This window comes from Nocardia acididurans, assembly GCF_016741815.1.
GTDB lineage: Bacteria > Actinomycetota > Actinomycetes > Mycobacteriales > Mycobacteriaceae > Nocardia > Nocardia acididurans.
Genome location: NZ_JAERRJ010000002.1, coordinates 110,086 through 167,756 on the forward strand (window position 1 = coordinate 110,086; position 57,671 = coordinate 167,756).

Annotated in this window: 51 protein-coding genes (2 of these 51 only partly in view); 28 read left to right on the plus strand and 23 right to left on the minus strand. The window is 69.3% G+C overall.

All coding sequences use genetic code 11. From position 1 onward, the window contains the following. From JK358_RS04915 to JK358_RS04925, 3 genes are all read left to right on the plus strand, one after another. Nucleotides 1-414, plus strand: partial view of a KasA/KasB family beta-ketoacyl-ACP synthase gene (locus tag JK358_RS04915; RefSeq protein WP_307817299.1) — the 3' end only. It extends 834 nt beyond the left edge of the window; 414 of the gene's 1,248 nt are visible here — the last part of the coding sequence; the start codon falls outside the window, past its left edge; the stop codon is at nt 412-414. A gap of 155 nt (nt 415-569) precedes the next feature. Further along, nucleotides 570-2,246 (plus strand): murein biosynthesis integral membrane protein MurJ, encoded by a 1,677-nt coding sequence (murJ, locus tag JK358_RS04920; protein ID WP_307817300.1) that lies wholly within the window; start codon nt 570-572, stop codon nt 2,244-2,246. Between the two features lie 302 nt (nt 2,247-2,548). Beyond that, a complete protein-coding gene (locus JK358_RS04925) occupies nt 2,549-3,238 on the plus strand; it encodes an LppP/LprE family lipoprotein (RefSeq protein ID WP_201944108.1) in 690 nt (229 codons plus the stop codon). Nucleotides 3,239-3,244: 6 nt separating this feature from the next. Here JK358_RS04925 and JK358_RS04930 read toward each other — a convergent pair whose 3' ends face one another. Further along, a complete protein-coding gene (locus JK358_RS04930; protein ID WP_372440613.1) occupies nt 3,245-4,132 on the minus strand; it encodes an LLM class flavin-dependent oxidoreductase in 888 nt (295 codons plus the stop codon). Nucleotides 4,133-4,498: 366 nt separating this feature from the next. Here JK358_RS04930 and JK358_RS04935 point away from each other — a divergent pair, with 366 nt between their 5' ends. The 5 genes from JK358_RS04935 (at nt 4,499) to JK358_RS04955 (ending at nt 8,732) form a co-directional block, all read left to right on the plus strand. Beyond that, nucleotides 4,499-5,143: a glycoside hydrolase family protein gene (locus JK358_RS04935; protein ID WP_201944112.1), complete on the plus strand. Its 645-nt coding sequence runs from the start codon at nt 4,499-4,501 to the stop codon at nt 5,141-5,143. Between the two features lie 125 nt (nt 5,144-5,268). Continuing rightward, entirely contained in the window at nt 5,269-6,969 is a 1,701-nt protein-coding gene (locus JK358_RS04940; protein ID WP_372440637.1) for an MFS transporter, read from the plus strand. Between the two features lie 3 nt (nt 6,970-6,972). Further along, a complete protein-coding gene (locus tag JK358_RS04945; protein ID WP_201944117.1) occupies nt 6,973-7,437 on the plus strand; it encodes a MarR family winged helix-turn-helix transcriptional regulator in 465 nt (154 codons plus the stop codon). A gap of 91 nt (nt 7,438-7,528) precedes the next feature. Next, complete coding sequence (locus JK358_RS04950) at nt 7,529-7,876, plus strand: hypothetical protein (protein WP_201944119.1); 348 nt, start codon at nt 7,529-7,531, stop codon at nt 7,874-7,876. A 55-nt stretch (nt 7,877-7,931) separates the two neighbouring features. After that, entirely contained in the window at nt 7,932-8,732 is an 801-nt protein-coding gene (locus JK358_RS04955) for a HugZ family pyridoxamine 5'-phosphate oxidase (RefSeq protein WP_201945170.1), read from the plus strand. Nucleotides 8,733-8,756: 24 nt separating this feature from the next. On the opposite strand, the gene JK358_RS04960 is transcribed toward JK358_RS04955, so the two are convergent. Beyond that, nucleotides 8,757-9,647 (minus strand): endonuclease/exonuclease/phosphatase family protein, encoded by an 891-nt coding sequence (locus JK358_RS04960; RefSeq protein WP_201944122.1) that lies wholly within the window; start codon nt 9,645-9,647, stop codon nt 8,757-8,759. Between the two features lie 196 nt (nt 9,648-9,843). On the opposite strand from JK358_RS04960, the gene JK358_RS04965 reads away from it, so the two are divergent. Continuing rightward, complete coding sequence (locus JK358_RS04965) at nt 9,844-11,706, plus strand: serine/threonine-protein kinase (RefSeq protein ID WP_201944124.1); 1,863 nt, start codon at nt 9,844-9,846, stop codon at nt 11,704-11,706. 6 nt (nt 11,707-11,712) lie between these two features. Here JK358_RS04965 and JK358_RS04970 read toward each other — a convergent pair whose 3' ends face one another. After that, nucleotides 11,713-12,462 (minus strand): SCO6745 family protein, encoded by a 750-nt coding sequence (locus JK358_RS04970; RefSeq protein ID WP_201944126.1) that lies wholly within the window; start codon nt 12,460-12,462, stop codon nt 11,713-11,715. 283 nt (nt 12,463-12,745) lie between these two features. Here JK358_RS04970 and JK358_RS04975 point away from each other — a divergent pair, with 283 nt between their 5' ends. The 3 genes from JK358_RS04975 to JK358_RS04985 all read left to right on the plus strand — a co-directional run bounded on the left by JK358_RS04975 (nt 12,746) and on the right by JK358_RS04985 (nt 14,717). Beyond that, nucleotides 12,746-13,456 (plus strand): metal-dependent hydrolase, encoded by a 711-nt coding sequence (locus tag JK358_RS04975; RefSeq protein ID WP_201944127.1) that lies wholly within the window; start codon nt 12,746-12,748, stop codon nt 13,454-13,456. 65 nt (nt 13,457-13,521) lie between these two features. Further along, a complete protein-coding gene (locus tag JK358_RS04980) occupies nt 13,522-14,313 on the plus strand; it encodes a CPBP family intramembrane glutamic endopeptidase (RefSeq protein WP_201944129.1) in 792 nt (263 codons plus the stop codon). Nucleotides 14,314-14,348: 35 nt separating this feature from the next. Next, a complete protein-coding gene (locus tag JK358_RS04985; protein WP_201944130.1) occupies nt 14,349-14,717 on the plus strand; it encodes a hypothetical protein in 369 nt (122 codons plus the stop codon). 14 nt (nt 14,718-14,731) lie between these two features. Here the strand turns inward: JK358_RS04985 and JK358_RS04990 are convergent, their stop codons facing one another. Together JK358_RS04990 and JK358_RS04995 are read right to left on the minus strand one after the other, a co-directional pair. After that, nucleotides 14,732-15,607, minus strand: a complete 876-nt coding sequence (locus tag JK358_RS04990) for a sigma-70 family RNA polymerase sigma factor (RefSeq protein WP_201944132.1) — start codon at nt 15,605-15,607, stop codon at nt 14,732-14,734. Further along, nucleotides 15,604-15,993 (minus strand): VOC family protein, encoded by a 390-nt coding sequence (locus JK358_RS04995; protein WP_201944140.1) that lies wholly within the window; start codon nt 15,991-15,993, stop codon nt 15,604-15,606. Before JK358_RS04995 ends, JK358_RS04990 begins: the two co-directional genes overlap by 4 nt. A 138-nt stretch (nt 15,994-16,131) precedes the next feature. On the opposite strand from JK358_RS04995, the gene JK358_RS05000 reads away from it, so the two are divergent. Further along, nucleotides 16,132-16,626 carry a phosphoribosyltransferase gene (locus JK358_RS05000; protein ID WP_201944142.1) on the plus strand — a complete coding sequence of 165 codons (495 nt, stop codon included), beginning with the start codon at nt 16,132-16,134 and terminating at the stop codon, nt 16,624-16,626. Nucleotides 16,627-16,695: 69 nt separating this feature from the next. Here the strand turns inward: JK358_RS05000 and JK358_RS05005 are convergent, their stop codons facing one another. Continuing rightward, nucleotides 16,696-17,193 carry a peptidylprolyl isomerase gene (locus tag JK358_RS05005; RefSeq protein WP_201944150.1) on the minus strand — a complete coding sequence of 166 codons (498 nt, stop codon included), beginning with the start codon at nt 17,191-17,193 and terminating at the stop codon, nt 16,696-16,698. Nucleotides 17,194-17,357: 164 nt separating this feature from the next. On the opposite strand from JK358_RS05005, the gene JK358_RS05010 reads away from it, so the two are divergent. Beyond that, on the plus strand, nt 17,358-18,617 hold the full coding sequence (locus tag JK358_RS05010; RefSeq protein WP_307817304.1) for a cytochrome P450: 1,260 nt from the start codon (nt 17,358-17,360) through the stop codon (nt 18,615-18,617). Here the strand turns inward: JK358_RS05010 and gloA2 are convergent. Beyond that, complete coding sequence (gloA2, locus tag JK358_RS05015) at nt 18,605-18,991, minus strand: SMU1112c/YaeR family gloxylase I-like metalloprotein (RefSeq protein ID WP_201944151.1); 387 nt, start codon at nt 18,989-18,991, stop codon at nt 18,605-18,607. The genes JK358_RS05010 and gloA2 overlap by 13 nt on opposite strands. A 129-nt stretch (nt 18,992-19,120) precedes the next feature. After that, on the minus strand, nt 19,121-19,978 hold the full coding sequence (locus tag JK358_RS05020) for a fructosamine kinase family protein (protein WP_201944153.1): 858 nt from the start codon (nt 19,976-19,978) through the stop codon (nt 19,121-19,123). Between the two features lie 171 nt (nt 19,979-20,149). On the opposite strand from JK358_RS05020, the gene JK358_RS05025 reads away from it, so the two are divergent. Continuing rightward, a complete protein-coding gene (locus JK358_RS05025) occupies nt 20,150-20,371 on the plus strand; it encodes a hypothetical protein (RefSeq protein WP_201944155.1) in 222 nt (73 codons plus the stop codon). A gap of 90 nt (nt 20,372-20,461) precedes the next feature. On the opposite strand, the gene JK358_RS05030 is transcribed toward JK358_RS05025, so the two are convergent. The 4 genes from JK358_RS05030 to JK358_RS05045 form a co-directional block, all read right to left on the minus strand. Continuing rightward, complete coding sequence (locus JK358_RS05030) at nt 20,462-20,701, minus strand: hypothetical protein (protein ID WP_232850802.1); 240 nt, start codon at nt 20,699-20,701, stop codon at nt 20,462-20,464. 54 nt (nt 20,702-20,755) lie between these two features. After that, entirely contained in the window at nt 20,756-21,547 is a 792-nt protein-coding gene (locus JK358_RS05035) for a helix-turn-helix domain-containing protein (RefSeq protein ID WP_201944159.1), read from the minus strand. Nucleotides 21,548-21,626: 79 nt separating this feature from the next. Further along, nucleotides 21,627-22,493: an NmrA family NAD(P)-binding protein gene (locus JK358_RS05040; protein WP_201944161.1), complete on the minus strand. Its 867-nt coding sequence runs from the start codon at nt 22,491-22,493 to the stop codon at nt 21,627-21,629. Between the two features lie 62 nt (nt 22,494-22,555). Continuing rightward, nucleotides 22,556-24,514: a CocE/NonD family hydrolase gene (locus JK358_RS05045; protein ID WP_201944168.1), complete on the minus strand. Its 1,959-nt coding sequence runs from the start codon at nt 24,512-24,514 to the stop codon at nt 22,556-22,558. 231 nt (nt 24,515-24,745) lie between these two features. On the opposite strand from JK358_RS05045, the gene JK358_RS05050 reads away from it, so the two are divergent. The 3 genes from JK358_RS05050 (at nt 24,746) to JK358_RS05060 (ending at nt 26,966) form a co-directional block, all read left to right on the plus strand. Then, entirely contained in the window at nt 24,746-25,582 is an 837-nt protein-coding gene (locus JK358_RS05050) for an SDR family NAD(P)-dependent oxidoreductase (RefSeq protein WP_201944177.1), read from the plus strand. Between the two features lie 49 nt (nt 25,583-25,631). After that, complete coding sequence (locus JK358_RS05055; protein WP_307817305.1) at nt 25,632-26,528, plus strand: TIGR03619 family F420-dependent LLM class oxidoreductase; 897 nt, start codon at nt 25,632-25,634, stop codon at nt 26,526-26,528. Between the two features lie 87 nt (nt 26,529-26,615). Continuing rightward, nucleotides 26,616-26,966, plus strand: coding sequence for an iron chaperone (locus tag JK358_RS05060; protein ID WP_201944179.1), 351 nt, complete (start codon nt 26,616-26,618; stop codon nt 26,964-26,966). A gap of 10 nt (nt 26,967-26,976) precedes the next feature. On the opposite strand, the gene JK358_RS38990 is transcribed toward JK358_RS05060, so the two are convergent. From JK358_RS38990 to JK358_RS05075, 3 genes are all read right to left on the minus strand, one after another. Continuing rightward, nucleotides 26,977-28,878 carry a DUF4153 domain-containing protein gene (locus JK358_RS38990; protein WP_232850803.1) on the minus strand — a complete coding sequence of 634 codons (1,902 nt, stop codon included), beginning with the start codon at nt 28,876-28,878 and terminating at the stop codon, nt 26,977-26,979. 75 nt (nt 28,879-28,953) lie between these two features. Further along, complete coding sequence (locus JK358_RS05070; RefSeq protein ID WP_201944186.1) at nt 28,954-30,033, minus strand: HAMP domain-containing sensor histidine kinase; 1,080 nt, start codon at nt 30,031-30,033, stop codon at nt 28,954-28,956. Continuing rightward, complete coding sequence (locus JK358_RS05075) at nt 30,030-30,719, minus strand: response regulator (RefSeq protein WP_201944188.1); 690 nt, start codon at nt 30,717-30,719, stop codon at nt 30,030-30,032. Before JK358_RS05075 ends, JK358_RS05070 begins: the two co-directional genes overlap by 4 nt. A 175-nt stretch (nt 30,720-30,894) precedes the next feature. Between JK358_RS05075 and JK358_RS05080 the strand changes: the two genes are divergently transcribed. The 4 genes from JK358_RS05080 (at nt 30,895) to JK358_RS05095 (ending at nt 33,750) form a co-directional block, all read left to right on the plus strand. Then, complete coding sequence (locus JK358_RS05080; protein WP_201944190.1) at nt 30,895-31,446, plus strand: hypothetical protein; 552 nt, start codon at nt 30,895-30,897, stop codon at nt 31,444-31,446. Nucleotides 31,447-31,583: 137 nt separating this feature from the next. Further along, nucleotides 31,584-32,132 (plus strand): copper chaperone PCu(A)C, encoded by a 549-nt coding sequence (locus JK358_RS05085; RefSeq protein ID WP_201944192.1) that lies wholly within the window; start codon nt 31,584-31,586, stop codon nt 32,130-32,132. Then, nucleotides 32,125-33,351, plus strand: a complete 1,227-nt coding sequence (locus JK358_RS05090) for a Dyp-type peroxidase (RefSeq protein ID WP_201944194.1) — start codon at nt 32,125-32,127, stop codon at nt 33,349-33,351. Before JK358_RS05085 ends, JK358_RS05090 begins: the two co-directional genes overlap by 8 nt. 63 nt (nt 33,352-33,414) lie before the next feature. Further along, nucleotides 33,415-33,750 (plus strand): YnfA family protein, encoded by a 336-nt coding sequence (locus JK358_RS05095; protein ID WP_201944197.1) that lies wholly within the window; start codon nt 33,415-33,417, stop codon nt 33,748-33,750. Between the two features lie 108 nt (nt 33,751-33,858). Here the strand turns inward: JK358_RS05095 and JK358_RS05100 are convergent, their stop codons facing one another. Next, nucleotides 33,859-34,488, minus strand: coding sequence for a TetR/AcrR family transcriptional regulator (locus JK358_RS05100; protein WP_307817306.1), 630 nt, complete (start codon nt 34,486-34,488; stop codon nt 33,859-33,861). A 117-nt stretch (nt 34,489-34,605) separates the two neighbouring features. On the opposite strand from JK358_RS05100, the gene JK358_RS05105 reads away from it, so the two are divergent. Beyond that, nucleotides 34,606-36,132, plus strand: coding sequence for an MFS transporter (locus JK358_RS05105; RefSeq protein WP_201944199.1), 1,527 nt, complete (start codon nt 34,606-34,608; stop codon nt 36,130-36,132). After that, complete coding sequence (locus JK358_RS05110; protein ID WP_232850804.1) at nt 36,129-36,851, plus strand: SGNH/GDSL hydrolase family protein; 723 nt, start codon at nt 36,129-36,131, stop codon at nt 36,849-36,851. Before JK358_RS05105 ends, JK358_RS05110 begins: the two co-directional genes overlap by 4 nt. Before the next feature lie 345 nt (nt 36,852-37,196). Here the strand turns inward: JK358_RS05110 and JK358_RS05115 are convergent, their stop codons facing one another. After that, nucleotides 37,197-37,547 (minus strand): hypothetical protein, encoded by a 351-nt coding sequence (locus JK358_RS05115; protein ID WP_201944201.1) that lies wholly within the window; start codon nt 37,545-37,547, stop codon nt 37,197-37,199. Between the two features lie 193 nt (nt 37,548-37,740). Here JK358_RS05115 and JK358_RS05120 point away from each other — a divergent pair, with 193 nt between their 5' ends. After that, nucleotides 37,741-38,730, plus strand: coding sequence for a glycosyltransferase family 9 protein (locus JK358_RS05120; RefSeq protein WP_201944203.1), 990 nt, complete (start codon nt 37,741-37,743; stop codon nt 38,728-38,730). 18 nt (nt 38,731-38,748) lie between these two features. On the opposite strand, the gene JK358_RS05125 is transcribed toward JK358_RS05120, so the two are convergent. Beyond that, on the minus strand, nt 38,749-39,072 hold the full coding sequence (locus JK358_RS05125) for an ArsR/SmtB family transcription factor (RefSeq protein WP_201944205.1): 324 nt from the start codon (nt 39,070-39,072) through the stop codon (nt 38,749-38,751). Between the two features lie 252 nt (nt 39,073-39,324). Here JK358_RS05125 and JK358_RS05130 point away from each other — a divergent pair, with 252 nt between their 5' ends. Continuing rightward, nucleotides 39,325-39,939 carry a M23 family metallopeptidase gene (locus JK358_RS05130; protein WP_307817307.1) on the plus strand — a complete coding sequence of 205 codons (615 nt, stop codon included), beginning with the start codon at nt 39,325-39,327 and terminating at the stop codon, nt 39,937-39,939. Nucleotides 39,940-40,088: 149 nt separating this feature from the next. Further along, the gene (locus JK358_RS05135; protein WP_201944209.1) at nt 40,089-41,147 is read left to right on the plus strand and encodes a hypothetical protein; all 1,059 of its coding nucleotides are present in this window, start codon (nt 40,089-40,091) and stop codon (nt 41,145-41,147) included. Here JK358_RS05135 and JK358_RS05140 read toward each other — a convergent pair. After that, the gene (locus JK358_RS05140) at nt 41,098-41,421 is read right to left on the minus strand and encodes a hypothetical protein (RefSeq protein ID WP_201944211.1); all 324 of its coding nucleotides are present in this window, start codon (nt 41,419-41,421) and stop codon (nt 41,098-41,100) included. The genes JK358_RS05135 and JK358_RS05140 overlap by 50 nt on opposite strands. Before the next feature lie 298 nt (nt 41,422-41,719). Between JK358_RS05140 and JK358_RS05145 the strand changes: the two genes are divergently transcribed. Next, nucleotides 41,720-42,055, plus strand: coding sequence for an RNA polymerase-binding protein RbpA (locus tag JK358_RS05145; protein WP_201944214.1), 336 nt, complete (start codon nt 41,720-41,722; stop codon nt 42,053-42,055). Nucleotides 42,056-42,229: 174 nt separating this feature from the next. Here the strand turns inward: JK358_RS05145 and JK358_RS05150 are convergent, their stop codons facing one another. The 4 genes from JK358_RS05150 to JK358_RS05165 all read right to left on the minus strand — a co-directional run. Next, nucleotides 42,230-43,084, minus strand: a complete 855-nt coding sequence (locus JK358_RS05150) for a thioesterase family protein (RefSeq protein ID WP_307817309.1) — start codon at nt 43,082-43,084, stop codon at nt 42,230-42,232. A 41-nt stretch (nt 43,085-43,125) separates the two neighbouring features. Beyond that, entirely contained in the window at nt 43,126-43,923 is a 798-nt protein-coding gene (locus JK358_RS05155) for an ABC transporter permease (RefSeq protein ID WP_232850890.1), read from the minus strand. Nucleotides 43,924-44,006: 83 nt separating this feature from the next. Continuing rightward, on the minus strand, nt 44,007-44,993 hold the full coding sequence (locus JK358_RS05160) for an ATP-binding cassette domain-containing protein (protein ID WP_201944219.1): 987 nt from the start codon (nt 44,991-44,993) through the stop codon (nt 44,007-44,009). Continuing rightward, a protein-coding gene (locus JK358_RS05165) for a non-ribosomal peptide synthetase (protein WP_201944222.1) crosses the window boundary here: on the minus strand, nt 44,990-57,671 show its 3' portion. It continues 1,064 nt past the right edge of the window; only the last 12,682 of its 13,746 coding nucleotides appear in the window; its start codon lies beyond the right edge, outside the window; it ends in the stop codon at nt 44,990-44,992. The genes JK358_RS05160 and JK358_RS05165 overlap by 4 nt, the downstream gene beginning before the upstream one ends.

Below are 57,671 nucleotides of genomic sequence, written 5' to 3' on the forward strand. Positions count from 1 at the left end.
GCGCCCGACCCGGAGGGCACCGGCGCGGCACGGGCCATGACGCGCGCACTCCAGATCGCGGGCCTGCGAGGCAGCGATATCGCGCATGTGAACGCCCATGCCACCGCCACCACCATCGGGGACAGCGCCGAGGCCAAAGCCATCAACGCCGCCATCGGCAATCACACCGCGGTGTACGCGCCGAAATCCGCACTCGGGCATTCCATCGGCGCGGCCGGCGCGCTGGAATCCATCCTGACGCTACTGTCCCTACGAGATCAGGTGATCCCACCGACCCTGAATCTGGAGCGCCAGGACCCGGAAATCGATCTCGATGTAGTGACCGGTTCACCCCGGCACACGCGAATCGACTACGCGGTCAACAACTCGTTCGGATTCGGCGGCCACAATGTCGCATTGGCTTTCGGCAGGTAACGCGCGGTATCGCGAATTCTGTTTCCGAACGGCACGTTTCGCAAGCTAACTATTCCGCTACCATCGGGCTCCGTGGCTGACACAGGGGTGCGGGGTCCGCTGTCCGGGGCCACAACATCATGTCCTTGCGACCCCCGGACACGGAGATACCGCTCGTGAACGACTACGGCAATTTCCCGACCCAGCCGCTGCCGATTCAGCGGCCCACACGACCGGAATCGTTCACAGGGGTTCGCGCGCATGGGCGTTCCGAGTCGGCGGGGGTGGCTCGCGCGGGCGGGCTGGTGGCGATGGCGGGGATCGTCAGCCGCGCGACCGGGTTCGTGCGCACCCTCGTGGTGGCGGGTGTGCTGGGGACGGCGGCTGTGGGGGACGCTTACAACGGGGTCAACAATCTGCCCAATATGGTGTATGAGCTGCTGCTCGGCGGTGTGCTCGCGAGTGCGGTGCTGCCGCTGCTGACCAGGGCTCGGCGGCACGGACGCAGGCATTCCCGGGAATTCACGCAGCGTGTGCTGGTGGCGGCCGGACTGGCGCTGGTGGCTGTCACTGTGGCGACGGTGTTGTGTGCGCCGGTGCTGGTGCGGGTGTTCGTCGCCGCGCCCGATCAGCGACGGCTTGCGACCTGGCTCGCGTATCTGCTGCTGCCGCAGATCTTTTTCTACGGGGTCACCGTGGTTGTGAGCGCGGTGCTCAATGTGCGCGACAGCTTCGCGGCGGCGGCGTGGGCGCCGGTGGTGAACAACGTGATCGTGGGGCTCACCTGCGGGGTGTTCGTGGCGCTGCCGGGGCCGGTGACGCTGACGCCCGCGACCATGACCACCGCGCAGCTCCTGACCCTGGGGATCGGTACCACCGCGGGTATCGCGGGGCAGGCCGTGTGGGTGTTGGAAGCGCTGCGGCGCACGGGGTTTCGGTGGAGTTGGCGGGTCAGGCCGCTGCCCTACACGTGGCGGCCGGTCCGTGCGGGAATGCCGATTCTGGCCTGGCTGGTGGTTTACGCGGCGATCAGCCAGATCGGTGTCAGCGTCACCATGCGGGTGGCGTTCGATCACGGCGGCGTATCCATCTACACCTATGCCGAGCTGCTGTTCCAGGTGCCCTACGGCATTCTCGCCGCATCGCTGCTGACCGTTCTCATGCCGCGTATCTCCCGGGCGGCCGCGCTGGGGCACCATCGAGCGGTGATCGCCGATCTGTCCCGTGGCGCTCGCTATCTCGCCACCGGGTTGATCCCGGCAGCCATGGCGTCGAGTCTGCTGGGTCCGTCGTTCGTCGCGCTGGTGTTCACCGGCCGTGTCGATGCGGAGGCGACCCGGCTCATCGGGGTGGCGGTGGCCTGCTCCGCATTCGGGCTGGTTCCCTTCGCGCTGGTGATGTTGCAGATGCGGATCCTGTACGCGTACAACGACACTCGTACGCCCACGCTGATCAATGTCGTCATGGTGGGTACGAAGGTGGCTGCCTTGGCTGTGACCGCATGGCTGTGCACCGGACCCGCGGTGATCGTAATGCTCAGCGTCTCCGGTTCACTCGCCTACACGGTGGGCGCGGTGGCCGGTCAACTGCTGCTGCGCCGCCGCTTCGGGCTGCTCGGATTCACGGCGGTGGCGGCCACGGTGCACCGGGTGGCCTGGGCGACGGCTGCCGCGGCAGCCGCCACCCTGGGCGCGATCACGCTGAGCCACACGGTAATCCACACGCCAACCCTGGAGCGGGTCGCCGGTCTGGGTGCGGGCGCCGCCGCCGGGCTCGCGATTTTCCTGCTGACGGCACGACTGATCGGGATCTCCGAACTGCGTTCGATCCGCGCGGTGCTGGCTCGCGCGTGACGCTCAGATGCCCAGCATGCCCAGCAACAGCTGCGCGATCGCAGCTCCCGGACCGAGCATGCTGCTGAGACTCGACGACATGACGCCTCCTCACTTCGGTGAATCAAGGACGTTGCCGCCTGCTATCAGAGCACAGGTGGGGGTGAAATGGCTGGTAGGCGGGCATTCGGTACACCCATTCGTGATACGGGGAGGTGATCGGACGGCCGATTAGGGCATTCGCCGGATAGTGGGCGCCGCACCCCCGCACCTAGGCTCGAATCCGTCAGCAGTCGGGGTCGGGGCGGAATCGAAGGACGATCATGAGAACGAAAACGATGGTGTTCAGCGCGCTCGCGGCGGCGCTGATGACGGGCGTAACCGGATGCGGCACAACGGTATCCAATCCGACCACCGCACCCACCCCGAGCGCACCGGCGGTGTCGTCCGCGGCGAAGCCGACCGGCGGCGCGCCCTCGGGGAATCCGGACGCGCCTTCGGGCGGCGGCCAGGACGACGAGTCAACAGCAGCCTCCCAGCAACCGCCCACCGCCGCCCCCGGGACCAGCGCGGCCCCGGTGACGTCGGCAGGGGCACCCTACGGCAGTGGCCACGGCCGCTGCTTCGACCTCAACTCCCGGCTGGCCGGCGAGGCCGTCTCCCGGCTGGCGGTTCCGGCCACCGGGCCCTGGCAGATCGAACTCGCCAGCGACGACCTCATCTCCGACGGCTGCGACAACACACTGTCGTGGATGACCGTCATCTCCGGAAACATCCACCCCTACATGCACATTCTCTACTTCGCCAACGGCACCTGGCTGGGCACCGCCACCGCCAAGCCCTACGGCTACACCAAGATCCTCGGTAAGACGAAGTCCACCGTGCAGGTCCAGTACCACTGGCTCACCGGCAACGAAGCCCTCTGCTGCCCCGAGGGCGGTCCCAGCGTGGTCACCTTCACCCTGCAGAACGGCCGGATCCAGACCTCCGGCCAGTTCCCTCCGGACAAGTAGAGCGGATCAGGCGCACAACGCCCGGGTGGCCGGCACGACATCGCCGATCCAGCGGCGCAGCTGAGTTTCGTCGGCGGCTTCGGGCCAGTACACGAAGGTATCGAAACCGGTTCCGACGGCGAGGTCGGCCAGGATGCGAGCCCAGCCCGCGGCGTCGGTGCGGATGGGTTCCTCGCCGCGCAGGGTGACCGGGCCCGGGGTGTCGGTGATCGTGCCGACGAGCTGCGCCATGCGAGTGATATCGCCCGGTTCACGGCCCGCGTCGATCGCCGCAGCGGAGATGATGTCCTGTGTCGCTTGCCATTTCTCGTACGGAAGGTAGTGCGGGATGGGTGCCGCCCACCCGTCGGCGATACGGCCGGTGAGGGCATTGGCCTTCGGGCCGACACTGCCGAACCAGATCCCCACCGGATGTGCGGGCGCGGGCCCGGACTGCACACCCTGCACCGAGTAGTACTCGCCATGGACCTTCGCCTTCGTCCCGGGATGCCACATGGCGCGAATGATCGCGGTGGCCTCCTCAAGCGCCTGCAGCGCTTCGGGATTCGACCGCACCGGCCCGCCCATGGCACCGATCGCGGGCCAGAACGCCCCCGCCCCCAAAGCGAGCTCGAATCGCCCGCCACTGAGCAGATCCAGGGTCGCGGCCTGCTTGCCCACCATCGCGGGCCCCCGCAACGGCAGACTCGCCACATCCGGAAACACCCGCAGCCGTTCGGTTTCCGCCAGCACGGTAGCGATCACCGCGAACGTATCGGCCAGCCCACCCGAATACGGATGATCCTGCATCCCCAGCAGATCCAGCCCCTCCCGGTCCGCCACCTGGGCCATCGCCCGCACCTGAGGCAGCTCGGACACCGTAGGCGCCAACTGAATTCCGAATCGTAGGTTCACACCGCGATCATGCCAGCCTCCCGCGCAGCCCCCAGGAATGGTTGCGCACAAATGGTAGGGGCCTAGCGTGGGTTCGGGGTGAATCATCAGAGAGGACAGGGCAATTGGGTACCGAGGTTCCTTCATTGATGTTCGGCGTCTATCCCGGTGGGTTCTCGCCCAACGGGACCGTGCCACCCGCGGACGCCGACCGGATCCGCGCGGCGTTGACAGCGCTGCAGCCGACGCCGGAGTATCCGCTGCTGGTCCGGTGCTACCTCGCCTACGGCGATGGCATGACGGTGCCGGATATGCAGGCGGAGTCCGAACCGCATGATTTCGCGCAGTATCTGAGCGACGGGCGGCGACTCGACCTCGTGGTGTCGTATGGACGACGAGATCACCGATCTGGTCGACGGGAAAATGCCGCGGGTGCGCGAAGCGCTGGTCGCCGGGGTGCTGGCGGGCAAGGACGAGGCCGGGCGGGCGGGATTGGCCGACCTGAAGGTCGGGTTCAATGTGGCCCCGTCGTTCGACGGCGACGACTTCTTCGCCGAACTGGGGCGCATCGGCGGTTCCACCTGGGCCGCGGCGCTGGACTACGTCGGGCTGGACTGCTTTCCCGATGTCTGGATGCATCCGGTCGACGCCGACGGCAACCCGGGCGACCTGCGTGATGCGATGGTGCAGCTCCTCGGCTGGATCCGCGGCGAGATGACCGTCGCGGGAATCCCGGCCACCACGCCCATCCACATCACCGAACACGGGTGGCCGACCGGAACGGATCGCACCCCGGCACGGCAGGACACGGTGCTCGAACACTGTATCCGCTCGGTCCACGACCACCGTGGCGAGTTCAATGTCCGAGCCTACGAACTGTGGTCCCTGCGGGACGGCAACAGTGGCGGCACCGACCTTTTCGACCAGTTCGGCATCATGCGCGACGACTACACCCCCAAACCGGCCTTCACCACCTACCGGAACCTCATCGCGGAACTCGGCGCCCCGGTGAGACACATGCCAATTTGTTAGTTAGCGTCATGCAACTATATTGGTCTCCTGTCTTAGTTGCTCGATCCTCGGGAGGCACAGTGGCCACGGCTCCCACCACCGGACTCGATTCCGGCGATGTGAAGACCATCCGGCGCAGGCTGCGGGTGGACAAGGACCATCCGCGCTACAAGTGGGTGGCGTTGTCGAATACGACGCTGGGCATGTTGATGGTGACCATCAACAGCTCGATCGTGATCATCTCGCTGCCCGCCATCTTCCGGGGGATCGGGCTGAATCCGCTGTCGCCGGGCAATGTCAGCTACCTGCTGTGGCTGCTCATGGGGTTCCTGCTGGCCTCGGCCGTCCTCGTGGTGCTGTTCGGACGGCTCGGGGACATGTACGGGCGGGTGCGGATCTACAACCTCGGGTTCGTGGTGTTCACCGTATCGGCGATCGCGTTGTCACTGGACCCCTTCACCCACGGCGGCGGGGCGATGTGGCTGATCGTGTGGCGGGTGATCCAGGGCGTGGGCGGGGCCATGCTCATGGCGAATTCGGCGGCGATCCTCACCGACGCGTTCCCGGTGCAGCGACGCGGATTCGCGCTGGGCATCAATCAGGTTGCGGCCGTGGCGGGTTCGTTCCTGGGGCTGGTCATCGGCGGCGTGCTGTCGGAGTGGGACTGGAAGGCCGTGTTCTGGGTGAGCGTGCCGTTCGGCATTCTCGGAACGGTGTGGTCGTATCGGTCGCTGCACGATTTCGGGGAGCGGACGCCGGGATCACTGGATCTGCCGGGGACGCTCACCTTCGCGCTCGGGCTCACCGCGCTGCTCACCGGAATCACGTATGGCATTCAGCCGTACGGAGATTCGGCCACCGGGTGGACGAATCCCTGGGTGCTGGCGTCGGTGATCGGCGGGCTGGCGCTGCTGGCGGTGTTCTGCTGGATCGAAAGCCGGGTCGCCAAGCCGATGTTCGATCTGTCGCTGTTCCGCAACCGGGCGTTCGGGCTCGGCAATCTGGCCGGGCTGATGTCGTCAATCGGACGCGGTGGCTTGCAGTTCATGCTGATCGTATGGTTGCAGGGCATCTGGCTGCCCTTGCACGGGTACGACTTCGAGCAGACACCGCTGTGGGCGGGCATCTACCTGCTGCCGTTGACCGTGGGATTCCTTGCGGCGGGACCGATTTCGGGCTGGCTGTCGGATCGCTACGGGCCGCGCCCGTTCGCGACGGCGGGCATGCTCGTCACGGCGGCGACTTTCGTTCTGCTCGTGGTGATTCCGGTGGACTTCAACTACTGGGTGTTCGCGGGCATCGTGCTGCTCAACGGCATCGGCTCGGGCATGTTCGCCTCACCCAACACCGCCGCGGTGATGAACGCCGTCCCGGCCGCACAGCGCGGCGTGGCGTCGGGCATGCGAGCCACGCTGTTCAACGGCGGCATGGCGCTGTCCATGGGACTGTTCTTCTCGCTCATGATCCTCGGCCTGTCCGGTCCGCTGCCGGACGCCATGAGCAGCGGGCTACAGGAGCAGGGCGTCTCCGCACCGGTGGCCGAACACGCCGCGGGCCTGCCGCCGGTGGGCAGCCTGCTCGCGGCGTTCCTCGGCTACAACCCGATCGAGGAATTGCTCGGCGCGGGCGGCACTCTGGACCAGCCGGGCGTGCACACCGAGGTGCTGACCGGGCAGGAGTTCTTCCCGCACCTGATCTCCGGACCGTTCCACTCCGGCCTGGTCGTCGTCTTCCTCGGGGCCGCGATTATGATGCTGATCGGCGCGGTCGCGTCGTGGTTCGCCGGCAACGGGTCCGCCCCCGACGAAGCCGATGAACTGCGGGCAGCCGATCGCGCGGGAATCTGACCGTTGACCCAGGAGGCCACGCTGCGCGACCACCCGAGTGTCGCCGATCCCGATCAGCTCACCGAGGCCGCTGATCTGTATCTCACCATCGGCCGGTTGCTGCGAATGCTGCGGCATTCGGGGGATATCGGATCGCTGAGCCCGGGGGCGGCCTCGGCGCTGGGCACCCTCGCGCGGCAGGGGCCGATGCGGTTGAGCGATCTGGCGAATATCGAGCGGGTCAGCGCGCCGACCATGTCGCGCATCGTGACCAGCCTGGAGAAGTCGGGCTACGTGCAGCGGGACGCCGACCCCGAAGACGGTCGCGCGCAACTGCTTTCGGCCACGCTCACGGCGCACGACCTGGTTACCGGGCTCACCTCGGCGCGGATTCAGCGGTTCGCGGCGGCCATGGAGCGGCTGGATCCGCAGCAGCGGGCGATGCTGCAGTCCTCGCTGTCCACGCTCATCGACGCCCTGGATCAGTAACGGTCCTGGTCGGTCTCGTAGACGGGCAGGTCGGTCCGTCCTACCCTGGAATTCGTCCGGCTCTCCTCGGCCCGGCGAAGGTAGGCGCGAAATGCGTTACGACCCGGATCGTTTACGTGCCCTCCGGGGAGCCGCGCAGCTGATCAGCAAGCGCGGCTACGGCACCCAGGAGGCGACGCAACTGCGTCTGCGCCTGGCCAATGAACTGCGCACGCTGCGCGCCGCGGACTTCTCCGGCGGCGACGGCCGCGCACTCACCGACCTGCTGATCGAGACGGCGCGGGCGATCGCCGAGGCCGGCCGGGATACCGCACCCGCCACCACGGACGCCGACCCCACCCCCGGACCCCGGCATTTCGCGCTGAACCCGGAGGATCTGCGCACCATCGAACCCGCACGCCGCCACCGCGATTGGCGCGCCTCCGGACGCGACGGGTGACGCGCGGGGCCGGCATCTCCAGGACGCCCGCGATCCGGTGGGCAGTAGCCTCGTGATCATGACTCTCGATCACGGCGATCCGGGCGATGCCCCGTCGATTCCGCAGCCGCTCACGCCAGTGGAGAATCCGGCCCGGCCGTCTCCGGCGGAGGAAGCCCGGACCGTGGCCGCCTCGACCACCACGGCGACCCTCGCCAGCCTGACCCTCGAGGGCGATCCGTGGGCGTCGTTCGTCACCTACGGGCTGCTCGACGGGCAGCCGGTGCTGTGCGTGTCCCGGCTCGCCGAGCACGGGCGCAATCTCGATGCCGATCCGCGCGCGAGTCTGGCTGTGGTGGAACCGAATCCGCCGTCGGATCCGCTGGCCGGCGCGCGGGTCACCCTGTCGGGGATCGTGGAGCGCCCCGCAGGCGAGGAAGCCGCCGCGGCGCGGGAGGCGCATCTGGCCGCCGTGCCCGCCGCCAAGTACTACATCGATTACAGCGACTTCTCGCTGTGGGTGTTGCGGGTGCGGCGGGTGCGCTGGGTGGGCGGCTACGGGCGCATGGATTCGGCGACCGCCGAGGACTACGCCGCGGCCACCGCCGATCCGGTATCGCCGAACGCCGGGCGGGCCATCGCCCACCTCAACGACGATCATGCCGACGCGCTGCTGGATATGGCGCGGGCCTTCGGCGGATATCCGGACGCGACAGCCGCGACCTGTGAGGGCGCCGACCGCTACGGCCTGGATCTGCGGGTGAGCACGCCGCGCGGATTCGCGGTCACCCGCGTCGGCTACCGCGAGCCCATCGCCGCGATCGGGGATCTGCGCGCGGCTACCGTCGAACTGACCCACCGCGCCCGGCAGAGCTGAGCAAGCGCGCCCGGTAGCCCGGCTTCAGACCTCCGGTTTCTGCGGCCAGCGCACGTCGGCGACCAGGCCGTAGTGGTCGCTGGCGTGCCGGCCGGTGAGCGGTTCGTGGAAGGCCAGGTCGACGGCCAGGATCCGGCCCGCTCCCTCCGGACGCAGGAACATGTCACCGACGAAGAGGTAGTCGATGCGCTGCGGCGGGACGTTGAGGAAGCGGGCCTGCGGGTTGGTGAGCGGGTCGTAGGTGTACCCGGCTTCGGTGGGGCGCAAGGTTTCCCACGCGTCCACATAGTGGGTGCTGCGGCCGTCGAGGACGGCGTTCGCCTTGAGGAAACGCATCTCGTCCGACTGCGGTTTGGCGTTGAAGTCGCCACACAGGATGGGCGGCAGCGCCACCCCCGGGGTCTGGCGTTCGCGGATGGCGTCGTCGATGGCCAGTACCTGGTGGATCCGCTGGTAGGCCTGGGCGGGCGGGGGCGCGAGGTGGGTGCTGAAAACATCCGCCCCGGCGGTGTGCGCGTAGAGGAGTTCGGCGCGCATCCGCCAGGACGGGTGCGGGTCGCGGGGTGCGGGGTCCACGGGGAGCAGGACCACATCGGTGCGGTCGATGGGCCAGCGGCTCAGAATCGCGGAGCCGAAACGCAATCCGGTGAGATCACGGCCGGGCCAGGCGTCCTCCGGGAATTCGAAACCGCCGAAACACCAGTGCCAACGGCCTTCGGGCGCGTTGCCGGCGAGCCAGGCGGCGGTATTGCTGCCCGGTTCGGCGGTGTTCTCCCAGACCTCCTGCAGGCACACCACATCCGGGTCGAGGCGCTCGAACCAGGCCAGGATCTCGTGGCGGCGCTCCTCCCATCCGGGTTCCAGCAGTGAGCCCATGTTCAGCTGCGCGACCCGCAGTACTCCCGGCTGCGACATGCGTTCCTCTCCCCCGGCTCGCACCGGATGCGTCGGTCGAATCCTCGTGAGTGGCAGGCCGATTCGGGCCTCCTGCTCGATAACGAACTTAGCGGTATATGATGCGGGTCTCATGCCCTTCGCGGACAACGATAACCACGCACCACCACCGCGCGGCCCTGCGGATCCGACCGAACTCACCCCCTCCAATTCGCTGTTGCCGACGCATCGGATCTCGAGCGACGGGCAATCCACCGCCGCCATGTCGCGTCCGGGCGGCAACGATCCGCTCGCCGCCATCGTGCCGGGCGCCACCATCGACGAATTCGATCTGCTGATTCCGCTGGGCAGGGGCGCGTTCGGGCGGGTGTTCCTGGCGTGGCAGTCGTCCATGCAACGGTATGTGGCGGTGAAGATCTCGCACGCGAACAGCCACGAGTCACGCACGCTGGCGCAGTTGAATCACGCGCACATCGTGCGGGTCTTCGATCAGCGGCGGGTTCCGGATACCGAGTTGCGGCTGATGTACATGGAGTACGCGCCCGGCGGGACCCTGCTCGGGGTGCTGGGACTGCTCGAGCGGGTGCCGATCGAAAACCGTTCGGGGGCACTGCTGGTGCGCGCCGTCGACACCGCGGCGGCCGCCGGTGGGCGGCTCGACAAACCCGATACCGCCACGCGCGCCGAACTCGTGGCGCTGAGCTGGCCCGAAACCGTGGCCTGGCTGGGCAGCCGGCTGGCGCGGGCACTCGATCACGCGGATCGGGCCGGGGTGCTGCATCGGGATATCAAGCCCGCCAATGTGCTGCTCACCGCGGACGGGCAGCCGAAGCTGGCCGATTTCGGGATCAGCTACAGCCGGGATCTGGCCGGGGACAATCCGATCGAGAATTTCGGCGGGTCGATGCGATACATGTCGCCGGAGCAGTTGGAGGCCTGCCATCCCGACCTCGCCACCACCCCGGCGGATCTGGATACCCGCAGCGATCTGTTCGCGCTGGCCGTGGTGCTGTGGGAATTGCTCACGGGGCGACCGCCTTTCGAGGACGCGCCCGCGCCCGGGGAAACCCATCTCACGCTCGAGCATATGATCGGGCTGCGGCGCCGGCCCATCGACAAGCGCCGCCGCGCCGACCTGCCGCGGGATTGCCCGCCCGCGCTGCGGGACGCGCTGCTCAGCTGTCTGCGCCCGGATCCGCAGCAGCGCTTCGCATCCGGAGCCGAGTTCGCGCAGCAGCTGGATCTGGTGCTCGATCGCACGGCGCGGGATCTGGTGGTGCCGCCGGATCGCAGTATCCGGGCGCGGTTCCGGATGAAGCCGATGCCGGTGGTGACGCTGTCGAGTGTGGCGGGGCAACTGGTGGCGGCCTACTACCTCTACAGTCACAACACCGATGTGCTCGCGGCGCATCTCACGCCGGGCCAGTACCGGCGGCTGGTTGATGTGGCGATCGGATGCGCGATCGTCGGATATCCGGTCGGGATCGCCTTGCTCGTGTACTGGTGTCGCCGAGTGATCCTGGTGCCCAGGGGATTACGGCGCGGACAGCACTACGACGACGCGACCCTCGCGCGGGCGCGGGCCGATACGCTGGCCTGCGGGGACCGGATCGCGACGGTGGGGTTCGTGAGCTGGTCGGTGCTGGCGGCACTGGAGTTGGCCATGCTGCTCAGCGTCGCCGACGTGCCCACCGCCGTGCTCGCCAATGTGATCGTCTCCATCCTGGTGGCCGGGGCGGTCGCCGTCAGCTACACGTACTTTCCGATCACGTTCTACGTATTGCGCTGGTACTACCCGGGATTGCTCATCCCGCACCGCACCACCGACGGCGATGTGGCGCGGCTCGAGAAGCTGACGCGGCGCAACCAGTATTTCCTGGGGTCGGGAACCACGGTGCCGCTCATCGGCGCGGCCGCCGGGCTGGCGTTCCTGCCGCCGGAGGAGCAGCAGGCCGCCGTGGACTCGGTGATCGCGCTGTGCGTGGGCGGATACTTCGGAGTCGCGGTGTCGCTCTTCCTGTTCCACATCCTGACCACGGATATCGCTGTCTTCGAGCGGATGCTGCGCGCGAAGAATTGAGCGGGATCAGCGCGGCGGCGCGAAAACCGTTGCCTGGCAGGCGCTCAGGAGCTCGACGAGTTCCTGACCGGCGGCCGCGTCGAGTGCGGCGAACGCGGGGGCGATGAGCTCGTCGGTGATGGTCTCGGCCTGCATCCAGCGGCCCTTGAGTTCGGGGGTGATCTCCTCGAACGGCTCCGGCCAGCCGTAGCTGCGGGCCTGCTGCGGGCCGGTGGTGATGGGGGAACCGGCGATCAGCACCGCCTGCAGGGGCGTGAGGCCGGAGGCGCGCACCGCGAGCAGGTGCAGGCCGCCGCGCAGTTCGCGCAGGACCGTGATCAGCTGCAGGACGCGACCGGGGGCGTCCTCGGCCAACGGCAGGGCGCGCCAACCGGCGAACAGTGGCGCTCCGGCCGAGTCGGCGGCGTCGGCGACGGTTTTCAGCAGTTCGGCGAGGCGATCGGCCTGATCGAAGCCGGCCAGTTTGCGGCGGCCGAAGTCCTGGCAGGCGGTCAGGTAGCCCTCGGCGCCCTTGGCGGCGGGGGTGCTCGCGGTGGCCTCCCAGGCCCTACGGATCGCGGACGCGGGGAAGAAGCCGAAGGCTGCGGTCACCACGTCGGCGTCCACATCGCCCAGCACGCCGCCTCGGCCGCGCGTGTAGCCGGGCAGGAATCCCTCCACGCCGGTGGTGGCGGCGAAGCTCTTCGCCTCGCGGGAGAACATGAATCCCCCGCCCACCTGCTGGATCTGATCCTTCACCGCGGACGCTACCGACATGTCCGTTCCTCTCTGAGCGGAAAGCGCAATCGAACCGAGCGTATTTCACCCGTTTCGGGCGGCGTCGGGGGGTCGGCATTGCGCGGCGGCGAGACGCCGCGGGGCCGCTGTGCGATATGAAATCGGTATTGCTGCAATACGTTTCGGATTCTCGTATGCTGGGTTGGTCCCGGAGAGGTGAGCCCCATGACCTGCCACAGCCCGAAGTCGCTGCCGCCCAACGTACCTCAGCTCACACCGAAGGCTGGACGACGGACCTGTTAGATCGGCTAATCTTCTCGCGGTGCTAGGACATTCACATGCGACCAGCGGCGCGCTCGCCTGGTCGGCCGCCGCCGCGGCGCTACCGCTCACCCTGATGACCTATCCCGCAATGCAATCCGGGAACATCGCCGCGGTAGACCTCGTCATGGGAACCTTTCTCACCGCCGGCGCGGCGCTCCTCCCCGACGCGGACCACCCCAAGGGCACCATTTCCCATGTGCTGGGACCGGTTTCGCACTACGCCTGCAAACTGATCAACAAGATCTCCGGCGGTCACCGCCACGGCACCCACTCGTTCCTGTTCGTCGCCCTCGTCACCTACGGCACCTGGGCCGGCGAACACTGGATCGGCCGCAACTTCACCCTCGCCCTCTGCTTCTTCCTGCTGGCCCTCGCGGTCAAGGCGCTGCACCTCGCCCCCGGCGGCGACGACATCAAATCCTGGGGCACCGTCATCATCCTCGCCACCTGCGGCACCTTCGCCATCGACCACTGGATCAGCGACAAACCCGCCTGGCTCCCCTTCTGCGTCGGCCTCGGCTCCCTCGCCCACATCCTCGGCGACTGCCTCACCGACCGCGGCTGCCGCCTGCTCTGGCCCCTGAAGATCCGCACCCGCTTCCCCATCATCGACCGCACCGGGAACAAGGTCGAAACCCTCATCGTCGTCCCCCTTTTCGCCCTCGCCACCCTCGGCCTGCTCTGGTACACCATCACCCACCAGCCCTGACCGACGTCGAGAACCACCCCTCGTCGGTGCACCCGGTCCGACGTCGAATCACCTATGTTTGGTCGATGAGCGCGCCGCACAACCGAGCCTCGACCGGCAGCAGTGGCCGACGGCTGTCGTATCCGATATTCGCCGGGATAGTTCTGGTGTACCTGGCGATCATCCAGGGCGGCGGAATCCTCATGCGGCACCTCAGCGGGGAGGACGACTTCCTGTCCACCCGGGCGGTGTTCTACTGCATGATCATTCCGCTCGGCGTGGCGCTGGCGTTCACCTACGGCGTGATCAGCTACCTCGGGTGGCTGCAGCCGGTGCTGCACGACGATCAGCCCACCCGGCCCTGGGTGCGCGTGGTGCCGATCGTATTTCTCGTCGCCATCGCCGGCGGGATCAACTACGGCGCGCTCACCGAGAAGGGCTGGCTGTACACGGTGACACTGCTGATCGCCACCCAGTTCGTCGGGTGGGGTGAGGAGGGCATGTTCCGCGGTATCGGCGTCGTGATGCTGCGCGGGAACGGGCTCACCGAAGCACGGGTCGCGCTGTGGTCGAGCATCGTCTTCGGCGCGGTGCATCTGACCAACGGCATCACGCACGGCGCCTCGGCGCTGCCGCAGGCGATCATGGTGAGCCTGGCCGGGTACTTCTTCTATCTGATCCGGCGGGTCAGCCGCGGCAACACCCTCAACTCGATCATCCACGGCCTGTTCGACTTCACGCTGCTGTCCGGCTCCGCGATTCTCGCCGACCAGACCTTCTACCCGGGCACCCTGCTGCCGATTCTGGTCTATCCCGTGCTCGTGGTAATCCTGCTCGCCGGACGCAAACGCATCGAATCCGGACAATCCACCCGATAGCATCGGATCCCTTCAGCTCTCGGGAGGGAACAGAATTGGCTAGGGCGCGAGAGATATTCGGCGACGCGATGGCGATTCTGGTGGGGGTGCTGGTCGCCTTCCTCCTCCTCGCGGGTGCGGTCTGGGCGCTCGTTCGCTACGCCTACCCCACCTTCGACGGCGAAGTGACCCTCGTCGTGCGCTGCCCGCCGGAGCTCAACTACTGCCTGATGGAAAGCGAACCCGAGCACACTCCGAGCGAGGCGGTCGACCGGCGGAAGGGCGCGATCATCCACGTCGGGGCGCAGCGCAGTGGGATACCGGACCTGCGGCCCGGCGACCGAGTGGTGTGCACGATCAGGTCCGGCGAGAACGACGACTCCAACGGTCCGAGCTGGAACGTCGAGAACTGCCGGCGTTCCTAGCCCGGCGCGCCGAATCAGGCCGGTTCCGGTAATCGGATCGACGCGAGTTTCGCCGGGTCGATGACGATGTGGATGGCGGTGATCCGGGCCTCGACCACCGTGAAAGCGAAGACCGAGAGCGGGGATCCGTCCGCACGCCAGGACATATTGCCGGGCATACCGTTGAGCAGGATCGGCCGGTGCCGGGCCACCTCGCCGGAGAACATGCGGGCGCCCGCCGCCACCTCGGTGGCGCCGAGGGTGACCACCACGCCACCGGCGGTGTCGACGGTCAGCTTCACATTCGGGTCGAGCACCCGCAGCAGGGCTTCGAAATCTCCGCCGACGGCAGCGGCACGGAAGGCCTCGAAGACCCGCCGGTGTTCCCGGGTGGAGACCGCCGGGTGCGGCGTGGACCGCACCTTGCGCCGGGCGCGGCTGGCGATCATCTTGGTGGCGTCGGCGGATTTGCCCAGAATGTGGGCGATCTCGTGGAACGGCACGGCGAACATGTCGTGCAGGACGTAAGCCAGGCGCTCGCTCGGCGCGAGCGAATCGAGGACGACCAGCAGCGCCAGGCCGATCGAATCGGCCAGGGCCGCTTGCTCATCCGGCGCGGGATCGTCGTCGGGGATCACCACGAAGTCGGAAAGCTCCTGACCGTACGCGGTTTCGGGGTGAGCGTGGCGAGAACGCAGGATATCCAAGCTGATTCGGCCGACCACGGTGGTCAACCAGCCCGCGAGATTGCCGATGGTCGACGCGTCCTGGCGATCCAGCCGCAGCCAGGCCTCCTGCACCACATCCTCGGCATCGGCGTGCGAGCCCAGCACGCGGTACGCGACGGCCCGCAACCGATCGCGCTGGGCTTCGAACACCTCGGTGACGAGGTCGGAACGACCGGACGTCATGACCTGGACGGCTGGCGCAGGGCGATCCGGTTGCCGTCCGGGTCGATCGCGGCGATGCGCAGCCCGAACGGGTACTGCTCGGGCGCCGGGCGGTCGAAGGTGATGCCGCGACGGCTCAGCGACTCGAAATCCTTACGCAGATCATCCGATTCGAGCACCACCGGGCCGGGCACGGCCTGATCGTCCACACCGGCGGGCCGATCCGCGGCCGCCGTATGCCACAGAATGAGCTGCACCGAACTGTTCGGAACGCCCACCGTGAGGAAACGTCCCTCCGGTCCCGGGAAGTCGATGCGCTTCTCCAATCCCAGCCCCTCGGTGTAGAACTCCAGCGCACGATCCTGATCGGTCACGTAGATCGTCACGAACATGATGTTGTTCAGCATGCCTGCCATCCATTCACTCGTCGATGCGACGACCCGCCGAATCGGGCCGTCACACCTATGACGGATGCCGCTCGCAGAAGGTAACAGCGCGGTCCCTCTAGGATCCTTCTGCAACGACGGAACAGCGGTGGAGGTGCGGTGTCGGATCGAGAAGAGCTCAGCTGGGAATTGTTCGGGGACGCGAGCCGGGAGCTGGCGCAGGAGATCGCGGATGACGGGTTCGAGCCGGATCTGATTCTGAGCATCGCCCGCGGTGGACTGTTCGTGGCCGGGTCACTGGGCTACGCGCTCGACGTCAAGAATCTGCACGTGATGAATGTGGAGTTCTATACGGGGGTGGATCAGCGGCTGGCCATGCCGGTGATGTTGCCGCCGGTGCCGAGCGTCGTCGACCTGACCGGGGCCAAGGTGCTCGTCGCCGACGATGTCGCGGATACCGGGAAGACGCTGCGACTGGTCCGCGACTTCTGCTCCGATCACGTCGCCGAGGTGCGGTGCGCGGTGATCTACCATAAACCGCATTCCGAGGTGGATTGCGAATACGTGTGGAAGCGCACCGATCGCTGGATCAACTTCCCGTGGTCGGTGCTGCCGCCCGTCACCAATCGGACGCCACGGGTGCTCGACGCCTGACCCGGACGGAGAACGGGCCGGGCGCGACAGTCGTCGAACCCGGCCCGTTGGCTTGTGCAGCGGGAAACGTCAGACCAGTTCGGCCGACAGGATGGTGACCCCGGCCAGATCCTTCGGGACGTCGCCGTGGCCGTTCTTGCTGCCCGTCGCCACGCCCTCGATGGCGTCGACCACGGCATTGCCGTCGACGACCTTGCCGAACACCGCGTAACCGAAACCGTCCTGACCCGGGTAGTTCAGGAAGCCGTTGTTGCTGGTGTTGATGAAGAACTGCGCACTGGCCGAATGCGGGGCCGAGGTGCGCGCCATGGCGACGGTGTACTTGTCGTTCTTGAGACCGTTCGACGCCTCGTTCTCGACCGTCTGCGGCGCCGGCTTCTGCTGGAACTCGGGAGTGAAACCGCCGCCCTGAATCATGAAGTTCGGGATCACACGGTGGAACACGGTGTTGGAGTAGTGGCCCGCCTTGACGTAGTCGACGAAATTCGCGACGGTCTTCGGCGCCTTGGCCTCATCCAGTTCCAGGGTGATGTCCCCGGCGGAGGTCTTCAGGAGCACTTTGGTCATGCCGCCATCGTATGGGAACCGAAAACAGAGCGACCGCGCGGCATCGAATGCGGGGGTTCGGCTGGACGCAAAACGTTGTGGCTCAACGACACTGCGCGTTTGTAGGCTGTAGAGCACGAGCACCGGCGCGCCGGAGGCGCGCGGCCGGGGACAGGGAGGCCGCCGTGACAGTCACCGATTCCAGCGGAGCGGGTAGCTACTTCCAGCTCTTCGACCACTCGGTGCGGGCCGATCCCTATCCGCTGTACGAGCGAATGCGCGCGGCGGGGGCGCTGCGCCTGCCGGGAGCGCCGATCGTACTGCTGACCCGGCATGCCGACTGCACGGCCGCACTCCGCGATCCACGGGCCAGCTCACAGAACAGCATGCCGCGGCTGCGGTTCGCGCTGACACCCGAGGGGGTCGAGGTGCCCACCAATCTCGTTGCGCCGCGCCATAATCCGTCGTTCCTGTTTCTCGACGCACCGGACCACACCCGGTTGCGGCGGCTGGTGCAGAAGGCGTTCACGCCGCGGGTCGTCGCGGAGCTCGCGCCGCGGATCACCCGGTTCGTGGACGAGGCGTTCGATCGGGCCGCCGAGACGGGGCGCTTCGATGCCGTCGAGGATCTGGGGTATCCGCTGCCCATCACGGTCATCTGCGAACTGCTCGGGGTGCCGCTCGAGGACGAACCGCTGCTGCGGCGGCTGTCGGCCGCTCTCGCGCGACTGCTGGATCCGGCCGCGCCGACCGAGGCGGGGTTCGGTGTCGACCTCGCCGATATGATCACGGCGCGCGAAGAACTCGACGACTACTTCGATCGGCTCGCGGCGCAGCGGCGGCACGATCCGGGGCCGGATCTGCTGACCCAGCTCATCGCGGCCGAGGACGCCGGGGACACACTCAGCCACAGTGAATTGATCGCCACCTGCGGATTGCTGCTCATCGCGGGGCATGAGACGACGGTGAACCTCATCTCCAATACGATTCTGGCACTGTCGCGCCGGGGCGACGTGCTGGCGGAACTGCGCGAGAATCCCGGGCTGGCAACGCAAGTCATCGAGGAGACGCTGCGCTACGATCCGCCGGTTCAGATGATGCCGCGGGTGGCGCTGGAGACCATGCAGTTCGGGGAGACCAAGGTGGACGCCGGAGAGGTTCTCATGGTGATCATCGCGGCGGCCAACCGGGATCCCGAGACGTTCGCCGAGCCGGGGCGGTTCGATATCGCGCGGGACAATCGGCATGTGTCGTTCGGGCTGGGGGCACACTTCTGCCTCGGTGCGCCGCTGGCGCGACTGGAGGCGCGGATTGCGGTGACACGATTCGCGCAGCGGATGCGGGAGCCGCGGCTGGTGGCGGATCCGCCGGTGTACCGCATGCACGTGAATTTGCGTGGGCCCGCTGCGCTGCCCATCGAATTCGACGGGGTTCAGGCTTCGTAGAGTTCGAGGGGTAGATCGTCGGGGTCGGCGAAGAAGACGAAGCGTTTGCCGGTGTATTCGTCGACTCTGATTTCCTCTGTTCGGATGCCTTGTGCGGTCAGGTCTTTCACCGCCGCGGCCACATCGGGCACGACGAAGGCCAGGTGGCGGAGGCCGGCGGCTTCGGGGCGGGAGGGGCGGGGCGGGGGTTCAGGGAAGGAGAACAGCTCCAGTTGGCCGCCGTCGGGCAGGGCGAGATCCAGTTTGTGCGAACGCCTTTCGGCTCGATAGTGCTCGGCGAGGATGCGCAGGCCCAGCACCTGCGTGTAGAACGCTTTCGATGTCTCGTAGTCGGAGGCGATGATGGCGACGTGATGGATCCGCTGCAGTTCCACGAGCTCGACGCTAGCCGACCGGTCCCCCGCCGGCGTTGGTGCGTGGATCGACATGCCGAGCAGACATGCCTAGATGCGCATATTTCCATGAAGGTATCTATGTGCGGGCACCGGCCCCGCGAGCGGGCACTAGCCCGCGAGCGCGGCCGCGGCAGCCGCCTTCGTCATCCCGGCATACGAGCTCCCGAACAGCACGACATGCACCAGCAGCGGATGCAGTTGATGCAGCGGAATCCGCTGCCGCCACCCCGCGGCCAGCGGCGCGACCTCCTGATACCCGGCGAGAATACGATCCAGATGCGGCGCGCCGAACAGCGCGAGCATGGCCAGATCCGTTTCCCGATGCCCACCGTGGGCGGCGGGATCCACCAGCATCGCCCGCCCCCGGGCCCACAGCACGTTCCCGCTCCACAGATCACCGTGGATCCGGCTGGGCCGCTCCGCCGGCCCGCCCAGCGCACCGATCCGATCCATCACACGCTCGACGAGCGCGACGCCATCCCGCCCGAGCTCCCGCGCCGCAGCGGGCAGATACGGCGCGAGCCGCCGCTCCGCATACCAGCTCCCCCACTCCCCCGAACTCGGCGAATTATCAAGCGGCAGTGCGGCAATCCACCCCGGCCACGAAGCCCCGAACTCCCCCGGCGAATCCGCGTGCAGCCCGGCCAGCTCCCGCCCCAACCGCTCCGCCGCCGACGCCGACGCGGCCCCCGACTCCACCCACGGCAGCACGAGCATCCGCTCATCCACCGCCAGCACCTCCGGCACCAGCCCCGCATCCGCCGCCCCGAGCCACCGCAGCCCCGCCGCCTCCGCCGCGAAAACCCCGCCCTCGCCCGCCGCGCCGTCGACCCGCGCCTTCACGAAAACCGAACGCCCACCCCGCAATTCCCCGCGATACAGCCCCCAGGCATGACTGCTCCCGAACTGCTCGAGCCGCTCCACCCGCGCCCCGACCAACTCACCCAGGTGCCCGCGCACGTCCATGACCAACCATTCTGACCGACCATCCCGCCGACACCGCACACCCTGGCCGAAAGTACAGTTTCGTTCGTTCGAGTCGGTAACCGGTGGCCTTCGGTCCACCCACACGGCAGACTGTGAACCATCGCCGGGGGGCGTGTCTCCCCACTCGTTCCACCAAGGAAGGCACGAAACATGAAGACACTCAAGGCAACTGTCCTACTCGGCGGAGTCGTCACCGCCGCCCTGGTCGGCCTCGCCGGCCCCGCGTCCGCGTCGACTCCGATCGCCCACCACCCCTGCGACCCCAGCGAGCGCATGCACAAAGCCTGGGACGTCAACAACGGCCAGCCGATCATCTGCGTCTCGACCGGCGTCACCGGCTCCCAGTGGGTCCCCGACGCCACCCCGCGCTGACCCACCGCCACATCCCACGCCACCCACCGGAATCAGCAGATCCACCCGCGGGGTCGGCGTGGGATGTGGCAGGTCCCTGGATCTTCGGCGCTACTGCGCGTCCACGGCAAGCATCCCGAAACGGCTCACCTGCGCATGGTGATGCCCATCCGCGCTCGTGATCACCACCTCGGTCGGATTGGTCAGCGCGATACAGCAGAAGTTGTCTCGATCCTGCTGCACGCTGACCGACAACAACCGCCGCTTGTTGACCACCTGCCACTCCTCCATGCACTCGTACAGCCCACGCATGGAAGGATTTTCGAAGTAGACAAGGTTGTTCTTGTTCATTTCCGACATGACCAATCATGACCCGGGAGTGCCGCACCGGGCCAGGGAATCCGGCTAGTCGGTGGGGAGGGGGGTTCGGGTGCGGAGGATGGTGGCTGTGGTGGGGTCGGCGGGGAAGAAGGCTTCTATGGCGAGTTCGGCGACTGTGACGTTCATGGGGGTGCCGAACACCGTGGTGACGCTGATGAAGGAGAGGGTTCGGCCTTCGTGGTGGAGGCGGAGGGGAACTACGGCTTGGTCGGGGGTGGGAAGGCCGGGGGGTTGTTCGCCGCCGGGGTAGGTGCGGAGTTCTTCGAGGAGGGATTTGAGGTCGGGGGCGCCGGTGGCCGCTATCTGGTGTTCGAGGCGTTCGAAGAGGTGGCCTCGCCATTCGGGGAGGTTGAGGATTCGGGGGGCCAGGCCGTCGGGGTGGAGGCTCAGGCGTAGGGCGTTGACCTGGCCGGAAAGCAGGGTTGGGGAGACGCCTTCGAGGAACAGGGCTATCGCGGCGTTGGCGTCGACCATGTTCCAGGCGGCGTCGACGGCCAGGGCGGGGTGGGGTTCGTGGCCGGTGAGGATCTGGCGGACTGCGTTGCGCACGGGTTCCATGGCGGGGGTGTCGAGGGCGGGTTCGGTGTAGACGGGGGCGTAACCGGCGGCCAGGAGCATGCGGTTGCGTTCGCGCAGCGGGATTTCCAGCTCGTCGGACAGGTGCAGGATCATCTGGCGGCTGGGGGTGGCGCGGCCGGTTTCGATGAAGCTGAGGTGGCGGGTGGAGGTTTCGGCTCGACCCGCGAGCTCCAGTTGGCTCAGACGGCGGGTTACTCGCCAATGCCGCAGCAGGTCGCCTGCCGTGATGGTTGCCATGGGTTGATCGTACGAATAGTGGGATAGGGCAATCCATTACCCGACGGGTAATCGCGGGCCCGCCGGGTGCGCGCGGCCGTCAGTGCGAGGGGCGATGGATGGCGTACTCGGCCAGGGAGATCGGCGGATGGCCGCCGTACTGTTCGATGGCGGGGGTGATCTGGTAGAGGCCGGTGCCCTCGCCGAGGATGCGGAAGATCTCCCAGAGTTTGGTGAGGTGGTCGGCCGCGTGCGCGCTGCCGTAGAACTCCAGCGCCCAGCTGTGCCATGTATCCGGATCGGTGTCGCGGTAGGTGCGGCCCAGGGTTTGCGCCGCGGTACCGATGGATTGGACGTCGCCGGTGAGCAGCAGCACCGGGTCGGCTTTCACCTGCGGATCGGCGAGCAGGCCCGCCGCCACCCGCGCCACATCGGCGGCGGCTATCAGCGGCAACTCGGTGCGGGCGGGCCCCATGGGGAGTTTCAGGCTCGCGCCGCTGCCGGTGTCGGCGATCAGCGCCAGGTTCTCGTAGAAGACGGCCGCGCGCAGATGGATCGCGCCGATACCGGCCCAGTCCAGAATCTGTTCGGCCACCCAGTGCTGGCGCATGCGCGGCGTCAGCGCGTGCGGGCCCGCGGCCAGCTGCGAGACGGCCACCACCCGTTCGATTCCCGCGTCGCGACAGGCGACCGCGAAAGCGCCTGCGGCATCCAGTAATCCGTCGATCACCGGGTAGGTGAAGTAGGCCGAGCGGACCCCGTCGACGGCACTGCGGACCACGGCCAGTTCGCGGAGATCACCGACCACCACCTCCGCGCCGAGCGCGCGCAGCACGGTGGCGCGTTCGTCGTCCCGATGGATGAGGGCCCGCACCGGCACCCCGCGACCGAGCAATTGCGCTGTGAGGTGCCGCCCGGTCGACCCCTGACGACCCCCGGCGGCACCGGTGACGAGTACCGGCTCCATCTCCCCACGGTACGGCCTGCGGCTTTGCGCCACAGCCCGTTTCGGGATCCGGAATCCAAGCCTCAGGCGGGCAGCTCCTCGGCCGGCGCTGCCGTGGACAGGGTGGCGAGGAAGGTGAGCGTGCTCGGGTGACGCGGGTCCAGCACGATCGACTGATCCTTGTGCAGCCGCGCCACCGACGGGGTGACGAAGTAGCGCGGCCAGCTGCCGCGCGTGACCGTCACCCGGAGCCGATGGCCCGCGCGCAGCAGCGCCTCGGTGGCGGTGGTGTCGATATCGAGTTCGTGCGGCACCCCGGGCGCGACCGGCAGCACCGATTCCGGCGTCAGCGGATGCTCGGCACCGACGAGTTCCCCGTCGACGTACCGGCTGGCGGACTCGTCGACGGCCCGCCGCGTGGACCGCAGCGCACCGCGCGCGATCACCGTGGAGGTCCCGTCCGGCGCGACGTCACAGACCGTCGTCGCCCAGAAGGCGTCCGCCCCGGTGGTCACCACCCGCAGGTGCAGGTTGAGCGGACCCGAGATGACCAGATCCTCGGGCAGCGGCGCACCGGTGAACGTGACCGCTGCCGACTCGTAGCCGCGATCGTCGATCGACCAGTCCCGCCCGAGCAGCGTGGTCAGGCCCATGTTGATCCAGCTGCTGGTCTGCGAGGCGATCGGAGGACGCTTGCGCGGCAGGGAAATTCGCCGCGACCGGCGTCCGGGGTCGGGGCGCAGCGAGCAGTCCGCGCCGGCATGCGGTGCCGCGCCACTGGATTCGGCCGACAGGAACAGCCGATGCACCCGCGCCGCCGGATGCGGATACGCGTCGCGGCTGACCCACCCGCCGCCCAGCTGGCGCACCGTCACCGGCCCGTACTCGTCGATGCCGTTGTCGATCCCCTTCACCCAGCGATCGAAGAAGGCGCACTGCAATTCGTCCAGCCGCTGCGGATGATCGTCGGTGCCGAATCCGGTGCCGGGGCCCACGTGATAGCTGTCCTCCACCACCAGTTGCGCCGCGCCGCCGGGCAGATCGAGCCGATTGTGCAGGCCGGGCACCGAGCGCGCGAACACATCGTGCCAGCCCGCCTGGATCCAGGTCGCCGCGGTGATGTCCTCGAGTCTGGGGCGGCGGGCGCGGGCGTCGGCGCCGTAGAAGTGCTCGGGGTGATTCTCGTCGAGCATCGCGCCCACCACATCACCGCCGCGGGTGAACGGGCTGGTCAGGCGGTCGCGCAGGAAACGCAGGGCGGCACCGGATTTCAGCAGGCCCGGCACCGACGGCAGCCACTTGGTGCCGTTCACCGCCAGCAGCCAGAACGGCGTGAAGGCGGACTGCATGCCGCCGGTGAGGATGAGGTCCCTGGTGCCGTCCTCCGAACCGACGATGGCGAAGATGGCCTTCAGCCCCTCGGGCCGATGCCCGGCGGTGAGCAGGGCGGCGATGGCCAGGTAGGAGATGCCGGTCATCGCGAGATCGCCGTTGCACCAGGGCTGTTGGCGCACCCAGGCCAGCACCTCCAGATGATCCCGCTGCTCGCGCTCGGACATGAGCTGCAGCCGCCCGGTCGAGGTGCCGGTGCCGCGCACGTCCACCGAGACGTGCACGTAGCCGCGGGAGATGGCGGTCCGGTTCGCGCGGATCGCCTCCAGCGCGCCGCCGCCCAGCGCGCGCACCATCTCGCGCCCGCCCGCCCGGCCGTGCGCGGAGGGCTGCACCAGCCGATAGACCCACGGGCCCGCCGCGGTGACGGCGTCGATCAGCGGATCCGCGCGGGTCATCAGGGTCTTGTTGTAGGGCGTGATGGTGATGATCGTCGGCAGCGGTGTCGTCACCGGCGCTCCGTCGCGGTCGGCCGGGCGGGTGATGTCCGCGGACAGAATTGTGCCGTCGCTCAAGCGGATTCCCACCCCGCGCTGCACCCGGACCCGCGGGTAGACGACCGGGCCCAGCGGGAATCGGGCGTTCGGTGGCAGTGGCGCGCTCCGGTCGGGTAGCGCGGACGTGCGGGACAGATCGTGCGGATGCGCCATGGCCGGCTCCTTTGCCGATGCGGCCCGCCACCGTGCGGGCGCTTTGTCTGAGACAGTAGCGGGCGCGACGGTCGTCTGTCACTACTGCGGGGAGCCCAATTTCCGGGCCGGCTTTGTGCAGGCGAACAGCACTTATACCGTTGCCGGGCAGCCATTTTCACGACGGGACGGTAACGGAACGCTACCGGGGCACCAGGACAGCGCGGCCCACCTGTGGCAGGCTGGCCCGGCATGAAGACCATCCTGATCACGGGGGCCACATCGGGGATCGGACTGGCCGCGGCGCGCCAACTCGCCGCCGCGGGGCATCGACTCGTCCTGGTCGGTCGCAATCCCGAAAAGCTCTCCACCGCAGTCGATCTGGTCCGCGCGGCCGGGGCGGGCGCGGTGGACGCGCTGCGCTGCGATATCGGATCCACCGCCGCGGTACGGGAATTGGCCGAGACCGTGCGGACGAACTATCCGCATCTGGATGTGCTGGCCAACAATGCGGGCGGAATCCAGATGCGGCGCAGTGAAACCGAGGACGGCGTCGAGACCACGTTCGCGGTCAATCACCTCGGCGGATTCCTGCTCACCGAACTGCTCATCGATCTGCTGCTGCACTCCTCACCCGCCCGGGTGCTGTTCACCTCCTCGGCCATGCACTTCGGCTCGGCCCTGGAGCTCGACGATCTGAACATGCGGCGCGGATACAACCCGGCCGCCGCGTACGGGCGGGCCAAACTCGCCAACATCCTGTACGTGCGGGAACTGTCGCGCCGGCTGGAGGGAACCGGCGTGACCGCCAACGCCTTTCACCCCGGCGTGGTGGCCACGGCCATCTGGGACGCCGCGCCGTGGTTCGCGCGGCCCGCGATGGCGGTGGGCAAGAAGCTGTTCATGATCACCCCCGAGCAGGGTGGCGCGGCGCTCACCTACCTGGCCACCGACCCGGACGTGGGTGCGGTGTCGGGCTGCTACTTCCAGCGCAATCGGGTGAAAGCGCCCTCGCGGGCCGCGCAGAACGACGAGTCGGCTCACCAATTGCGCCGGGCGTGCGGCGAATTGGCGAGACTGTCCGGCTGACGCGGACCAGCGAACGGTCGAGCCCGCGCGCTCTGGTATCACGGAAGTTGTGAAAATCGGCTTCTCCCTCCCTCAGCATGGTTCGCAGGCACAGCAGGGCGCGCAGACCGCACGGTTCGCGGCCGAGCTCGAGCAGGCGGGCGCGGACAGCCTGTGGGTCGGCGAACGGCTGATCGCGGCGGTCGACCCGACGGTCGGCTACGCCGGCAAGGACACCATCCCGGACGAATTCAATGCCGTGCTGGATCCCTTCCTGCTGCTGGGCGTCGCCGCGGCGGTGACCGAGCGGGTGCGCCTCGGCACCAATGTGCTGATCGCGCCACTGCATCGGCCGGTGCTGCTGGCGCGCTCGCTCACCAGCCTCGACGTCATGAGCGGCGGAAGACTGGTGCCCGGCTTCGGTATCGGGTGGTCACCCGAGGAGTACGAGGCCGCCGGGGTGCCGTTCACACATCGCGGCGCGCGCCTCGACGAGACCCTCGACGCGCTGGAAGCGATCTGGACCACCGACCCCGCGAGCTACCGCGGGCAGTTCGTGACCGTACCCGCGCACCGCAGTGAGCTGAAGCCGGTGCAGCGGCCGCGACCACCCATCTGGCTGGGGGCGTTCAGTGCGGCCGGGCTCGCGCGGATCGGGCAGCGGGGTGACGGGTGGCTGCCGGTCGCGCCGGTGCCGGGACCGCCGGGATGGGGGAAGCAGCTGCTGAAGCTGCGGGCGGTCGTCGATCGTGCGGCCGAGAGCGCGGGGCGCGATCCGGAGACGATCGGGACCATCGTGCGAGTCAATGTGGCGGCGGGCACCGACCCCGCGCTCATCGCCCAGACCATCGAACAGGTCGCCGCCGATACCGGATTCGATGATTTCTTCGTGGATCTCATGTACGTCACCACGTCGGTGGACGCCATGCTGGAAACGGCGGGCGGGCTGCTGGATCGGCTGCGCTGATCCGCCTCCCCCGTGAACTCACCGCGCGCGGTACCGTCGGGACACGGCAGTGCCGGGTGCCCGACCGAAGGCGGAGAGGTGGCAGGCGTGGCAGAGGTGACGACCGTCGACGACTATCTGGCCGGATTCCCGGACGACGTGCGCGCGGTGCTCGAACGAATCCGGGCGACACTGCACGCGGCCGTCCCGGACGGGACCGAGGACATCAGCTACCAGATTCCGACCATCCGGGTGGATGGGCGGGCGGTGGTGTACCTCGCGGGCTGGAAGCAGCATGTCAGCGTGTACCCGGTGCCCGCCGGGGACGCCGCGTTCGAGGAGGCGATCGCGCCGTACCGGGCGGGTAGGGGAACGCTGAAATTCCCGCTGCACAAGCCGATTCCATACGAGCTGATCGGGCGGATGGCCGCGCTGCTGGCCGAGCAGCGCGGCACGTAGCGCCTCCCGGTCAGCGGCGGGCCGAGGAGCGCGAGAGGTTCCAGCCCTGCCACGGATCCGGCTCCAGGCGGGCGCGGATCGGACCGGCGATCTGGGCGCGCTGCGGATCCGGGAGAGTGTCGACGGCGGGGAGCGCGTCGGCGGACAGCCTGCTCAGATATGCCGTGTCCAGGGACTTGCCCGACTGCCAGCGGTCGATATTGCGTTCGGCCACAAGACGTTCCGGGTTGAGCACGGCCAGGACGAACAGTGTCGCCAGACCGGCGCCCAGGGCCGCGCGGGCGGGCCAGCGGCGATCCAGCCGGGCCAGGCTCGCCGCCACCAGCAGGTAGACGAACCCGATCCACAACTCGAACACCGCGACCACCAGGCGCAGTACCGTGAAACCGTACGCCTGCTGGTAGAGCCACATCCGGCCCACCGCCGACACCACGATCACCAGCGACAGACCGGTCACCGCGGCGAGCGCGATCCGCAACCACAGGCGATCGGGCGCGGATTCCTTCGCCGCGCCCTGCCATACGATCCAAATCACGCCGAGCGTCAGCAGGCTCACGATCGACAGCTGCCAGAAACCGCCACGCGCGTATTCGGCGTAGGTCAGCTCCGCGGTGCGCTGCACATACTCGTCACCGCCGAACAGCACCGCCAGCTGCGTGCCCACGAACGCCGCGAACACCACGATCAGCGCACCCACCGGCAGACCCCACTCCGGACGCGTGAACCGGCGCGAAATCACCCGCGCCACACCGGAATCCCCCTCCATCGCGGCCCGCAGCGGACCGGCCAGCAGATACAGCGCGCCCGCCGTCCCCAGCCCGCCCATCAGGAACAGGAACACCCACTGCCACACCGACGCCCCGTCCATCCGCGGCACCAGACCGCTCACCAACCGCGCGAACACCGCGTCCGCGCCCGCCAGCAACGGCACGATCACCAGCAGCAACGCCAGCGTCGCCGCCGCCGACCACCACACCCGATGTGCCCCCGACGGACTCCGCCGCGCCCGCGCCCGCTCCACGCCCCGATACACCCACGGCACCGCCATCAGCGCCGCACACGGCACCGCCATCACGTCGAACACCATGCCGTACACGGACCGGCGGCCCACCACGGCCAGCGACCCCGCCACCGCCGCCCCCACCGCGCACGCCGCGAACAGCCACGGCGCGGCCCGAAACCACCCGACGCTCAACAGCGCCAGCGTGAGAACCGCCCACCACACCCGCTCCCACACCAGCGCGCGCGACGAATCCGACTCCCCGGCACCGGTTTCCGCCTCCGGCGCGGTCGACGCCGCCGCGGCGGATGGGGACTCCGGTTCCGAGGGCGCGCCCGCAGCCCCCACCACGACAGACTCGATCGCCTCGGGGCCGGGCACCGCGCTCGCCCCTGCCGAGGCGACGGTATCGGTCTGCGCCCCAACCGCTTTCGCCCTGTCGACGGCACCCGTGGATTCCGGACCGGGGGCACTCCCCGCCGCCCCCGGATCGGTCGCGTCCACGGCAGCGACGGCCCCCTGCGCCTTCGCTGCCGTGGTGCCGAGACGAGCGACGCGGTCGACCGCGCACACCGCCGCCACCGCGACCAGACCCGCCAGGAGCCAGCCGATGCCGGGGCGGTCGACGGGAACGAAGACGGCGGCCGCCACTCCGGTGGCGAGGATTGCGAGGAGGGCGCCGCGCGGGAACGGGATGCGTTCGGAACGGGGTGGGATGGTCTGGGGCGGAAGCTGATTCGGGTAGGGCGGCGCGGGCGGGCGGACCACGGGCGGTGGCGCGAGAGCGACGGCTGTCGCTCCGGCGCGCGACCACTCCGGGGCCTGCGGGCCGAGTGCCACGGTGGGCGAGGGCGCGGCGGGCGCGGGGTCCGGGTGCACCGGATCAGGTGTCGAGCTGGGGTTTTCGGTCATGCGGGGCCTCCGATGGGTAGGCGGGACCGTCCCGGGAGCGCAGAGTACTCCGGGCCGGATGGGTGCGGGTTCGGATCAGGAGATGGGCAGGGTTACCCGGATTCTGGAGCCTGGGTCGGCGACGGCGATGGTGCCGCCGTGCAATTCGACGATCCAGCGGGCGATGGCCAGGCCGAGGCCGGTGCCGCCGCTGGTGGTGCGTCCGCCACGGGTGAAACGTTCGAAGACGCGGGCGCGTTCGGACGGCGGGATGCCGGGGCCGTCGTCCTGGACTTCGATGATCACCGCACCGCGCAGGGCGCAGGCGACGATGCGGACCTCGCCCTGCGCCGGACCGTGCCGGGTGGCGTTCTCGAGCAGGTTCAGCAGGACCTGGTGCAGGCGGGCGCGGTCGGCGTGCACGGTGAGATCGGGAGTGACGATATCGGTGGTGAAGCGGACCTGACGGTCGATGGCGGCGGCCATGACTTCCGCTTCGGCCACCACCTCCTTCAGCAGTGGCTCCACGGGCATGTGCTCGCGCTCGAGCCGCACCGCGCCCGCCTCGACACTCGACAGCGCCAGGAGTTCGGACACCAGCAGACTCAGGCGCTCGGTTTGCGCGAGCGCGGTACGCAGGGTGGCCGGGTCGGGTTCGGAGACGCCGTCGACGAGGTTCTCCAGCACCGCGCCCAAAGCCGTGATGGGCGTACGCAATTCGTGCGAGACATTCGCGATGAACTCACGCCGCTGCTGATCGGCCGCGCCCAGGTCGGCGGCCATCTGGTTGAACGCCTCCGCCAACTGACCGACCTCGTCGCGCGAGGTGGCGCGGACGCGATGCGAATAGTCGCCCTGTGCCATGCGTTTGGCGGCCGCGGTCATATCGCGCAGCGGACGGGTCATGCCGTGCGCGAGGAACTGCGAGGTGATCAGGGCGAGGAGCGTGGCGGCGATACTGGTGCGCGGCGGCAGCCAGCCGATGCGCAGCGCGAAGAACCCGAAGGCCGTCGCACCGGAACCGACCATGAGAATCGCGAGCTTCAACTTGATGAAACGCACCCGATCCAGCGGGCGCGGCAGCCATTCCGCCAGGCGATCGGTGTACGGCCGCACCAGGGACGCGATATCGCGCCGCTCGGCGCTCCCCTGTCCGGACTCGTGGTCGTCACTCATCGCGATTCCAAGGCGTAGCCGACGCCGTGCACGGTGCGGATGAGATCCGCGCCGAGCTTGCGGCGCAAGGCTTTCACGTGGCTGTCGACCGCGCGGGTGCCGGAGGCGTCGGCCCAGCCCCACACCTCGCTGAGCAGTCGCTCCCGCGCCAGCACGGTGCGGGGGCGGCGGGCCAGATGGACGAGGAGGTCGAATTCCAGTGGGGTGAGCTGGGTTTCGGCGCCGGCGCGCCACACCCGGCGCTGGTCGATGTCGATGCGCAGATCGCCGACGGTGAGGGCGGCCCCGGCCTCGGCGGTGCGCTCGACCCGCCGCAGCAGGGCGTGCACGCGGGCGGTCAGCACCCGCATGGAGAACGGTTTCGTCAGGTAGTCGTCGGCGCCGACGCCGAGGCCGATCAGCATGTCGGTCTCGTCGGTGCGGGCGGTCAGCATGAGCACCGGCAGCGGCCGCCGGGCCTGGATGCGGCGGCACACCTCGAGACCGTCGAAACCGGGCAGCATCACATCCAGCACCACCAGATCCGGGTCGAGGGATTCGGCCGCGCGCACCGCGGCCGGACCGTCGTGTGCCAGATCCACGGTGAACCCCTCCGCGCGCAGGCGGGCGGCGATGGATTCGGCGATGGTCGGCTCATCCTCGACCACGAGAATCCGGCGTCCGGTGCGCTGCTGGCTCAACTCCATGGTGGTGACCCTATGAGGTGCGAGTGGAGATGGTTCGCGCCGATTGTGAAGATGTTGTGGAGACGCCGGTCACGGCGGGGCCGCCGCGCCGGGGCCGCGGCCGCGGGTCCCGACCTCGCGGGGTGCGAAGTATGCCCGGTAATAGCGGGCTGACGGGCGCGACTAAGCTGTTCGGGTGCGCTCACCGACGGATCACACCGCGCGCCTGCGCGGCGCTGCCGTCGGCGCGGCTTCGGGTGCGGTCGCCGTCGCCGCGCACGGCCTGGGCGGAGGCAACCCCGCACCGGAGGGTCCGGCGCTCGCGCTGTTGTTCGCGGCGTGCGGGTTGATCGGCGTACTGGTGGCCTCGATCCGGCCGCGGTACGGACTGGTGTCCGTCATGGGCATGCTGGCGGCGGGGCAGGCCATCGGGCACGCCGCGCTGTCGCTGTCGCCGGGCCACCACCATCACACGACGTCGACCGCCATGCTGGTGGCGCACGCGGTGGCCGTTCCGGTCGGTGCGCTGCTCATCCGGGCCGCGGAGGCCGGGATGCGGCGGGCTGTCACGAGTGTCCGGCGGTTCGTGCTCGCGCTGGGACTCGAACCACTGCCCGCCGTGCGATCCGCGCGCACCACCGGCACCGATGATCGGGCGACGCTACACCGTGTGCGGCTGAGTGCGGGGATCGCGCGGCGTGGGCCACCCTTCGGCACGCGCCCGTTTTCTCACCTCGCAACGGAATAGAACCGCGGCACACCGCGTGCGCTCGGTCCTCCCGGCATGACGGGGACGGCCGTGCGCCGTCGAAACATGCTGTGGCCGACCGTGGTTCAGCTTCCGGTTCGAGGTTTCACCGCTTCATCCGACGATCGGAGTCTGTCGTGTCCAGTTCTGTTCTCGCCCGGCGTGGCGTCGTACGGCGTTTCGGCGCTGCCGCCGCCCTCGCGACCCTGGCCGTGTTTCCCGTGGCCTGTTCCTCCTCCACTACGCCCGCGACACCGGCCGACGCAGCCGCCTCGGTGGTCATGAAGGATCAGTGGATCAAAGCCGCCGACAGCGGGATGTCCGCCGCCTTCGGCGTGCTGGAGAACACCGGGGATCGCCCGGTCACGCTGGTGGCCGCCACCAGCCCGGCCTCGGCGACCGTGGAGATCCACGAGGTCACCGCCGATGCCAACGGCAACAAGACCATGCACCCCAAGGAGGGTGGGCTCACCATTCCCGCGCACGGGTCGGCGACGCTGAAGCCGGGTGCGGATCACCTGATGTTCATGGGGTTGAAGGAGCCGCTGCGCACGGGTGCGGAAACGGCCCTCACCCTGACCTTCTCGGACGGCTCCACCGCCACCGTGACCGCGCAGGTGCGCGACTTCGCCGGTGGCAAGGAGAATTACGAATCCGCCCCCGAAAGTCCCGCGCACGGTGGCTGATCAGCAGTCACCGCATCCCGCCCGGCTGTCGCGGCGACGCCTGCTCGGTGGCGGCGCGGCCGTGGCCGGGGCCGCCGGTGCGGCCGGAATCGGCTGGGGCGCGGCCACTCTCACCCATCGTGAGCACGATCGCGATGCCGGACTGGAAACGGTGCCGTTCTACGGCCCGCATCAGGCCGGGATCGACACCGAACCGCAGCGCCACGTCGCGTTCGTCGGCTTCGATCTGCTGCCCGGCACCGATCGCGACGATGTCATCGGCCTGCTCAAGATCTGGACCGATGACGCGGCCCGGCTCACCCAGGGCATTCCCGCACTCGCCGATACCGAGAAGGAACTGGCGGTGCGACCCGCCCGGCTCACCGTCACCGTCGGATTCGGGCCGGAGCTGTTCACCAAGGCGGCCATGACCCATGCCCGCCCGCACTGGCTGAAACAGTTGCCGCCGTTCTCGATCGACCGGCTGGAGGAGTCCTACACCGGCGGCGACCTGCTGCTGCAGGTGTGCGCCGACGAGGCCACCACGGTGTCGCACGCGGTGCGCGTGCTGTCCAAGCATGTGAAATCGCTGGTGTCGGTGCGATGGGTGCAGCGCGGATTCCGCGACGCGCCCAAGGGCCAGACCATGCGCAATCTCATGGGCCAGGTGGACGGCACGGTCAATATCGCCCCGGGCACAGTCGATTTCGATCGACTGGTGTGGGACGACGGCGCGAACCGGTCCTGGATGGCGGGCGGCACCTCGATCGTGTTGCGCCGCATCGCCATCAATATGGATACCTGGGACGAGCTCGACGACGACGGGCGTGAGCTGACCGTCGGACGGCGCGTATCCAATGGTGCACCCCTCACCGGCACACAGGAATTCGACGAACCGGATTTCGCGGCCGTCGACCAGTACGGCATTCCGGTGATCCCGCCCTCCTCGCATGTCGCGCGGGCGCATCACACCTCCGACGGTGAACGGTTCCTGCGGCGCGGCTACAACTACGACGACGCGCCCGCACCCGGGGCGGTGTCGAATTCGGGACTGCTGTTCGCGGCGTATCAGCGTGATGTCGATGCGCAGTATCTGCCCGTGCAGCAGCGGCTCGCGGATTTCGATGCCCTCAACCAGTGGACGACACCGGTCGGATCAGCGGTTTTCGCCATCCCGCCGGGCGTTCCGCAATCGGGCCGCTACCTCGGGCAGCAGCTGTTCGAGGACTCAGGGAGCTGATCCGTTCGGGTCGGGCCGGACCGCGTCACGCGCGATCCGGCCCGGCCCGTAGGGTTTTCCGATATGACCGTGCTGCGTTCGATCCTGCTGTTCGGGCTGGCCGCCTGCGCCGAGATCGGCGGCGCGTGGCTGATCTGGCAAGGGGTGCGCGAACATCGCGGCTGGGCCTGGATGGGTGCGGGCGTGATCGCGCTCGGACTGTACGGCTTCGTGGCGACCCTGCAACCCGATGCCAATTTCGGGCGGATTCTGGCCGCCTACGGCGGTGTCTTCGTCGCGGGCTCGCTGGTGTGGGGCATGGCGGTGGACGGATTCCGGCCCGATCGGTGGGATGTCCTCGGCGCACTGGTGTGCCTGGCGGGTGTCGCGCTCATCATGTACGCGCCTCGATCCACGTGAAACCAACTGTGTCCAGCGTGCATTCATGCATCGCGTGCAAAGTTGCACCTCGGCCGCCGGGGCGGGAAAGTGGCGATCGATCGGCGAAATTGATTGCGCGTGAAGCGATTACGCGTCGGCACCCAAGAGCGCGTCGATGATGGCGCGCGCGGTGGGAATCGCGCTCTCGTCACCCATGCGCGAGGCGGTATTGGCGCTCGACACCAGGGCGTCGAGCTGGAAGGCCAGCGCGTGCGGGTCCCGGCCCGGCACGAAGCCCTGCTCCTGCGCGCGCCCGATCTCCTTCTCCAGCAACGCGAACCAGTCCGCGCGATCGGCGGCGAGCGCATCGCGCACCGGTCCGGGACGGCTGTCGAACTCGGCCAGTCCGGCCACCCGGAAGCAGCCACCCGGCATGACGGGCTCGTCCACATAGCTCAGCCAGTTGGCGATGAGCGCGCGCAGCCGCGGCATCCCCTTCGGTGATTCGAAGGCGGGGCGCGCCACGTAGTCGATGAACACCTCGCGCGCGGATTGCACGGCGGCCAGTTGCAGATTCTCCTTGGTGCCGAACAGGGTGGCGACACCGCTCTTGCTCACCCCGAGATCGCCGGCGAGCCGGCCGAGGCTCAGGCCGGTGAGACCCTCCACCGAGGCCACGTCCGCGGCGTGCCGGGCGATCGTGGCGCGCGCCCGCGCGCCCTTCAGCAGGCGCTGGTCGGAAATCTGCTCGTCAGAGAGCTGCACGGGATCACTCACCCTTCCATCTTGGCATCACGCCTTGCAAAAACGCACGATCGGTCGTACTTTTCAACAATACGAACGATCGTACGTACAGTTTCCTTCCCTTCGCGGCCCTTCGCTCGAAAGCACGACATGACAGAGACCTCCGCGCGAACCGACCACGCGCACTCCCCCGCCCCGCCGCCCGACACCGCGGCAGCCACTCCACCCGACACCGCGCCGGCCGACTCCAGCGCGGCGCGCGCGGCTGACGCGGATTCGACTGTCCCGCTCAGCATTCCGCCGACCGACGGCGCGGCGGCCGCGGCGGCACGGCGCGCACTGCTGGTCGCCTGTGGCGCGGCCTTCGTCGCCTTCCTCGACCTCTCCGTGGTCAATATCGCCTTCCCCGCCATGACCCGGGACTTCCCCGGCACCGCGGCCAGTGCGCTGACCTGGGTGGTCAGCGGCTACGCCGTGGCCTTCGCGGCGCTGCTCACCCCGGCCGGGCAACTCGCCGACGCGCTGGGGCGCGGCCGCGTATTCCTCGGCGCGCTGGCCGGATTCGCGCTGACCTCCCTGCTGTGCGCGATCGCGCCGGGCGCGGAATGGCTCATCATCGGACGCTTCCTGCAGGGGGCGACCGCGGCCTTTCTCATTCCGGCCGGGCTCGGCCTGGTCCTGAGCGTCACTCCCCCGGCGCGCATCGGCGTGGCCATGGCCGCCTGGACGGCAGCCGGTGGATTCGCCGCCACGATCGGCCCGGCCGTGGGCGGCGCACTCGTCGAATGGTTCGGCTGGCGTTCGGTTTTCGTGATCAACCTGCCCATCGCGGCGCTGCTCGTCGCGCTCGGGCTGCGGCTCGCCGCCGGCGACGTCCGGCACGGCGGCGGACTGCCCGACCTGGTCGGCACCGCCGCGACCGCGCTCGGCATCGGCGGCGTGGTCGCGGCGGTCACCCAGGGGCAGCAGTGGAGCTGGGCCGACGGGCGCACCCTCGCCGCCGGGCTCGGCGGGCCGGCACTGCTGGCCGTGGCGCTGTGGCGGTCGCGACGGCACCCGCGCCCGGCCATCGCGGTCGGGCTGTGGCGCAGTCACCGGTACGCGCTGGTCAATGCCACCGCCTTCGTGTTCGGCGCGACCATTTTCGCCTGGCTGCTGGCCGGACCGCTGTGGCTCGACACCGTGTGGCAGTACTCGGTGCTCGAATCCGCGGGAGCCATGACGGTGGGCGCCATCGCCTCCATGGTGACGGCGGTGCTCGCCGGGCGCGCACCCGATTCCTGGCAGCGGTGGCTCGGGGTGCTGGGCGCGCTGATGTTCGCGGCCTCCACCTTCTACATGAGCACCGATATCTGGAATGCCACGCCCGCGCTGTGGACGGCATGGGTGCCCGCGGGCATTCTCGGCGGGGGCGGCATCGGCATCATCCTCACCGTGCTCGGCACCGCGGCCGCGAAATCACTTCCCCCGCAGCGTTTCGCGGCGGGCGTGGGAATGAATCTCACGGCCCGGCAGTCCGGCGGCGCGCTCGGCGTGGCCATGCTGGCGGCCGTGTTCGCGGCCCATCCCACCGACGGGCTCGCCGCCTTCCACACCCTGTTCACCCTCTGCGCGGCCGTCGCGGTCGCCGCGGCGGTACTCGCCGCCGTACCCACTCGATCCGAGGAGAACCTTTGACCACCAACGATATTCACGCGACCGGCGAGCCACGCACCGAGGCGAACGATCCCCTCGTGCTGTCGGACGCGGCCGCCCGCGCACTGCTGCGCGAGACGCCCTGGCGCAGGTTCGCGGTGATCGGCGACTCGACCGCGGCCGGAACCGGTGATCCGGCACCGGGATACGAGACACTGCCGTGGGCGGATCGGCTGGGTCGCTGGCTGCGGGACGCGCACCCGGAGTCCGCCTATCTCAATACCGGGCGCATGGGTGCGACCATCCCCGAAGTGGGTGCGGAGCAGCTCGACCGGCTGTACGCGTTCCGGCCGGACCTGGTGCACGTCACCTGCGGGGGAAATGACCTGTTCCTGCGGAATGCCGAACTCGCCGAGGTGGAACACGATCTCGACGAACTGTGTGCGAGCGCGACCTCCACCGGGGCGCGGCTGTCGATGTTCACCCTCGCCGATGCTTTCACCGGCCGGATGACGCCGCTGCGACCGCGCTTCGCCGCCTTCGCCGATATCGTGCGCCGGGTCGCGGCCCGCCACGATGCGATTCTCACCGAATTCTGGGAGCATCCGGCCCGGCTCCGAGCGGACTGGCTCAGCGCGGACCTCATCCATCTCACCATGGCCGGACACGCGGTGGTCGCCGCCGAACTGGCGAAATCCTATGCCCGCCACGCCGATCCGCACGCGGTGACGCAGCCCGCCGAACTCATCGGCGACCGCTGACCGCACCCGCCCCGGCAAGTGAAACGCGCCGCGCCCGAGTTCGGGCGCGGCGCGTCAGGTACGGCGAACCGGTGCCGACGGGCGGCAATGTACTCAGTGCCGAAGGGCGGCTAGCGAACTCAGTGCCGAAGGGCGGCTAGCGAACTCACTGCCGTTGGGCGGCACCTGGCTCACTGCCGTTGGGCGGCACCTGGCTCACTGCCGTAGGGCGGCACCGTACTCAGTGCCGTAGGGCAGCACCGTACTCAGTGCCGTAGGGCAGCACCGTACTCAGTGCCGTAGGGCAGCACCGTACTCAGTGCCGTAGGGCAGCACCGTACTCAGTGCCGTAGGGCAGCAACTAACTCACTGCCAGAGGGCGGCGACGAACACATTGACGACGGCCAGCGCGCCCGCGGCGTGCGTCATCCACGGGACCGCCTTGCCGCGCTTGGCATCCGCGCGACCCACTTCGGCGAAGCCCGCGACCGCCACCGCGATCACCAGCTTCACCGCGAGCTTCGCATTGTCGGGCTCCTTGTCGAGGGAATCGATCGCCGACGCCATACCCGCCAGCGCGAGGCCGGTGAGCAACTGCAGCCGCGCACCCCACACCATCAATTCCGACACCCGCGGCTGCGAGGCGGCGTAGCCGCCGACGACCGCCGCCATACCGAGCAGATGCGCCACGACCACCAGGTTGTAGACGAAGTCCATGGCTGCACACGGTAGTGGATCCCGCCGCGGCAACGACAGTCGGTAGTACCGGAAAGCGCTGCTGCCGGGCGGACGCTGGTTTCATGAACGCCCGCGTCGGGTAGTCCACCTCAAGGATCCTGCTCGTAGTGCGCCCCGTAATGCGCGGAGGATCCTCCTGTTATGGGCAGTGAGACCGGCTAGGAGAACTCAGGTGGCGGTTGTACTCGTGCTGCGTGCACGCGGACTGGGTGATCTTCTCACCGCGGTCCCCGCACTGCGCGCGTTGCGCCGGGCCCGGCCCGGTGACCACATCGCGCTGGCAGCACCCCACCGCCTGAAACCTATTGTCGATCTCATCGCCTCGGTCGACGAAATGCTGCCCATCGCCGACCCGGCCCCGCTGCGCTGGGATGGCGAACCACCCGCCCTCGGCGTCAATCTGGACGGCTCCGGCGCGGAAAGCATTGTGCAACTGGCGAAGACGAAGCCCGAGCGGATTCTCACCTATCGCAATCCCGCCTTTCCGGACCTGCCCGGACCGGAGTGGGAACCCGATATGCACGATGTGGACCGCTGGTGTCATCTGCTCGAGACCGATGGCATCACCGCCGACCGCCGCAATCTCGGATTGGTGCCGCCGGTGGCCACCACCAGCCATCGCGACTGTGTGGTCGTGCACGTGGGCGCGGGATCGCCCGCGCGGCGCTGGCCGCCGGATCGATTCGCGGCCGTGGTGCGGCATCTGCTCGTGCAGGGGCGTGAAGTGGTACTGACAGGTGACGAGAGCGAACGCGATCTCGCCTTCGGGGTCGCGGCCCGCGCCGGGCTGTCACCGAATCGGGTGCTGGCCGGGGATCAGAATCTCATCGAACTCGCCGCGACGGTGGCCGAATCGGCGCTCGTGGTGTGCGGGGATACCGGGGTCGCCCATCTCGCCACGGCGTTCGGCACGCGCACGGTACTGCTGTTCGGGCCGACGCCGCCCAGTCGCAGCGGGCCGCCGCCGCATCTGCTCGGCCGGCACGCGGTGCTGTGGGCGGGTCAGACCGGTCACCACGACGGCGAGACGCCCGATGCCGGTCTCCTACGTATCGGGGTGCCCGAGGTGCTCAACGCGGTCGACAAGCAACTGCGCAAGCGGCCGTGGCCGGGGACGGGGATGGATCGCCGTGGGCAGCAGGCCTTTCGCCGCGTCGGATAACGACCGTCAGGACAGCGGTCAGGGCATATTGTCGCCACGCGCGTTCGATACGGCCGCGGAGTAGGCGGCGATGGCGCTCGGCCAGAACTGTTCGAGATAGTCGCGCGCATCGGCCAGGCCGCGCGGGTCCAGGGAGTAGAGCCGCTTGTTTCCAGCGGGCCGGACCATGACCAGTCGCGCTTCGCGCAGCACTTTCAGGTGCTGGGAGATTGCTGAACTACTGACCCCGAGGGTCGCGGCGAGGTCGCCGACCGACCGGGGACCCTGCGGCAGCGCCTCGAAAACCGCGCGGCGGGTGGGGTCGGCGAGCGCGCTCAGCACTCGCACTCCGTTAGTGGGCACTTACATAGCGTGCCCGCCTACCTATCGGTCGGTCAATACACCGGCAACGGCCATTTCCTAACGTCATTGCGAAACTACGCCCGTGTCGTTACCGAGTCGTGACATATCAACTGGGGTTTTACTAAACCGTGACGGTCGTCACAGGGTTTCGGGCCTGCTACCAGGCTCACGTACGTTCGATGCATGCCCGTAACCGTTCCGTTATCTCGAAGCCGCGCTACCCGCCGGTACCGGACGGCCGCAACTCGTGCAGTGGCCGTTACCGCCGTCGTCGGTGCCTCGCTGAGCGTGCTCGCGGCTGCCGACCAGGACGCCGCGGGTGTCGCCAATGAGCAGCTCTCGGCAAATATCTCGCAGACCGACGTGAAGTTCACCGCCTTCACCCCGATGGAAGCGCAGATCCCGCAGTTCGTGCCGCCGGAGGTCACCGACTTCCTGCGCAACCTCGGTATCGAACAGGCCCGTCCCAAGACCGTGCGCCCGGTGGCCGGTCCGCTCACCTCCGGCTTCGGCATCCGCTGGGGCGCCATGCACGCCGGCATCGACTTCGGCGACGGCTTCGGCGCGCCGATCAAGGCCGTCACCGACGGTACCGTGATCGAGGCCGGTCCCGCCTCCGGCTTCGGCCTGTGGGTGCGCGTCCAGCAGGACGACGGCACCATCGGCGTCTACGGCCACATGCAGGACATCCTGGTCCAGGTGGGCCAGCAGCTGCGCGCGGGCGACACCATCGCCACCGTCGGCAGCCGCGGCTACTCCACCGGCCCGCACCTGCACTACGAGGTGCACACCGCGCCCGGCGCGCAGATCGACCCGATTCCGTGGCTCGCGGGCCGTGGCGTCGACGTGGGCGCGCCCGTCGACTGATTCTCCTGTTCCATTCGACCGTCCGCTCCGGGAACCGATGAGGGGTTACCCGGGGCAGACGTGTATCCGGACCCCGTACTCCAGTACTACGTGGGAACCGCACCGCCGGGTGATCTGTGGTGTGACGGCGCGACCATAGCGTCGCTGCCATGACCACCGCGTCTCGCACCCCTGCCGCCGGGCGGCTGCACCGGCCGCTGCTCATGACCACGGTTCTCATGGCCGTTCTGACCGTATTCTGTGTGTTCGCCATGGCATTCGACGACCGGATGCTGTTGAACGAATCGGTGTGGCTCAAGCCGATGAAGTTCGCCATCGCCTTCACGCTGTACGCCGGGACGCTGGCCTGGCTACTGTCGTTCCCGCACAAGGGAAAACGGCTCACCTGGTGGATGGGGGCGATCTTCTCGCTGACCGCGATCGTGGACGTTGGGTTCATCGTGGTGCAGGCGGCGCGCGGCACGTTCAGTCATTTCAATGACTCCGAGGATGCGGTCAACACCATCGGGCAGCAGATCTTCCAGTCCGGCGTGCCCGGCTTGTTCCTGGCGAATCTGGTGATCGCCCTGGTGCTTTCATGGCAGAAGATCACCGACCGGCCGACCTCGCGGGCCATTCACGCCGGGCTCGGGATCGCGGTGGCGGGTATGTTCCTCGGATACTTCATGGGGTTCACCGGCAAGCAGCAGGCGACCGACGCGTACGGCAAGCCGGTGGATCTGGTGGCCGGGCACACCGTGGTCGAGGGGCAGCCCGCGCTGCGCGACGGTGTGGACACCATGCCGGTCACGCACTGGAGCACCAATGGCGGCGATATGCGGATCGCGCACTTCCTCGGCCTGCACGGCATCCAGATCCTGATTCTGGCGTCGTTCGCGCTGGCCTGGTTCGCGCCCCGGGTGCCGTGGCTGCGCGGTGAGCGCGCCCGCGCCGACCTGATCTGGGTGCTGGCCCTGGGCTACAGCGGGCTGCTCGCCATCACGTTCTGGCAGGCGCTGCGCGGACAGGCCGTGACCGCACCGGATGCCGCCACGCTGGGCGCGCTCGCGGCGGTGGCCGCCTTCGTGGCGGCCGGATTCGGACTCGTCTACGCGGTGCGCGGACGCGCCGCGCTCGTGCCCAGCCTCACCGACGCGGGCACGAGCGCCGACTCCGAAATCAGCGCAGCCGCTCCGCGTCCCGTGTCAGCTTCACCAATGTCGCGGTGAGTTCGGTCAATTCGATCGCGTCCGCCCCCTCGGCGACGGCGGTGGCCACATCCTCCGCCGCACACCGGGCCGCGAACCAGCGGTCGGACAGATCCGCCACCTCCTGCGCGCTGAGCACCACGGCATCCTCCGGAATACCGGTGCCCTTCACGCTGTTTCGATGTTCGTAGGCGCGCTGACGGCACGACTGCCGGCAGTACCGCCGACGGCGTCCGATCTCCGATTCGGCGATCTCCCTTCCACACCAGGAGCACGAGGACAGGCGGCGCTGCATGACCCGAAACGATAGCCAGTGCCCCACAGTCGAGTACACGTGGCACGCCGAAACCCGCCAGTTCGCGGCCCGGCCCGGTCTGGACTGACGGAGCGGAGGAGCGCAGCGGGGGAACGGAGGAGGGAAGACCGGGCTAGCAGGGCCGCGAACCTTGCCCGGAGCGAAGCGCAGGGCGAATTGGACACAGCGTAGAATGGCTGGGTTCTCCCCACGGGAACCGAAGCGTACGTATGTGCGTTGGTATGCATACGTACACATTGAGTAGAACGTTGCCGACAGGCGAGAAGGGACCGCACTCATGGCAGATCGCGTACTCCGGGGCAGTCGGCTCGGAGCGGTGAGCTACGAGACCGACCGCGACCACGACCTGGCGCCGCGTCGGGTGGCGCGGTACCGCACGGACAACGGCGAGGAATTCGACGTGCCGTTCGCGGACGACGCCGAGATCCCGCCGACCTGGCTGTGCCGCAACGGCCAGGAGGGCATCCTCATCGAGGGCACCACGCAGGAGCCCAAGAAGGTCAAGCCCCCGCGCACCCACTGGGACATGCTGCTCGAGCGCCGCAGCAAGGAGGAGCTGGAAGAGCTGCTCCAGGAGCGCATGGAGCTGCTGAAGACCCGCCGCCGCGGCTAGCGGGTAGCCGCCCCGAACGATCGAGGCCCCCTCACCCTGGTGAGGGGGCCTCGTTGTTCGCGGGGAAGGTGGAGACCGCCGCAGCCCCCCGGACGAGGGCCCCTGCGGCCATGAAGGGGTGGCCCTGTCGAGACAAGGCTGGGGACCACGCCGGGTCAGGAGGTCTCGCGCTGCTCAGTCGCGGGGGCGGACTTCGAGGGTTTGCAGGGAGCGGCCGATCGCGCCTTGCTCGTCGAAGAGGACGGCCGAGCACAGGCCGAGGCCGTCGGGGCCGATGGAGGTGCCGACGTCGAGGCCGATCCAGTCGCCCTCGGGGGCGCGGTAGAGGTCGACGGTGAGGTCGGTGTTGAGGAAGGTGTAGTGGGCCGGGTCCAGTTGGGCACCAATGCCGTTCGCGATGTCGGCGACGGCCAGGGCGCGGACGAGGGGGGTCATCGGTTCGTCGTCGACGACGGTGGTGAGCGGGCGGACCCAGACTCGGCGGCCGCCGTGAACGGCCTTCAGCTCCACCGTCTTCACGTAGCCGACGTTCCAGGCGGGCGGGATCGGCGACGGCGCGGCCGAATCCTCCGGGTGGGTGGGCAGGGGCGCGTCGGCGGCGAGGGCGACGGCGGCGGTATCGGAGTTGGCGATGCGCCAGGCGCGGGCGGTGGCGACCACGCGGCGGGTGCCGTCGGGCTGGCGGGCCGCAAGTTCGGCGGCGACCATCTCGACTCGTTTGCCGGGGCGTTCGATCCAGGCGCGGACCTCGATCTCGGAGACCGGGATCGGGCCGAGGATCTCCATGGTGAGGCGGCCGATGCGGGTGCCCGCACGCGGCGCGCAGCGTTCGACGGCACGGGCCAGCAGCGCGGACGGGGGTGCGCCGTGCTGCATGGTGGGAGCCCACACGCTGACGGTCGACTCGGTCGCGAGGAAACGCTCGAACCCGTCGTCGGCGGGTTCGAGCGTCCGGAAATACGGCTCGATGACGGCTCGGTCGAGCACCGTCGGGTCGTCGGTCAGGGCCGCTTCGCTCACTCCGCTCACGGACCGAACCTACCAACCCGTTCGTTAGCCGTGAAAACGGTCTAGTGGCTGGCAACCTTCCGGTACTGCAGCAGGGCCAGCGGGACCGCCACGAGCAGGATACCGAGCGAGCACAGGATCGCGTACTCGACACAGTGCTCAGCGGGCCAGCCGTCCGCGAGGGTGAAGGTGGGCGGCGAATCATTGTCGAAGAGTTTGCGACCCGCCGCCGAGACCGCCGTGATGGGATTCCATTCGGCGATGGCGCGCAGCGGGCCGGGCAGTGACTCGCCGGAGATGAAGGCCGAGGAGATGAAGGTCAGCGGGAAAAGCCAGATGAGACCGGCACTCTGGGCCACCTCGACGCTGGGCGACATGAGGCCGGTGATCGCACCGACCCAGGACATGGCGAAGGCGAACAGCAGAATCACCGCGAAGGCGAGCACGGCGTCGGCGATGGAGCCGTTGATGCGCCAGCCGACCACATAGCCGCACGCCACCATGACGGCCAGCGCGAGAATATTCACCACGGTGTCGGACAGCGTGCGGCCCATGAGCACCGCCAGCCGCGACATGGGCAGCGTCCGCATTCGGTCGATGATGCCCTTGTGCAGATCATTGGCCAGGCCGACCGTGGTGAACGCCGCGTTGAAAGCGACTGTCTGCGTGAAGATTCCGGCGAGCAGGAACTCCCGGTACTGACTGCCGCCCAGTGACGCGCCGAAGATGTAGGCGAACAGGAACACGAACATGAGCGGCTGGATGGTGGCGGTCACCAGCAGGGTGGGCACGCGCAGGATGGTGAGCAGGTTGCGGTAGGCCACGATGGCGCTGTCGCGGATCACGCGCGGTAGCACCATCCAGGGGCCGTCGGTCGCGCGGTGGCGTCCGTGGGCTTCCGCCGCCGGAGCCTGCGCGGCGGTGTCGGCGGCGGGTGCGGTCGTCACGACAGGATCTCCTCTTGCAGTTCGGCGGGCGCGGGCTCCGGCTTCTTGCGTTCGCCGGGTTTGCCGGTGAGGGAAAGGAATACGTCGTCGAGCGAGGGGCGATGCACTTCGGCGTCGACCACGCAGACACCGGCGTCGTCGAGGCGGCGCAGCGCTTCGACCATGGTGCGGGTGCCGTCGCCGACGACAATGGTGATCTGGTCGGCGTCGACGCCGGGTTCGCCGATGCCGATGCCGGACAGCACCTGCAGAGCGGGTGTGGGGTCCTGGCCGGTGGCGAGGGTGACGGTGAGTTTGTCGCCGCCGATGGAGGTCTTGAGTTCGTCGGCCGAGCCGCGGGCGATGACCCGCCCGCGGTCGATGACGGTGATGCGGTCGGCGAGGAGGTCGGCCTCCTCGAGGTACTGGGTGGTGAGCAGCACGGTGGTGCCGTCGTCGACGAGTTCGCCGATGACCCGCCACATGTCGAGGCGGCCGCGCGGGTCGAGGCCGGTGGTCGGCTCGTCGAGCACCACCACCGGCGGACGGCAGACCAGTGCCCCGGCGAGGTCGAGTCGCCGGGCCATACCGCCGGAGTAGGTGCCCGCCCGCCGCCCGGCCGCATGTTCGAGGCCGAGGGCGCTGAGCAGTTCGTCGGCGCGGTCGGTGGCTCGTTTCGGCGTCATGCCGTAGAGCCGGGCCACCATGCGCAGGTTCTCGAAGCCGGACAGGTTGGCGTCCACCGCCGCGTACTGCCCGGACAGGCCGAGCCGGGTGCGGGCGCGCGCCGGCTCCTTCAGTACGTCCACCCCCGCCACCCGGACGGTGCCGGAGCTCGGGCGTAGCAGCGTGGTGACGATGCGCACCGTCGTGGTCTTGCCCGCGCCGTTGGGCCCGAGTAACCCCATGACCGTGCCGGACGGGATCTCGAGGTCGATCCCGTCGAGTACCCGGACTTTGCCGTAGTACTTGACCAGACCGGCGACCTCCACCGCGAGACTCATCGGCTTTCCTCCCCCTCGTGGCGAGTTGCGTTGGCCGCCAGGTGGTCTCGCAGGACCGGCCCGATGACCGACAGCGATTCGGGTGTGGTCATGCCGGAGTGACGGCAGCGCACGAGCTGTTCGTGCACCGCGCCCTCGACATGCGGTTCCCAGGCCGCCGCGCAGCGGTCGGGATGGGCCAGGTTGATCTCGTCCTCGGCGGCGGTGAAGAAGAGCAGGTCGCCGTGGAAGGTGCGGGGCCGGAAGCCGTGCGCGAGCATGACGCCGTTGCTCATGCCGACGTAGAGCCGCTGCATATGCTCGACGGTGAGCGCCGCGAACGGTCCGGGCCGGTTGCGCAGCAGTTCGGCCGCCTCCTGCAGGTTCATCCGCGGGTCGATCTCGGTATCGCCGCCGAGCAGGTCGCTGCCGAATTCGCCGACGATATCGGCGACCGACGGGAGACCGTGTTCGAGCAGTTCGTCGGAGAGCTGGAAGCTGTCCATGAGCCCGAGCAGCGCGACCTCTTCACCCGCGTCCTGCAGCTGGCAGGCCATCTCGTAGGCGATGAGCCCGCCCAGCGACCAGCCCAGCAGATGGTACGGCCCGTGCGGCTGCACCGACTTCAGTTCCGCCACATAGGCTTTCGCGGCGTCGGCGACGGAGTTGTGGCTCTCCTCGCCGTTCACGTGCGGGGCCTGCAGACCGTACACCGGCTGCTCGTGCGGCAGCTGGGACAGCAGTCCGGCGAAGCACCACGCCAGGCCGATGGCCGGATGCACGCAGAACAGCGGCGGCACAGTCGATTCCGGCGCCGAGCGCAGCGGAATGATCGGGCCGAGCGCCGCGGCCAGCGCCGCCCCCGCATCGCCCTTGGCGTCGGCGAGGCGACGGGCGATGGCGGCCGGGGTGGAGTCGCCGAACATGGCCTGCACCGGCAGGTCGATGCCGGCGGTCCGCAGCTGCGCCACCACCTTGGTGGCGAGCAGCGAGTTGCCGCCGAGTTCGAAGAACCCGTCGTCCGCGCCGACCTGTTCGATGCCGAGCACGTCGGCGAAGGCGGTGCACAGCGCCTCCTCCACCGGCGTGGACGGCGCACGGTAGCCCTCGCGGGCCGCGAACACCGGTTCCGGCAGCGCTTTTCGATCCAGCTTGCCCACCGGGGACAGCGGCACGAAGTCGAGCAGCATGATCGACTGCGGCACCATGTAGTTCGGCACCAGTTCGGCCACGTGCGCGGTCAGTTCGGCCACACTCGGCGCGGTGCCGGTGCGCGGCTTCACATACGACACCAGCGCCGTGGTTCCGGCGGCGGTCCGATGCCCGATGGTGGTGGCGAACTCCACCGCGGCGTGCTTGGCCAGCGCCGCGTCGATCTCACCGAGTTCGATGCGGAAGCCGCGGATCTTGACCTGATGGTCGGTGCGGCCCACGTATTCGAGATCCCGTGCGCGCCCGCCCCTTTCGATCCAGCGGACCAGGTCGCCGGTGCGGTACATGCGCTCGCCGGGCTTGCCGAACGGGTTGGCCACGAACCGCTGCGCGGTGAGACCGGGCCGCCGCAGGTAGCCGCGCGCCAGCGCCGCGCCGGCCAGATGCAGTTCACCGGTGACCCCGCCCGGGGTCGGGTGCAGGCGGCCGTCGAGCACGCTCGCGCCGACACCGCGGATGGGCCCGCCGATGGTGATGTGCCCGCCGGGGGTCATGGGCTGCGAAATCACCGTGACGATGGTGGTTTCGGTGGGTCCGTACACGTTGTAGAGCTTGCGGCCGGGCGCCCAGCGGGTGACCAGGTCCGGCGGCAGCGCCTCGCCGCCGACCAGCACGTGCCGCATGGCGGTGATGCCGGTCGGGTCGACGGTGCCCAGGGCGGAGGTGGTGATGAAGGCGTGCGTGATGCCCTCGTCCTGGAACACCCGGCCGAGCTCGTCACCGCCGACCACCCCGGGCGGGGTGATGACGAGGGTGGCCGCGCCGCCGAGCGCGAACAGGATGTCGAGCATGGCGGCGTCGAAACTCGGTGTGGCGAAATGCAGGATGCGGCAGCCGGGGCCGACGTCGAAGCGCTGCGCGGTCTCGGCGGCGAAGTTGGACAGGCCGCCGTGCGTGACGACCACGCCCTTGGGAATGCCCGTGGAGCCGGACGTGTAGATCACGTACGCGGGATTCTCCATGCGCAGCGGCACGATGCGCTCGTCGTCGGTGATCGGCGCGTCCGTGGTGTTGAGCACCCGCCGCCGGAACGACGGCGCGTCCAGCACGGTCCAGTTGGCCCCGTCGGGCATGCGCTCGCGGTACATGGAGAGCGTGATGCCCACGGCCGCACCGGAATCCAGCAGCATATGGCTGATGCGCTGTTCCGGGTAGGTCGGATCGACGGGGACGAAGGCCGCGCCGGCCTTGGCGATGGCCAGCATGACCGCCACGGACTCGGCCGAGCGCGGAATACCCATGGCGACCAGGGTTTCCGGGCCGACCCCGTAGCTGATCAGGACGCGCGCCAGTCGGTTGGTCCACCGGTCGAGGGCGTCGTAGGAGATCTGGGTGCCCGCCGACCGCACCGCGATGGCCTGCCGGTTGAGGTTGGCGGCGGCCTCGAACACCTCCGGGAAGGTGATGGGCAGCCCGGGTTCGGCCCCGCGCACCGGTGCGAGCGCCGACCACTCCTTGGCGTCCAGGAGTTCCAGATCGCCCACGGCGGTGGCCGGATTGGCGGCCGCGGCCCCGAGCAGGCGCACGAACCGCTGCGCCAGCCGCTGGGCGGTGTCCTCGTCGAACAGGTCGGCAGCGTAGTTGACCGCGACGCTGATGCCGTCGGGTTCCCGTGTGCCCGTCCAGGATTCGGTGAGGGTGAACTGCAGATCGAACTTGGCGATGCCGGGGTCGGCGTCCTCTCCTTCGATGCGCATTCCGGGCAGTTCGAGCACGCGCAGCGGCTGGTTCTGCACCGACAGCATGACCTGGAACATCGGGTGGTGCGCCTGCGAGCGCGCCGGATTGAGCACCTCGACGAGCCGCTCGAACGGGACGTCGGCGTGCGCGAAGGCCTCCAGGTCGGTGTCGCGCACCGCGCGCAGCAGATCGCCGAAGGCGGCGTTGCCGTCGATGCCGGTGCGCAGCACCAGGGTTCCGACGAACATGCCGATCATCCGGTCGAGGGCGGGATGCCCGCGCCCGGCGATGGGCGTGCCCACGGTGACATCGTCGGCGGCGGTGAGCCGGTGCAGCAGCGCCACCAGCGCGGCGTGCAGCACCATGAACATGGTGACGCCGTGTTCGGCGGCCAGCACCCGCAATTCGCGATGGGTGAAGGCGTCGAGCTCGCACACCACGGTGCCGCCCCGATAGCTGGGCACCGGCGGGCGCGGCCGGTCGGCCGGCACGGCGAGCAGTTCCGGACTGCCGTCGAGGGCGCGCCGCCAGTAGTCGAGCTGACCGCTGATGACCGATTCCGGATCGTCCTCGCGGCCCAGCACATCCTGCTGCCACAGCGTGTAATCGGCGTACTGGATGGGCAGTTCGGGCCATTCCGGCTGCCGTCCGGCACTGTGCGCCCGGTAGGCGGCGGCCACATCGGCGGCCAGCGGCTGCAGCGACCAGCCGTCCATGGCGATGTGGTGCACCACCAGCACGAGCATGTGCTCCTCGGCCTCGGCGTCGGTGAGCCGCAGCAGGACCGCGCGCAGCGGGGCCGTGGTGCTGAGGTCGAAGCCGGTGGACGCGAGCCGCCGCACCTCACCCTCCACCTCGGCGGAGGTGACGGTGCGCAGCGGAATGGTGGCCACGGCGTCCTCGGGGGCCAGCACGTGCTGGTACGGTTCGCCGTTCACCTCGGGGAAGACGGTGCGCAGCGTCTCGTGCCGGACCTGGACCGCGTGCAGCGCCGCCCGCAGCGCGGGGACGTTCAGTGCGCCGCGCAGGCGCAGCGCCACCGGAATGTTGTACGCGCCGGAGGCTTCCCCGGTGTCGCCGGAGGCGTTGAACTTCTCCAGGAACCACAGTCGCCGCTGGGCCGCCGAGAGCGGGGTGTGCTCGGGGCGGGTGCGCTTGCGGGGTTCCGGGCGCAGTTCGGCCGAGGCGGTGCCGGTGTCGAGCGCGGCGGCGAGCCCGGCCACCGTGGGTGCGGCGAAAACGGACCGCACCTCGAGCCGCACGCCGGTGGCGGCGGCCAGACGGGCCACCAATTGCGTTGCCAGCAGCGAGTTTCCGCCGACCTCGAAGAAGCTGTCGTCGGCCCCGAGGGATTGCGCCCCGACCAGATCGCCCATGACCTCGGCGACCAGGATCTCGGTGTCGGTCTGCGGATCCCGGGAGATGGCCGCGGCGACCAGCTGCGGCTGCGGCAGGGCGTCGCGGTCGAGTTTGCCGACGGGGGTCAGCGGGATCCGGTCGAGCACCGTGAAGCTGCTCGGAACCATGTGCGCGGGCAGGTGTTTCGCGCAGTGCTCGCGCAGCGCCTCGCTGTTCAGCAGCTCCGAGCCCAGGGCGGGCGCGGGTGCGGCGGCGATGGCGGCGGCGGCCTCGGCGGTGACGGCCCGGAAGGTGCCGGTGGTCGTGGCCGAGGTCGGCTGCACATAGGACACGATGCGCGGGGTGCCCGCGATCTCGCGAACCTCGGTGTGCGCGAAGCGGATCGAGGAGTGCGCGGTGAGCACCGCGTCGATCTCGCCCAGTTCGATGCGGAAGCCGCGCACCTTCACCTGGTGGTCGCTGCGGCCCAGGTAGAACAGTTCGCCGTTGGCCGTCCACCTCACCACGTCGCCGGTGCGGTACATGCGCGAGCCCTCGGGACCGTACGGGTCGGCCACGAAGCGGGCGGCGGTGAGGCCGAGGCGATCGAAATAGCCACGCGCCGAACCCTGTCCGCCCACGTACAGCTCGCCGGGCACGCCGACCGGGACGGGCCGCAGCCGCTCGTCGAGGACCAGCGCCCGCGCACCGCGCACCAGGGTGCCGATGGTGACCGGCTCCCCCACCGTGAGCAGCGCCATGGTGACCACGACGGTGGTCTCGGTGGGCCCGTAGCCGTTGAACATCATGCGGCTGGGCGCCCAGCGCGCCACCAGTTCCGGTCCGCATGCCTCGCCGCCGACGGTGACCGCGCGCAGATGCGGCAGTGCCCAGGTGTCGCGGTCGATGGTGGCCAGCGCGGCCGGGGTCAGGAAGGTGTGGCTGATCTGTTCGCGATCCATGAGCGCGGCCAGTTCGTCGCCGCCGTAGATGTCGGGCGGCACGATGACCATGGTCGCGCCGGAACCGACGGCCAGCAGCAGATCGAAGATGGCGGCGTCGAAGCTGGGCGAGGAGAAGTGCATGGTGCGCGAATCCCGATCGACGCGCATGCGCTCGCGCACCTCGTCGGCGAAATTGGACAGACCGCCGTGGGTGACGGCCACGCCCTTGGGTTTTCCGGTGGAGCCCGAGGTGTAGATGACGTAGGCCAGATCGGCCGTCCACAGCGTGGCGGTGCGGTCGGCGTCGGTGAGCGGGGCGTCGTCGAGCACCTCGAGTTCGTCGAGGAGTTCGGCGTCGTCGAGCAGCAGCCATTCGATCTCGTGGCCGCCGGCCGCCTCGTGCAGCCGCCCGGCGTGCTCGCTCATGCTGACGCCGACCCGGGAACCGGAGTCGGTGAGCATGTGCCGCACGCGATCGGCGGGATAGTTCGGGTCGACCGGCACGAAGGCCGCACCGGATTTGGCGACCGCCAGCATGGACAGCACCGATTCCACCGACCGCGAGAGTCCGAGGGCGACCCGGTGGCCCGGGCCGAGCCCACGCCCGATGAGGGCGCGCGCCAACCGGTTCGAGTACACGTCGGCCTCGAGGTAGGTCAGCTCCGCCTCGCCCGAGCGCAGGAAGATGCGATCGGCGTTGAGGTGCGCGGTGGCGGCGAAGTACGCGGCGAGGCTGCACTGCGGTTCCGGCGCGGGGCCCCAGGCGGGGGTGAGCAGTTCGCGTTCGGCGTCGGTGCGGGCGTCGATATCGCGGATGCGGACGCGCGGGTCGGCGGTGACGGCGTCGAAGACGCGAATCAACCGGTCGGCCAGCGTCTGGACCGTCCGCTGTTCGAAAAGCTCGGCGGCGTAGACGAATTCGAAGACCCGGTCGGCGCTGTCGACACCGGGCAGCACGCGCAGTTCGAGATCGAACTTGGCGAGCGCGATATCGAGTTCCTCGGCCTGCAGGGCCAGACCGGGCAGTTGCAGCGCGGGCAGCGGCGTGTCCTGCACGGTCAGCGCGACCTGCAGCAGCGGCCGCATCCCGCCCGCGCCGCCGCCGATCTCCTCCACCACGCGTTCGAACGGCACCTCGGCATGCGCCATGGCGGCCAGTTCGGTGTCGCGGTCGGCCTGCAGCAGTTCGGCGAAGCTGCGGTCGGGGTCCACGTCCGAGCGCAGGATCAGCGTGTTGACGAACATGCCGACGAGTTCGTCCAGGCGGGTGTCACCGCGTCCGGCCACGGGGGTGCCGATGACGATGTCGCGGCCGCCGGTGACCACGCGCAGCAGCACCGCCAGCGCCGAGCGCACCATCATGAACAGCGAAACCCCGTGGGCGCGGCCTATTTCGGCGAGCCTGCGCTGCACCTCCTCGGGCACCTCGAAGCGCACCGCACCGGCTCGCTGGGTGGCCTCGACCGGACGCGGCCGGTCGTAGGGCAGCGGCAGTTCCTCGGGCAGGTCGGCCAGCGCGTGCCGCCAGTAGGCGAGCTGCAGCGCGGCCGAGCTCTCCGGATCGCTTTCCTGGCCCAGGCATTCGCGCTGCCACAGGCTGAAGTCGGCGTACTGCACGGGCAGTGGCGTCCAGGTGGGGGCCACTCCCCCGGTGCGGGCGGTGTAGGCGACCGCGAGATCGCGGGTGAGCGGGCCCAGCGACCAGCCGTCGGCGGCGATGTGGTGCAGCGCGATGCCGAGCAGGTGGCGGCGATTCCCGGTGCGCAGCAGCGACATTCGCAGCGGGATCTCACGGGTGAGGTCGAAGCCGCGCCGGGCCAGGGACCGCAGTGCGGTGCGCGCGCCCACGTCGTCGGATTCGACGGGCTCGAGCACCGGCAGGCAACGGGCGGTGTCGAGCACCTGCTGATAAGCCCCCTGCTCGTCCTCGGGGAAGACGGTGCGCAGCACTTCGTGCCGCTCCACCAGGTCGGCGAGAGCGGACCGCAATGCTTCCACGTCCGGATCGCCGTCGATCCGCAGCACGAAAGCAATGTTGTAGGCGCTGGATTCGGGAGAATATCTGTTGAGGAACCACAGTCGCTGCTGCGGCAGTGACAGTGGAAGGCGCTCCGGACGCGGGGTGTGTACCGCCAGCGCCGCCCTGTGCGTCCGGGGCGCTTCCGCCAGTCGCGCGGCCACGCCCGCCACCGTGGGCGCTTCGAAGATGGCCCGCACCGGCAGCTCCACCCCGAATTCGGTGTGCAGTGCGGCGGTGAGCCGGGTGGCCAGCAGCGAGTTGCCGCCGACCTCGAAGAAGTTGTCCTCCGCGCCGTGCACGGGGGTGCCGAGCACCGCGCCGAAGACCTGTGCGACCTGCTTCTCCAGCTCGGTTTCCGGGGCGCGCGAGGGTGCGACGGAGACGAAATCCGGTGCGGGCAGGGCTTTACGGTCCAGTTTGCCGGACGGGGTGACGGGCAGGTTCTCGAGGACGGTGAGCGCCGAGGGCACCATGTACCCGGGCAGCCGGCCGCGCGCGGTGTCGAGCACGGCGGCGGTCTCGAGGTCGGTGTCCGCCGTCAGATACGCGACCAGGCGCGGGATGCCGCGCTCGTCGTGGTGCACCACGGTGAGCGCGAAGGTGACGCCCGGATGCGACTTCAGCACGTGGTCGATCTCGCGCAGTTCGATGCGGAAGCCGCGGATCTTGATCTGATCGTCGGCGCGGCCCAGGAAGCGCAGCTGCCCGGCGCCGTCGGCAACCACGAGATCGCCGGTGCGGTACATGCGTTCGCCCTTGCGGCCGTGCGGATTCGCCGGGAAGGCCTGGGCGGTGAGTCCGTGCCTGCCGAGGTAGCCGCGTGCGAGGCCCGGTCCCGACAGATACAGCTCACCCGCGACGCCGGGAGGCACCGGATGCAGACGGCCGTCGAGGACGAACAGCCGCATACCGCGCACCGGCAGGCCGATGGGCACCGGCTGGCCCGCGATCATGGGGCCGGTGGCCGTCGCGGCGACCGTGGCCTCGGACGGGCCGTACATATTGTGCATGCGGCGTGCGCCGCCCGCGGCGGGCCGCGACTCGGATGCAGTGGCCGAACGTGATTCGGGATCGGTCCACACCCGGACCAGATCCTCCGGGCAGGCCTCGCCGCCGACGATGACGGCTTCCAGGTCGGGCAGGTCGTCGGCGGGCACGGTGCCCAGCGCGGCCGGGGTGACGAAGGCATGGGTCACCCGTTCCTCGCGCAGCAGCTGGGCGAGTTCGCTGCCGCCGAAGATGCCGGCGGGCGCGACCACGATGGTGGCCCCGGCCGCGAAGCCGAGCAGCAGTTCCAGCACCGAGGCGTCGAAGCTCGGCGACGAGAAGTGCAGTGTGCGTGCGGCATCGGTGACCTTGAACAGATGCATCTGCTCGTGGGCGAGGGAGGCCAGGCCCGCATTGGTGACCACCACGGCCTTGGGTTTGCCGGTGGAGCCGGAGGTGTAGATGAGGTAGGCCGGGCCGGACACCCGCAGCGGGTGGTGCCGGTCGGCATCGGTGAGCGGGGTCTGCGGGAACTGCGCGCATTCCGCGGCCAGTTCCTTCGAGCCGAGCAGCAGCCAGTCCACATAGCTCTTGCGGTGCCGCCCACGGCTTCCCGGCCAATCCGGCATATCGCCGCGGCGTTCGGCATTGGTGAGGCCGAGCATGGCGCCCGAGTCGGCGAGCATGTGCGCGATGCGATCCGACGGGTAGTCCGGGTCGATCGGCACATAGGCCGCACCGGTTTTCGCGACCGACCACACCGCGAGCACCGACTCCAGGCTGCGCGGCAGCGCCACGGCCACCACGACCTCCGGGCCCGCGCCGTGCTCGATGAGCACGCGCGCCAACCGGTTCGAGCGTTCGTCGAGTTCCCGATAGGTGGTGTCGGTGCCGAGGTAGCGCACGGCCACCGCGTCCGGCACCCGTTCGGCGGTGTCGGTGAGCAGGCGCGCCAGGGTGATGGACGGTTCGCCCGGGGAGCCCATGATGGGCACCAGCTTCGCGGTCTCGCGGGTATCCAGAATCGGCAGATCGCCGACCGGGACGGCCGGGTCGGCGACCGCGGCGGACAGGATCGCGCCGAAGCGGCGGGCGATGGCCTCCACCGTGGCGTGGTCGAAAACGTCCGCGGCATAGCCGAACTCGGCCATGAGCGGAGCGTCCTCGGCGGCCGCGCCGACGGGTTCGTGCACGGTCAGCTGCAGGTCGAACTTGGCGATGTCGACGGCCATGGGCAGCACGGCGGCGTCCACGCCGGGCAGGTCGATGCTCAGTTCCGGGCTGCTGTCGTAGGACAGCATCACCTGGAACAGCGGGTGCCGGGCGGCGGACCGCTCCGGGTTCACGACCTCCACGAGCCGTTCGAACGGCACGTCGGCGTTGGCGAAGGCGTTGAGGTCGGTGTCGCGGACCTCGGCCAGCATGCGATCGAATCCGGCGGCCGGATCGACGCGGGTGCGCAGCACGAGCGTATTGACGAACATGCCGACCAGATCGTCGAGCGCCGGATCGCTGCGCCCGGCGATGGGCGTGCCGATGCTGATATCGGTCGTATTGCACAGGCGCGCAAGCAATGCCGCGAGCGCCGCGTGCAACACCATGAAGGTGCTGACCCCGCGCTCGGCCGCCAGGGCGGCGAGGGCGCGGCGGATCTCGGCCGGAATCGGGAATTCCACCCGTCCGCCGTCGGTGGAGCGCTGCCGCGGGCGCGGGCGATCCAGCGGCAGATCCAGTTGATCGGGCAGATCCGCGAGGGCGGCCCGCCAGTAGGCCAGCTGCCGGGACAGCGCACTGGCCGGGTCGGCCTCGTCACCCAGCAGTTCCCGCTGCCACAGCGCGAAATCGGCGTACTGCACCGGCAGCGGCGTCCACGCCGGGGCCGCACCCGCGTGCCGGGCGGCGACCGCGGTCATGATGTCGCGGGTCAGCGGTGCGATGGACCAGCCGTCGCCGCTGATGTGGTGCAGCACCACCAGGAATACGTGGCGGTCGGGCCCGGTGGCGTAGAGCGCCACCCGGATCGGGGCCTGGCTGCGCAGATCGAATCCGTAGCCCGCGAATTCGCCCGCGAGCGCGAGCACATCAGCGTCGGTGGCGTCGATGGGATCGAGGGTGAGCGGGATCTCCGAGGCCGGGTGCACGCGCTGGCCCGGCCCCTCGGGACCGTCCGGGAAGATGGTGCGCAGGCTCTCGTGCCGCTCCAGTACGTCGACGAGCCCGGCGCGCAGGGCCGGAATATCCAGGGGCCCGGTCAATTCCACCGCGAGCGGCATGTTGTAGGCGGCGGCGTGTTCGGCGAACCGGTTGAGGATCCACAGCCGCTGCTGGGCCAGCGACAACGGAACATGCTGCGGCCGGGTGCCCGCCTGCAGTTTCGGCTGGGCGTGCTCGGCCTGCGGGGTGGCCAGGCGGGCGGCCAGTGCGGTGACGGTGGCGGATTCGAACAGATCGCGAATGGTGAGGGCCGCGCCGAGCGCGGTGTTCACCCGTGCCACGGCCCGCGCGGCGCTGAGCGAGTTGCCGCCGAGGTCGAAGAAGCTGTCCTGCACGCTGATTCCGTCGACGCCGAGGACCTCGGCGAAGATACCGGTGAGCTGCCGTTCCACCTCGGTGCGCGGTTCCACGGCCGGGCGGGCCGGGCGGCGCGTGACGGTACCGGGATCGGGCAGCGCCTTGCGGTCGACCTTGCCGTTGGCGCTGAGCGGTAGTTCGTCGAGCACCATGATCATCGACGGCACCATGTAGCTGGGCAGCATATGCCGCAGGCCGGCGGCCAGGTCGGCGCCCTCGAGCACGGCGACGCCGGGGGCGGCCACCGCGTAGCCGATGAGCTCGTCGCCGCCGTGGCCGCGATGGGCCACGCAGACCGCGCGGGCGACCCGCTCGTCGGCCAGCAGGGCGGCCTCGATCTCGCCGAGTTCGATGCGCAGCCCGCGGATCTTGACCTGGAAGTCGCTGCGGCCCAGGTATTCCAGCACGCCGGAGCGGCCGCCGCGCCAGCGCACCAGATCGCCGGTGCGGTACATGCGGGCGCCGGGGGTGAACGGGTTGGCGACGAAACGGTCGGCGCTCAGGCCGGGGCGGCCCAGATAGCCGCGGGCCAGCTGCACGCCCGCGAGATAGAGCTCACCCACGACGCCGGGGGCGACCGGTTGCAGGCGCGCGTCCAGGACGTAGGTGCGGGTGTTCCAGATCGGCGCGCCGATGGGCACATCCGTGGCGCCGGGGGTGCAGTGCCAGGCGGTGACGTCGACGGCGGCCTCGGTGGGGCCGTAGAGGTTGTGCAGTTGCGGTGCGTCCGGACCGGTTCCGAGTGCGGCGTGGAATTCGGCCACGGTGGCGGCGGGCAGCGCCTCACCGGAGGTGAAGACGCGGGTCAGCCCGGTGCAGCCGCGCACATCGGTGTCGGTGAGGAAGACCGACAGCATGGACGGCACGAAATGCGCGGTGGTGACGGCCTGCTCGGCGATGACCCGCGCCAGGTAGCCGGGATCGCGGTGCCCATCCGGCACGGCGATGACCAGCCGCGCCCCGATCTGCAAGGGCCAGAAGAACTCCCACACGGAGACGTCGAAGGTGGCGGGGGTCTTCTGCAGCACCACATCGGTGCTGTCGAGCGGGTAGGCGTGCTGCATCCAGCGCAGCCGGTTCACGATCGCCGCGTGGCTGACGCCCACGCCCTTGGGCTTGCCGGTGGAGCCGGAGGTAAAGATGACGTAGGCCAGGTGATCGGCACGCAGCGGGACGAGGCGGTCGGCGTCGGTGACCGGACGGCCGGAGCGCTGCGACAGGTCCGCGGTGTCGATATCGAATCGGGCTGCGGCGGCGGGCAGTTCGAGCGCGTCTCTACCGGCGGTGAGTACGCACAGCGGCCGCGCCTGGCTCAGGATCTGCTCGATGCGCTCGGCGGGGTGATCGGGATCGAGCGGGAGGTAGGCCGCGCCCGCCTTCACGATGGCGTACATGCCGACGAGCAGGTCCAGACTGCGCCGGATGGCCAGGCCGACCACGGTGTCGGGCCCCGCGCCGCGGGCGATGAGCTCGCGGGCCAGGCGGTTGGCGCGCTCGTCGAAGGCGGCGTAGGTCAGTGTCTCGCCGTCGAATTCGAGGGCCGTGCGGCTCGGGCACATGGCGGCGCGGTCGGCGAACAGGCCGGGCAGGGTGCCCTCCTGCTTGGCGACCTGGGTCGAATTCCATTCGTGCAGCACGCGTTCGCGCTCGAGATCGGTGAGCACGGGCAGATCGCCGACGGCGGCCTGCGGGTCGGCGCTGACGAAGCGGCGCAGGAAGTCGAGGAACCGGCCGTGGTGCATGGTCAGTTCACCGTCGCCGTAGAGCGACGGGTTGGCCTCGAAATCGATGTGGGTGCGGTTGCCGACGCCGTTGTAGAGGTTGATCGACAGATCCTCCACCGGGCCGGTGGAGAGCACGTTGATGGAGCCGACCAGGCTGCCGAACTTCAGCTCGCTGTGGAAGAGCATGAGGTTGACCATCGGGCCGAAGAAACCGCGCGAATCG

What these genes read in the sequence shown, in the direction of transcription:
- JK358_RS04995 (WP_201944140.1), bottom strand. Translation starts at nt 15,993, where the DNA reads ATGCTGAACAACATCATGTTCGTGACGATCTACGTGACCGATCAGGAT.
- JK358_RS05075 (WP_201944188.1), bottom strand. Translation starts at nt 30,719, where the DNA reads ATGGAGTTGAGCCAGCAGCGCACCGGACGCCGGATTCTCGTGGTCGAG.
- JK358_RS04925 (WP_201944108.1), top strand. Translation starts at nt 2,549, where the DNA reads ATGAGAACGAAAACGATGGTGTTCAGCGCGCTCGCGGCGGCGCTGATG.
- JK358_RS05045 (WP_201944168.1), bottom strand. Translation starts at nt 24,514, where the DNA reads ATGGCGCATCCGCACGATCTGTCCCGCACGTCCGCGCTACCCGACCGG.
- JK358_RS05105 (WP_201944199.1), top strand. Translation starts at nt 34,606, where the DNA reads ATGACAGAGACCTCCGCGCGAACCGACCACGCGCACTCCCCCGCCCCG.
- JK358_RS05160 (WP_201944219.1), bottom strand. Translation starts at nt 44,993, where the DNA reads ATGAGTCTCGCGGTGGAGGTCGCCGGTCTGGTCAAGTACTACGGCAAA.
- JK358_RS04960 (WP_201944122.1), bottom strand. Translation starts at nt 9,647, where the DNA reads ATGTCGCAGCCGGGAGTACTGCGGGTCGCGCAGCTGAACATGGGCTCA.
- JK358_RS05070 (WP_201944186.1), bottom strand. Translation starts at nt 30,033, where the DNA reads ATGAGTGACGACCACGAGTCCGGACAGGGGAGCGCCGAGCGGCGCGAT.
- JK358_RS04970 (WP_201944126.1), bottom strand. Translation starts at nt 12,462, where the DNA reads ATGTCGGTAGCGTCCGCGGTGAAGGATCAGATCCAGCAGGTGGGCGGG.
- JK358_RS05115 (WP_201944201.1), bottom strand. Translation starts at nt 37,547, where the DNA reads ATGGACTTCGTCTACAACCTGGTGGTCGTGGCGCATCTGCTCGGTATG.
- JK358_RS05020 (WP_201944153.1), bottom strand. Translation starts at nt 19,978, where the DNA reads ATGGACGTGCGCGGGCACCTGGGTGAGTTGGTCGGGGCGCGGGTGGAG.
- JK358_RS05035 (WP_201944159.1), bottom strand. Translation starts at nt 21,547, where the DNA reads ATGGCAACCATCACGGCAGGCGACCTGCTGCGGCATTGGCGAGTAACC.
- JK358_RS04950 (WP_201944119.1), top strand. Translation starts at nt 7,529, where the DNA reads ATGCGTTACGACCCGGATCGTTTACGTGCCCTCCGGGGAGCCGCGCAG.
- JK358_RS04990 (WP_201944132.1), bottom strand. Translation starts at nt 15,607, where the DNA reads ATGACGTCCGGTCGTTCCGACCTCGTCACCGAGGTGTTCGAAGCCCAG.
- JK358_RS05050 (WP_201944177.1), top strand. Translation starts at nt 24,746, where the DNA reads ATGAAGACCATCCTGATCACGGGGGCCACATCGGGGATCGGACTGGCC.
- JK358_RS38990 (WP_232850803.1), bottom strand. Translation starts at nt 28,878, where the DNA reads ATGACCGAAAACCCCAGCTCGACACCTGATCCGGTGCACCCGGACCCC.
- JK358_RS04980 (WP_201944129.1), top strand. Translation starts at nt 13,522, where the DNA reads ATGAGCGCGCCGCACAACCGAGCCTCGACCGGCAGCAGTGGCCGACGG.
- JK358_RS05095 (WP_201944197.1), top strand. Translation starts at nt 33,415, where the DNA reads ATGACCGTGCTGCGTTCGATCCTGCTGTTCGGGCTGGCCGCCTGCGCC.
- JK358_RS05135 (WP_201944209.1), top strand. Translation starts at nt 40,089, where the DNA reads ATGACCACCGCGTCTCGCACCCCTGCCGCCGGGCGGCTGCACCGGCCG.
- JK358_RS05005 (WP_201944150.1), bottom strand. Translation starts at nt 17,193, where the DNA reads ATGACCAAAGTGCTCCTGAAGACCTCCGCCGGGGACATCACCCTGGAA.
- JK358_RS05030 (WP_232850802.1), bottom strand. Translation starts at nt 20,701, where the DNA reads ATGAACAAGAACAACCTTGTCTACTTCGAAAATCCTTCCATGCGTGGG.
- JK358_RS05145 (WP_201944214.1), top strand. Translation starts at nt 41,720, where the DNA reads ATGGCAGATCGCGTACTCCGGGGCAGTCGGCTCGGAGCGGTGAGCTAC.
- JK358_RS05040 (WP_201944161.1), bottom strand. Translation starts at nt 22,493, where the DNA reads ATGGAGCCGGTACTCGTCACCGGTGCCGCCGGGGGTCGTCAGGGGTCG.
- JK358_RS05155 (WP_232850890.1), bottom strand. Translation starts at nt 43,923, where the DNA reads ATGGTGCTACCGCGCGTGATCCGCGACAGCGCCATCGTGGCCTACCGC.
- JK358_RS05025 (WP_201944155.1), top strand. Translation starts at nt 20,150, where the DNA reads ATGAAGACACTCAAGGCAACTGTCCTACTCGGCGGAGTCGTCACCGCC.
- JK358_RS04935 (WP_201944112.1), top strand. Translation starts at nt 4,499, where the DNA reads ATGGACGACGAGATCACCGATCTGGTCGACGGGAAAATGCCGCGGGTG.
- JK358_RS05140 (WP_201944211.1), bottom strand. Translation starts at nt 41,421, where the DNA reads ATGCAGCGCCGCCTGTCCTCGTGCTCCTGGTGTGGAAGGGAGATCGCC.